Origin of the sequence: Christensenella hongkongensis (assembly GCF_000981035.1) — a bacterium.
GTDB lineage: Bacteria > Bacillota > Clostridia > Christensenellales > Christensenellaceae > Christensenella > Christensenella hongkongensis.
In genome coordinates this window covers 1-57537 of sequence record NZ_LAYJ01000105.1, presented here as the reverse complement: position 1 = coordinate 57537, position 57537 = coordinate 1, and the positions used below count along the sequence as shown (strand labels likewise).

Below are 57537 nucleotides of genomic sequence, written 5' to 3'. Positions count from 1 at the left end.
TTCTACCAGAAGACGTGCACGAAGCTCCGGATCCTGCGTTGCGATGCCCATAGGGCAGGTCCCTTTATGACATACGCGATACCGCTGACAGCCAAGCGCGATCAACGCCGCAGATGCAATCGCCACTGCGTCAGCTCCCATTGCGATCGCTTTCGCAAAATCGCCGCTCGTGCGAAGTCCTCCTGTGATCACAAGATCGATATCGAGGTTATGATCCCGCAGGAATTTCTTCGCGCGATACAACGCATATACGGTCGGCACGCTCGTCGAGTCCTTCAGAAATTTCGGCGACGAGCCTGTAGCTCCGCCCCGCCCGTCAATGGTAATAAAATCCGGCTGTGCCTGGGCAATGTACTGCATGTCCTTTTCAATATGCCCCGCCGCTATTTTTACGCCAATCGGCCTTCCTCCACTGCGTTCGCGCAACTCGCCAACCAGTTTTTCCAAATCCTGCGGGCAGTTGACACAATCAAACCTGCACGGGCTGATTACATCCTTCCCTTCCGGCTTGTTGCGTATCCGCGCAATTTCGCCGACTACCTTCTCACCCGGCAAATGACCTCCCATACCGGGTTTTGTACCCTGGCCAATCTTGATTTCAATCGCATCCGCGCTTTGCAGGTTCTCATCCGTCACACTGTAAAGATTCGGCACATACTCAAAAATATAACGGTACGCCGCCTCCTTTTCCTCAGGAAGAATGCCTCCCTCTCCGCTGCAAATGGCGGTCTGCGCTATAGCGCTCCCCTTTGCAAGCGCAATCTTGGTTTCTTTGGAAAGCGCGCCAAAGCTCATATGCGAAATGTAAACCGGACTATTCAAAACCATTGGTTTTTTTGCCCGCTTGCCAATCACCGTTTCAAGGCTCACCGGCTCATTTTCATCAAGCGGCGCCGTTGCAAGCTGCGCGCCCAAAAGTACGATCTCTTCAAAACCCGGAACCTGTTTTTGCGTATTCATCGGTTCGGTGATCGATTTGCCAGTTTCCGCCATGGCGTGGATCTCGTCGAGGATTCCTCCGTCGTGCTGTACGAACTCCTCCGGCCAGGCAAGAGAATTCCCTTCCTGTTCCACTGGAGCGGCTTTCGCCTGCACAGCGGCCTGCATACCGCCATCCGCTCCCTTATACATCGATTTTGGCCCCATACACACAGGGCAAACCCAATCCCCGGATAGATCGGCAAACAGCACTCCTTCTGTTTCCTCGTCATACGTATTGCCGCAAAGGGCACAAACATATTTCGCCATTCAATCCAACCCTTTCACTATGCCTTCATTAATAATTTTCAGCTTTGATCTGGAAATATGCCTGTGGATGCGCGCATACCGGGCAAAGCTGCGGAGCCTTCTGGCCGATTACAATGTGTCCGCAGTTTGCGCACTGCCAAATCATATCGCCATCGCGGGAGAAAATAAGTCCGTCGTTGAGGTTTTCAAGCAGCTTACGATACCGTTCCTCATGCTCTTTTTCAATCTTGCCGACCATTTCAAATAAATATGCAATGCGGTCAAAGCCCTCTTCCTTTGCTTCCTTTGCAAAGGTTGCGTACATATCCGTCCACTCGTAGTTTTCACCGTTTGCAGCGTCTTCCAGATTTGCTTCCGTTCCGGGAATATCGCCTTCATGCAACAGCTTAAACCAGATTTTTGCATGCTCTTTTTCGTTCCCTGCCGTTTCTTCAAAGATCGACGCAATCTGATTATATCCTTCCTTCCTTGCCTTGGAAGCATAATAAGTATATTTGTTCCTTGCCTGGGATTCTCCTGCAAATGCTGCCTGCAGGTTCGCTTCCGTTTTCGTTCCTTTTAAATTTTCCATTCTTTCATACCTCGTTTCTTTATTTTGCAGCCGGGGCAAACCCCGACAAATACAATCTCATGTCCTTCGATATCAAATCCGTGCGTATCGCGTATTTCATCTTCCAGTTTCGAAAGATATGGCATATCGACATCGAATACCTTCCCGCATTCGCTGCACCGGATATGATAATGCTTTTCCAGCGTTTTATCAAAGCGATCCGCCCCATCCGGTATTTTTACGCGGGAAATGGCGCCTTTTTCAGACATTGCACCCAGGTTGCGGTACACAGTCGCTTTACTTATACTTGGATGCACCTTCACAACGGCGCCATACACCTCGTCCGCTGTCGGATGCTGCAGCTTTTTAAGCTGTTCCAATATGATGCTTTTTTGCATCGTATTCCTTGTTTCCATTTCCATTTCCTTATTAGTAATTATTCTTTATTAGTATAATATATCAATAGTGACGCTTTGTCAATCCTTTTTCTTCTTTTTTAAATAAAACAGGATATTTATTGGCCTGCCGTTCTCTTTCATCGCATAATCCGCGCCAACCGGCCTTTACATTCAGGCTATTTCTTTATTATAATGAAAGGAAAACGAGAGGAATCACCTCATGAAAAAAATTCTGGCAATCGGCGGCAGCTATTTTATCGGGCGCATTTTTTCCCTTCTGGCGTTGCAGACAAATGAATACGAGCTTCACGTACTGAACCGCGGACGCTTCCCCTTCAGGCAGAAAGGCATAATACAACATATATGTGACCGCCACGATGCAGCCATGTTTTCAGATTGCGTCGGCGGACTTTCATTTGACGCGGTAATTGATTTTTGTGCTTACCAACCGGGGGATATCGCCTCTATACTCGACATAATAGATCAAAATACGAGACAGTATATTTATATCAGCAGTTGCAGCGTTGCAAAGCCGGGGAATGAATCCCGCACAGAGTCTTCGCCCCTTGTGGATACAAAACCCAGGAATCCTGTGGAGCAATATTCCTATGATAAAATGTTGCTTGAAAAAGAGCTTGCGGATTATGCGAATCGCTCCGCCCTTTCCGATACTATTCTGCGCCCCGCTTACGTTTATGGCCCTTATAATTACGCGCCGCGTGAATCCTTCTATTTTGACCTGTGGCGGCAAAAAAAGCCCATTCCGGTTCCCATCGATTCTTATTCCCGTTTCCAGTTCGTATACGTGAAAGACATCGCGCGTATCATCATGAAATGTATCGGCAATGAAAAGGCACGCCATAATATATACCAGCTTTCCGCACCGGAGGAAATATCCTACGCCTCTCTGTTAAAAACGCTGGAAGACGCGATTGGACAAAATTTGCCAACAAGGCCCGTCACAATCCAGAATGTTTATGCACAGGAGATTCCCCTTCCCTTTCCGCTCGACCAGAACGACTTATTTTCCGGCGAAAAAGCATCGAAGGATTTTGATTTTGAATACACCGCTTTTACCAGGGGGATGCGCGAGACCTTTGACGTATACAAACAGGTGCACCGCCTGTAATCCAACACCGCGCCGTTCAGGCAAGCTGATCTGAAGCCGGATTCCCTTCCGGCTTTTTATATTTCAATAATATTTTTGTTTTTTCATCAAAAAATCGTGTAATACCGCTGAAAACGGGTATTAATCATTTATATGGTCTGATTTCATCAAAATTTAAAACGGCCATTGAAAGAGAGGGTATAGAAATGAGTAAAATTGTTTTGGTCGGTGCAAACCATGCGGGTACAGCCGCGGCAAACACAATCCTGGATCAATATCCGGATAATGAGCTGGTGATTATCGACAGGAACTCCAACATCAGCTACCTTGGCTGCGGCACGGCACTGTGGGTTGGCCGCCAGATCGAAGGAACAGACGGCCTGTTTTATTGTTCGCAGGATGTCTTCGAGAAAAAACATGCAAAGGTATATATGGAAACCGAGGTTACGAATATTGACTTTGCAGGAAAGAAAGTTTATGCGTCCGGTAAGGACGGCAAGGAAATCGTGGAAGATTACGACAAACTCATCCTCGCAACCGGTTCCCTCCCAATCATTCCCAAAATCAGCGGGCTTGAGCTTGAAAACGTTGACGTCGTAAAACTTTTTCAGGATGGGCAGCGCATCAATGCCGCGCTTGACGACGACAGCATCAAAAATGTCGCTGTGGTAGGCGCAGGGTATATCGGTGTTGAGATTGCGGAAGCTGTTCGCCGCCGCGGAAAAAACGCGATGCTCTTTGAAGCGCAGGACACTTCCCTTTCCAGCTATTACGATCCATGGTTTACGCACGATATGGATCAGGTGCTTTCCGAAAATGGTATTGACCTGCATTTTGGTGAAATCGTAAAAGAAATCAAGGGCGACAAAAAAGTCAGCTCTATCGTGACGGATAAGGGCGAATACCAGGCAGAGCTTGTCATTATGGCAATCGGCTTTATTCCAAACAACAAGCTCGCAAAGGATCAGCTTGAATTATTCAAAAATGGCGCAATCGTTGTAGACCTTCATCAGGAGACGAGTCTTCCGGGCGTTTACGCGGTGGGCGACTGCGCGACAGTATACAGCAACGCCCTGCGTGCCCCTGCATATATTGCGCTTGCCACCAACGCGGTACGCAGCGGCATTGTTGCGGCGCATAACGCGTGCGGTACCCCGCTTGAATCTGCGGGCGTGCAGGGCTCGAACGGCATCAGCATTTACGGTTACAATATGGTTTCAACAGGGCTAAACCTCAAGGCTGCCGAAAAAGCCGGTATCGACGTGCTTTACACGGATTATGAAGATTTGCAGAAACCTGCGTTCATTCACGATAACAAACGTGTAAAAATCCGTATTGTATACGAAAAGGGCTCGCGCCGGGTTGTTGGAGCGCAGATTGCTTCTTATGAGGACATCTCAATGGGTATCCATATGTTCTCCCTCGCAATCGAGGAAGGCGTTACAATCGATAAACTGAAGTTGCTCGACATCTTCTTCCTCCCGCATTTCAACCAACCGTATAATTATATTACGATGGCTGCACTTGGCGCAGAATAAAAACAGCACAAAAAAGAGGCTGTCTTGGCATATAACTGAGACAGCCTCTTTTTGATATAGCCGCCGCTTTTTTATTTTTATTTCAAGCGTGCCGCCTGCCTTTGCTTCTTTGACAATACATTTCTTTTATCCGAACGCTTTCCGAAGCAAACAGCAATAGGAACATAGAAGGCAAACGTATCAAAGATCGTATTTCTGTATCATTTTTCTTGCAAAATCAATACTCTCACGTACAAAGGTATCTCCGTCCGGCGCCAGTTTACGCCATACCCACGTACTCATATTATCCGTACAGTCGGAAAACCCTTCAAACCCAAGGTAACCGTTGAACCCGATCTCCTTGAAGGCCTGGAAAATACCGTCCCAATCCACATGTCCCGTCCCCGGGATTCCCCTGTCATTTTCGCACATATGAAAATTGGCAAGCCTGCTTCCCGCTGTTACAACCGCATCATGGAAGTTCTTTTCCTCCACATTCATGTGATAGGAATCGAGATGGATAAATACGTTTGGTTCCCCGATCATATCCACCAGCCGCACCGCCTGCTCAGCCGTATTGAGCAAATAGGATTCATACCGCGTAACCGGTTCAAATGCAATCGACATACCGAAATCCGCGGCATACCGCGCAACTTCACGCAGGCTGTCCGCGCTGAACTTCCACTCTTCCCCTGAGGGCATTTTTTTAGCGTCCTTCATATACTGGGAATAGATCACTCCGGAAAACATTTTTGCGCCTGCTTCGGCGGACGCCTTGACGCAATCCTTCAGGTAATTCACCCCATTTTTCCGTATTTCCGGATCAAAGGAGGTAACATCCACGTTGTCCGAAAGCAGTACGTTTGATGTTGTCACTCCAAAACCGTCGAGACGTTCCTTTACCGCCCTGGGATCGAAAAGATCAAGGCGCATCAGTGGAATTTCAATAAAATCGAAGCCCCATTCCTTTACTTTATCGATGATATCCAGCGTGTCATTCGACCATTCGCCGCACCATTCATATGCGTGTATTCCTAATTTCATTTTATCTTTTCCTTTCCTGCCGCATAAATTCTTCCACCTGGCTGCGCGTTGGAATCGAGGTCTGCGCGCCCTTCAAGGTTGTGCTCATCGCAGACGCAACCGAAGCAAATTCAACAGCCTCAGCGATTTCCCTGCCATTCGAAAGCGCGGCTGTAAACGCGCCAAGAAAAACGTCGCCTGCTGCCGTAGTATCGACAGCCTCCACATCAGGCGGCAAAAACTTTCGCGTATTTTCCCCATTCCATGCCAGGCACCCGTCTTTTCCAAGTGTGATAAGCGGATTTTGGAAGCGCATTTCGCGCAGAGCTTTCATACATTCTATTGCCGTTGCGTTATCGGTTACCTTTATCCCTGCAATCTGCCCTGCTTCAATTTCATTTGGCTTAATAAAATCTACCATAGGCGGAATATCCCTCGGGATCGGTTCCTTTGGAACAGGAGCAGGATCCATTACAACCGTCATTCCTTTGATTTTTGCCATACGTATCGCCGCAAACAGGGTGTCTGCGGGAATCTCGGCAGTAATCAGTAAAAAACCATATTGTTCAAATAACGTTTCGTGTTCCTGTACATCTTCCGGCCTGATCAGGGCGTTTGCACCCGGCGTAAAAGAAATTGAATTGATTCCTTCCGCATCAATCCGAATCATTGCAACGCCTGCTGTCGCCCCCGGTTCAATAAGGATATTTGAGGTTTCAACCCCATCCGCCTGCATGGCTGCAAGCAGCTCCTTGCTGAACATGTCGTCGCCCAGCTTGCCGAAAAATCCAACTTCCCCGCCCAGTCGTGCCGCCGCTACCGCCTGATTCCCGCTTTTTCCGCCCGGGTAAGTTGCAAAATTATCTGTCGCCACCGTTTCGGCAGGTTCAGGCAGGCGCTCCATGAACATTGTCAGGTCCATGTTGATGCTGCCCATGCACAATATACGATTCTTATGCTTTTTCATTACGCATACTCCATACCTGTTCCATGAATCCCTTGGTACGCTCCAGACTCACTGGATTTTTCCAATGATTAGCTTCCTTGAAATAGCTCCCAACGATTGCGCCGTCCGAATACTTCAATAACTCCCGCACATTTTCTTTTGTCGTACCGCTTCCAAGGAATACCGGCACATCCACATGCTCCGAAAATTCACGCACCTTTTCGGGCGTGGGAGCAATCCCCGTTTCAAAGCCGGTAACAATAAGCGCTTCAGCCCCTTCTGTGACCGCATCGTTCGCCTGCTCAGCAAGCGTCCTGTCGGAAATGATAAAGTGGCTCCCATGCTTTACGTTCACATCGCACAGGAACAATACATCGTCGCGTGCGTCAAGCGCAGTGCGGCGTCTTGAAAGCCTGCCGCCCACTCCCTCGAGGATGCCCGCATGGGAAACATAGGCGTTCACCCATTCAAACACACGAATCCAGCGGGCCTCTGCGGCAACCGCGATTGCAAGCGCCTGCTGTGCACCGTTAAGATGGCAATTTACCCCAATCGGAATTTTAACGTTCTGTTTTACATTCACCGCGGCAGCCGTCATTGCCGCAATCGTCTCGTCACTGATGTCTTCTCCCTTTACATAGGGATAATCCCATATGTTTTCAATTTGCAGTCCATCCACACCGCCTTCTTCCAAAAGCCGCGCCTCCTGAACGGCGGTGTCGATGATCTGCTGCATACACATATTCTTTTTATCATACATCGGCGAGCCGGGAAGCGGCCGCAAATGTACCATGCCGATAATCGGTTTTTCATAAGTAAAAATTGATTTCAAGTCCTGCCCCATCGCTTCTCGTCTCCTTATTTCATGACCGTTTCGATCTTATGCTTGATTCGCCGGGCATCTTCTGGCGCAAGACAGCCAACCGTAACATCCGCGCGGAAGGTTTCTTTTCCGGGCAAAATGCGTACGTTACCTTTTTCTTTTTCCGCGAGATAGCCCTCTGGCTCTGCTGTCGCAGGAAGTACCATGCCCATTGATTTCCAGTCTTTATGGTTCACCATCCAGCGCACCCCGCGGTTTAATACCGCCGCATCATACGTCGTATAATCCGCCGAACCATCTTTGTGCATATACAGGAAATGCGCCTTTCCGTTTTCATCGCCTTGCACGCCGCGCAGGAACAGCACGATTTCCGGATCATATACATCTCCTTCACCTATCACGCGTGTAACCGACACATCCTTTTGAACCCGGTCAAGAAGCTCCATAAATGCGGGATCGGGCTCGTTGTATTGCGGAATACTTACCCGGACAACCATATTTTCCTTCGTCCACGCAAGCGTCTGGAAAATTTCAGCTCCCGGTTCCGGTGCGTTGTTGACATGGCACATATACATCAGGTCCATCGGATGCGACGCCATATTCTCGATCTCAATTCCGACATCGATGAGCGTACTTCCTTCATATACCCTTGCAACAGGCCGCGCCATATAGTGGCTGCCGAACGCGCGATTGTATTCGTATTCCCCCGTTACGCCCATATAACGGCCCTTTTCGTCTTCCCCGCTCACGACGAACGCCCTGTCATATCTCACATATGGCAATTCGCCATGGTGCCCATGGTCGTCTTCCGGCGAGGGGCATCCCATTGCAAGCGCGCCGCAGTGCATCACATAGCAGCCGTAGGTATCGCGAAAAATCTCACGTCTGCGCGGCATATCAAAGCTCGTTTGCATTTTCAGGGAGCGGCCGCAGAAAACTGCGTCCCACACCATTTGCCCGTCGAAAGGGAGTACCGTGATATACCCTTTGCTGTTCTCGATTTTAACCGCGCAGATTCCGCTTTCGTACCGGAAAATGTACGCTTTCAGTTCGCCAGCGTCTGCAAACAGCATTTCCCTGTCTGTAAACGCCGGTTCGTTCAATCTTATTTTCATTGTCATCCCTCTCCCGTTTTTACACCTTTGCCGCTTCCTTAGGCTTATCCTTTTTGTAGGAAGTCGATATTCTCTTCTTCTCTCTGAGCTCGGTAAAGTAATTAAGCGTCAGTACCGCAAGAAGCACACCGCCCCAAATCAGCTGGCGGTAGAAATTGCTGATGGTTGGGAACAGGTTGAGTCCTGAAGAAAGCACCTGCAATATCAGGATCGCAAGCGTTACTCCGCCGACCTTTCCAAAGCCGCCGTTTGGATTCACGCCGCCCAGCACGACGATCAGGATGCACTGGAGGGTGTAGGCACTGCCGTAATCCGGTTTTGCCGAATTGTAGTTTACAAGCATGATCAGTCCGGCGACAGCGGAAAGCGTTCCGGAAAGCATATAGGCTTTATTCGTCACCGCCGTGTTGTTGAGCCCGCTGAATTTAGACGCAACGGGATTGGAGCCCATCATGTAAAGGCTCGTTCCGAACCTCGTTTTATTGAGCATAATACTCAGGACAATGACAGCGCCGATAAAAAAGAACAGCGCCAGCGGAATAAATCCCGCTACCAGCGTCTTCCCGGTCTCCGCATACATTGCGGGCAGGCGGCTGATAGAGCTCCCCTGCGTAATAATCAGTCCGATACCGGTGAAAAGCTGCTGACTGCCAAGCGTAGCGAGAATCGGCGGTATATGGAGCCGTGAAACCAGGTTGCCGTTCAGGAACCCCGCCGCGCTGCCCACTATGATTCCGAGGATTACCGCAAACACGATGACGATCATTGTCTGTCCGTCGCTTGCCCCTTCCGGCACAAATGCAACAAGCGTTGAAGCCGCCGTAATTGCGGTCAGGTTTGCCATACCCACAACGGAAAGGTCGATTCCTCCAAGGAGCATTGTCAGCATAACACCGAGTGACATGAGGCCAAATTCCGGAAACTGGTACACCATGGACTGGAAATTGGCTATCGACAAAAATTTCGACGGATTGATAATGCTGAACGCAACGACAACCAATATAAAGATAATCAAAAGCCTCGCAAAATTCTTATCGTGCCCATACCAATTCCTGATTCGCATGGAAAATGTAGCATCATTTTTCATCTCATCATTCCTCCCTTACGATCCCGCCTTTGAAAGGCTGGGTTTTCTTTGTTTCTGGCTGCGAAGTATCTGTACGGAGGACACTGCCGTACCGATGATGATCAGAAGGCCCGTCATGAAATCCTGCCAGTAAGCCGGTACGCCGAGCATAATAAGGCTGTTCTGTACCATGGTCAACAGGAAAATACCAAGGATCGTCCCCGTAAGGGTTCCCGTACCTCCCGTAATGCTCGTGCCGCCCAGGACGATTGCCGCAATAACGGTCATTTCCATGCCAAACATGTTTGTCGGATGAACCATGTTCATCATGCACGCACGGATAACGCCTGTAATACCGGCAACAACGCCTGCGAAACAATATACGAAAAATTTCGTTTTTACTACTTTGAAGCCCGCACGGTTTGCCGAACTTTCATCCCCGCCGATTGCATAAATCCCGCGTCCCAGCATCGTATAACGCAGGATGATAAACGCGATTACCAATACAACCACAAGCGCCAGGAAGGCTGTCGGCATCATTGATGTCACACCCTCCGCATTCTGTGAAACAAACAGGCTGCTCTGCCCGAATTCCTTCATGGAAGGCGGCAGCGTATTGATCTGCTGCGCGTTGAGCGCCCCCTGCAGGATTCCGCGGAATACGCTTTGCGTACCCAGCGTTGCAATCAGCGCGGGCAGCCGCATCTTTGCGATAAACAGTCCGTTGAACGCGCCGCACGCAAGCCCGATCGCTCCGGCGAACAGGAATGGAACGACAATCGGCCCAGTATAGTTTGCTCCATTGAGCACAACGGTTACAATATACGACGCAAGCGCCGCAAGTGCCGGAAATGACACGTCTATCCCGCCGGACACGATGATCATAAATGTTCCGATGCTGAACAATGCGGGAACAATCAGTGCGTTGGCAAGGTCTACGAGATTATTCCCTGTGAAGAACTGGTTGCTGCGCGCCTGTATAATCAGTGCCAAAACGATGATGACAAGGAAAATATAAAATTCCGTCTGATGAGTCAGTTTTTTTATTTTGTTCATAGTTTCGCTCCTTTCCCTCAACCGTTCACGGCAACGTCCGTGACCTGTTTTGCGAGGTCGGCTTCCGTGACCTGGAGCGGGTCGACTTCTCCTGTTATCCTGCCGCCGCGCATAATCAATACCCGGCTGCAGTTGGTAATTACCTCAGGAAGGTCGTCCGATATGATAATGATTCCAAGTCCGCTCTTTGCAAGCTCATGCAGGATGGCGTGCATATCATGTTTCGAGCCGATATCAACGCCCACCGTCGGCCCATTGAGGATCAAGACTTCCGGGTTCGTCGCCAGCCATTTTGCAAGTACGATACGCTGCTGGTTTCCTCCTGAAAGCGTTGATGCGGGCAGATCCGGATCCGCCACCTTGATCTTCAGTTCGTCAACCCACTTTCTCACTTCATCCTGCCGCTTCTCCTGATCGATCATGCCAAGCTTTGAGGAAAGCGCTTTGAGTTCGGAGATCACAATATTCCGGCTGATGGACTGGTCCAGGAACAATCCTTCCGTAAGGCGGTCTTCCGGCACATAACCGATCTTGTTTTTCATTGCCTCCTCAACCGAAGTAAGCTTGATTTCCTTTCCGTTCATAAAAATCTTGCCTCCCGTCGGCTTTTTCAGGCCAAACAGGGAGAGGGCAAGCTCCGTACGCCCGGAACCAAGCAACCCTGTCACTCCAAGAATCTCGCCCTTGCGCAGATCAAACGTAACGTCTTCATAGTCGCCTTCGCACGATAGATTCCTGACTTCAAGCACCGGCTTTTCATCTTTAATCTCCGCCGTGAAATGCTCGTTTTCAAAATGACGTCCTGTCATATAATAAGTGAATTTATCGCTGTCGAGCTCTGAAGTATCGCCATCTTTGACGTTCTGTCCATTTCGCAGAATGGTAAAACGCTCCGAAATTTCAAACACCTCGTCGAGCTTGTGGCTCACGAAAAGAATTGCGATTCCCTGGCTCTGCAAGTCCTTGATGATTTTGAAAAGCGCCTCAACTTCCTTTTTGGTGAGCGCCGTAGTAGGCTCATCCATGATAATCAGCTTTGCGTTGTTGATGAGCGCGCGGGAAATTGCAACAAGCTGTTTATCCGCAACCGGCAGCGTGCCTACCTTTGCTTCAAGATCTACGTCAAAATTGATTTTACTGACCGCTTCTTCGGCGATCCTGCGAAAACGCTTCCAATTCACGAACTTCCTCTTCTGCATGAGTTCGCTGTTGTACGCCAGATTCTCCATGACCGATAAATTTGGAAAAATTGAAAAATCCTGATAAATCACCTGAATTCCATTCATGATCGCATTGATTGGAGAAAGCTGGTGCGTCTGGTCGATTCCATTGAATTCTACTTTGCCACTGTCCAGGCTGTAAACACCGGAGATAATTTTGATCAGCGTCGATTTTCCGCAACCGTTTTCTCCGGCGAGGCAATGTATCTCACCTTTTTTTATCTCAAGGTTAACTCCCATCAGCGCCTTTACGCCTGCAAACGATTTTATGATATCCGTGGCTTTTAAAATATATTCATCCTGCATAGATACCCAATCCTTTCACCGCTTTTTGACTGTTTAAAGACTTTTACAGCGGACGGCTTTTATGCCGCCCGCTGCAAGAAGCCCAGTTCTTAGAAATTATAGTCGTCTACATTTTCTTTTGTGAGCGTGATATACGCGCTGCCTGTCAATACGTGCCCGTCGAGCGTGAGGTCGTCATATCCCTTTAAGCCGAGGTCTGTTCCTGCGCCAACTTCTTCGCCATTCAGGATCAAGGTCGCCAGCTTGCACATTGCATAACCTGCGTCTGCCGGATCCCACAGCGTCAGGGCGGAAACCGCGCCGCTGTCAAGCAGTTCTTTGTTCGTCTGCGGCATACCGGTACCAACCGCGAATACTTTGCCAATGAGGCCCGCTTCTTCGATTGCACGGCCTGCGCCGGGAGCGTCAAAGGAAGAGGTTCCTACGAAACCTTTGATGTCAGGATACTTTTTGAGAACTTCTTTCGCTTTCTGGTAAGCCGTCTCTGCGTTGTCGTCCGTTACGATACGTTCGTCGATCAGCTCCATGTTTGGATAATCTTTTTGCTGCGCTGCAATCGCGCCGTCCGCTTCCATGTTATGCGAGTCGTTTGTGAGGGAGCCAACCATACAGATGTATTTGCCTTCGCCGCCCATTGCTTCTGCAAGGGTATTCATGATGTAAGCGCCGTACTCGTCATAGTTGAATGCTTCCAGGTCGTAGTCGCAGTTTTCCATAGACGATGCTTCGTGCGTAACAACAACGATTCCCTGGTCGCGCGCTTTCTTCAAAACGTCTTCCATTGCGCCCGGATCGTGGGGAACGACACAAAGTGCGTCAACTCCCTGTGCAATCAGGTCTTCTACAACCTGAATCTGTTGTGCTGCGTCTGTCTCCGCAGGCCCTTTCTGGAATACGGTCATACCGGGATTTTCTTCCTGATATTTCGCAACGCCTTCCTCCATGCGTACAAACCATGGGTTCGTGCTGTCCTTGGGAACAACGGCAATCGTATAGTTCCCATCGCCCTTTGCAGCGCTGCCGCCGGCGTCAGCGGATGCCGACGCTTCCGTGCTCGCCGCTGCCGACGCTTCCGAGGAAGCCGCCGCACTTGCGGACGCGCCAGGCTCCGTCCCGCCGCTGCATGCGGTGAACAGTGCAACAGACATCACTATTACCAATAAAACTGCCAAAATCTTTTTCATTTTTTTCCTCCTTAGTTTGGTCCTTTTATTATATTTTGCCATTTAAAGGCAAATTTTATATTCTCATTTATTTAAAGCGCTTTAAATTTCGATTTTATTTTATATAAGCGCTTTTAACGCCTTTGCCTTAACACTTTAACTGCCGATTGTTTTTGAATCGCATTCCTGTATGGAACGCTTCAAGGTTCATTGAAAGCTATGTTACTGATGGAACGATCTTTCGACCGTTTAATTGCTTTTTTCCTTTACAGGCCCGCATGACTGTCTTTCAATCATGGTCGGCCTTGTCATAATATGCGGTTCTTTTGGAGTTTCTCCGTGGATGACTTGTAACAGCATATCCACCGCCTGCCCGCAGGTCCCTTCGATATCGGAATCCATGGAGGTAATCTCCACCATAGATACTTTGGAAAAAATTGTGTTATCATATCCAACCACCGACACATCCTGCGGAACGCGGATTCCTGCCTTTTGCAGGGTATTGATTACTGCCAGCGCCATTTCATCGTTCATCGCGCATATCGCTGTAAAATCACGTCGCTTGCTGATCAGGTTTTCTGTTGCCAGAACCGCTTGTTCATAATGGATATCGTCACATTCAATCAGGTTTTTCGCCAGAATCGGAATCCCCTTTTCTCCAAGCGCCCTGCTGTATCCTTCCCGCCGCAGCGAGGTTGTCGGCACCGTCTTATTACCGCCGATAAAGACAATATCCCGATGCCCAAGGTCTGCCAGGTATTTTATGAGCATATAGGTGCCTTCCCGGATGTCTCCCATTACATACCTGATTCCGTCAATCGTATACAATGACGTGATATACACAAGCGGGATGTTGTATTCCCGCAGGGCCTTTTGGTAAGAGGTGAGGAATTTTGTGGGCTGGTTGCTTGGAACAACGAGAATCCCTTCAATCCTTTTGGAGATAAACGTCCTGATAACCTCTTCTTCGACCTGCGGATCACTGTTGGACATTGCCGCAAGAAGGCTGTACCCTGCCCGATTTACGACCTCGTCGATTGCCCGCAAAATATTGGCATAAAACACAATATTGATATCCGGTACAATAACGCCGATCGTATTACTCTTATTTGTTGCGAGACCTTTGGCAATCATATTGGGAAAATACTTGAGCTCTTTTGCCGCCGCATGAACACGTTTTTTCGTTTTTTCATTGACGAGAGAATTGTTGTTAAGCGCAAGCGAAACCGTCGCTTCCGAAATCCCGAGCTTTTTTGCAATATCCTTGAGTGTTGTCGCCATTTTGCCGCCCCGCTTATCTACGGTTTTAAGAAATATAGAAAAATTAATTTTACTATAACTCTATCATGGCTCGATTGTCAAGAATTTATTAAAGCGCTTTAATTCACATTTTCCCGCATAACCACCGTACCATATTTCCAAACAGCAGCTGGTAGCTCTGCCAATCCACAAATTCTTTCGGTCCCCAGTGCGGCGCGCAATCTGACGCGAAAGCGAGCGTACGTCCTTTGCCAAACTCCATTACGGCAATAAACGTGTCTTCGTTAATTGTGGCAAGTTCCTTTGCTTCCTTCTTCGCTTTGATTTTGTTGTATCCAAGGAAAAATGGCCAGTCTTTCCCCACTCCATCAAAAATCGAATGTGAAGCATCCTTAACCTGAGGTACGATTCCCTCCGGGCATTCCACGCGGTCGTCATAGCTCAGGATCTCAACAGGCAGCGCCTTTGCAAGGGGCGTCATTGCATAGCGGGCCTTATTATCGATTCCCGCGAAGCTGAGGTATCCGCCAATCATTGCAACACCTCCGCCCTGCTCCGCATAATCTACGAGCGCCTTGAGCTTATTGGGGCTGCGTACGCCACGGTAAAACGTGTCCGGCGCGAGGAGCAGCGTATTGCTGCCGATATCGCTCAAAATGACCGCGTCATACGCATTCAGCTTATCTACCGTATCGGGAAAGCCGACCTGCGCCTCATGGCTGGGCATAAAATCAACATCAATCCCTTCTTTTCTCAGCACATTTGCCAGCATATCGCCACAGTGTTCTTCGTGCCGGCATACGTCAAAAATGTCAAATCCCTTCATATGCGTCTCATGGACTGTCCATGATTCGCCAACCAAAAGCACCTTCATTCAGCACCTCCCTTGCGGCAGAACTGTTCTCCAAACATCAGGTTCCTCAGCATCGCGCTTACTTCGCAAGCATTTCCCGTCTTAAATATCTCTTCCATTTTCTTATCATCGATACGGTTTACAAGTTCAACAAAAATATCCATCCATCTTACCGTCTCGTTCACCGCGTCCCTTCCATCTTCACGATAAGGGTATTGATCCGTTGAAATATAGCCGCTGTATCCGGTTTTTTTCAGCCAGTAGAAAAATTCAATAAATGGAATCGTATGGATCGAGCCTGCAATCATATCGTCATCCCAAAAACCATAATTGTCATTCATATGGACGTGCAGGAGTTTATTTCCATATTCCTTTGCAAGCGCAACAGACTCCGCAACATTTTCACCCGCCACATGCGCATGTCCATAATCGATTGTAACGCCGCTGTTTTCCCGTCCCAGTTTTCCAAGCATCAGCAGAATCACCGCCATCGTGGAGGGATAGGAGAAATTGCGCGGTTCTTTGATTTTATATTCTATGGAGATGTTGACGTCCTTGCGGTAATCGCAGCATTCCGCCACGCCCTGCGCAAACCATTCATGCTCACGGATATAGTCGCCCTGAAAATAATAATCGTAACCATCCTGCCCCGGCCACAGGCTAATGAGGTTCCCTCCCAGCTCTGCCGTAATATCCATCAGTTCCCTGGTATCTTCCACAGCCTGCTTACGTATGGAGCTGTCCTTGGACGTAAAGGCTCCCTTGCCCCACTTCATTTCCCCAAAATGATCGGGAATAACCGATACGAGCTTCAGATTGTATTCGTCAAGATTTTTGCGGATCTGCTCCACATTTTTTGCCGTAATATTCCAGTCGCTCACCAGCTCTACGCCGCTTACGCCATCTACCGATGCAACACGCGCAAACATTTCATCAATCGAATAAGGACTGGAATACCCGCCGCTCATATAACGGTCGGCACACATTCCAACATTTGCAAGGATAATACTATATTTTGGTTGAAACATCATTTTGTCCTCCATTCTAACAGCTCCTTTTCATTTTGCTCCAAACCGGCAAACGCCGGTCGATTACGGATTTACGGATCACAATCTGGGCATCGATCACACTATGCGGAACCCCGATTGCAGTTCCATTAATTAAGCTCAGGATATTCCGAAAGCAGTAAACCCCCATTTCCTCCATGTTCTGCGCTACCGTAGTAAGCGGCGGATCAAGATTTTCCGCGAGGGAGATGTCGTCAAAACCGGTAATGCCAATATCATTGGGAACACGTATTCCATATTCCCTCAATGCTGAAATCGCCCCGGCGGCTATGAGGTCGCTTGTCGTTACAAATACCTCCGGCAATTTTCTTGTGCCGTGACGTTCAAGGTATTCGCGCAGGAAACAGTTGGCTGCCGTTGCCTTATCGAGTTTCAAGTCAGGATGGAACAACATAAACTCCTTGTATTGCTTCAGGCCGTTTTCCTCCATTCCCGCCTTAAACCCAAGGCAGCGGTCTTTGAGGTTATCCATTTCCAGCGTCTCGGACAGAAGGCCTATCTTCATATATCCCCAGTCTTTCAGCAGCGAAATCAGGCTGCGCATGATGCTTACGTTGTCCGTTGTAACGGATGGCAGGGATACCCCGGTTATTTTTCTGTCGCACAGCATGACCGGGACTGATTTATTTGCCTTGCGGATGATATTTCCATCCATCGAACCGCCGATAAATATAATACCGTCCACACCCTTATCCAGAAGCGCGTCCACGCCCATACATTCCTTTTTATAGTTAAACGCCATTTCGCAAATCATCGTCGTATAATTTTCCTGTAAGGCCGTGTTCATAATAGACTGTACGCACCTTGCATAAAATTCGTTTTTGATGTCTGCGACCATAACCCCCAGGACTTTTGAACCCTTATCCCGTACTTTGAGCCCATAACCGTTTGGCACATAATTGAACCGCTGAACAATATCGATTACACGCTGCCGGGTTGCTTCTGAAATTTTCGCCGTTCCATTCAAAACGTGGGATACAGTCGAAATTGAAACTTCCGCTTCCCTTGCAACATCATGGATTGTAATTTTTTTTCCTGCCCTGTCTTTAATCATCTGCAGATGCTCCGATAGAACCTGATAGAAATTTATTAAACCGCTTTAAATCTTCTTTGTTTAAAAATTCGACTTTTTTCTGTCCGCTATTTAAAAAATGTTCTGTAGTTTTTCTCATGGGTAAAATTTACTTTGACTGTTGTATGAAGTATAAAATCTTTTCGGGAAAAAGACAACTCTTTTTTAGGCTGATTTAATGAAAATTTCTACGATTATTTTCATTGCATTTTATCAAAACATAATACTAATGTCACTTTTTTGTAAAAAAATAATAGCAATTCCGTTTTTATCTCGAACGAATAATTGTTAAATCATTAAAATTTTTTAAAAAGCCGGACAATTTATAAAAATTTTTCATTGATTATTTTGTAAGAATTTTGGATTCAAAAAAAATTCAAGCACAAATACGAATCAAAAAGGCGGGTAACTTCTTTTAAAACAAACATTCCCTTCGTCATGCCTTTCGATAGCGACGATGAATATTTTTCACGTTTCCATCGCAAACATGTTCCGAAAAGCCTGATTTGATAAACGCAGTTTCGTCCCCGCCGCTTAAATGAAAAAACAGCGCAACTGCAAGCCTGCGCCGTTTTTTCATTTACCATGATACTTACTTTATTTTTACGGGAAGTCATTTACGTCAATCAGATCGCTTTTTGCTCCACACTCTTACTTTCATACAACTTCTTGATCGTCATATCTTTGAGGACTCCAACCATCTGTTCCTGTATTTCGTCAAAGAAACGCTTAATCTCGATCTCGCCTTCCTGTATTTTTTCTCCCATCTGCTGAAACAGCGAAAAATCACCTTCAAGCGCTTTTACCACCTCATATACGTTAATCTCATCCGAATGAAGCGCCATCATATACCCTCCGTTACAACCCTGGATTGAACGAATAAAGCCGGCTTCCTTCATGATCCCGATCGTTTTCATCAAAAACATATAAGGTATATTTAACCTGTTTGAAATATCCACCGCTTTGGATAACGAGTTGTTGTTCTTATAAAAATATCCGAGTACGCGTAACGCATATACTGTTCTAACCTGAAATTTCATCCTTGTCCTCCATCACACGGCAGCATCCATGCCGCCGCCCTGTCTGACACACCCACCATAGCGCATCTATTCTTTGCTTTTCTCTACCTGTGTCTTTAAATTGGCCAGCTCTACCAGGTTTACATTTACATTGGCAGCCGTTTGATTCTCCAGCACCACTTTTTTCAGTGTTTCATAGCGGTAGACGCGCAAGCTTTTCGGTGCCTCGATTCCAATCTTTACACGATCCGCTTCCGAGCTTAACACAGTTATCTTGATGTCGTCGCCAATCAATATTGCCTCATTCGCTTTTCTTGTCAGCACCAGCATTGTCGTCCGCCTCCTTCTTTTTATAGTATTCCATCAACAGGTCAAAGGCGGGATAGCTGATCGGCATTGGCTTATAATCCATCAAAACCTGTATCCCCAGCATTTCCTTGATATTGATGAGCAATGGAGCCATGAGGTTTACCGTCATCTTTGGCAGTTCTTCCGGCAGCACCATAATATTGAGTACTACAAGCTCCTCTTCATCATGTGTTTTTATCAGATCCAGCTCTTCGTCATTCACCTCGATTTCATAATCAGGCTTAATAATAAACGGATTGATGATTGGAATTGATACCGTTTCATCCGTCATGCTCTGCAGCCACTGGATCGGCTCAGTCTGGTCGCACCTTATGATGGCAAACCTTGTCAAATCCTTTAAGCCCGGTATCCCTGTCGGAAATGTGATAACGCTATGCTCGCTGATTTCTACTTCTCCAAATCTTGCCGACTTGATCTCCACTTCGTTACTCCCCTGTCAAATTTTTTTATCTACTTTTTTCCCATGATTGGAGGCAATCCGGTCTTCATTGACCGTAATCTTTACTTCTGCCCTGCCTTCCAGTCTGATTTCAACGGAATAAGGCGTAACGGTAAATTCCGGCATGAAATCGTCATCCCATTCGATTCTTACGTCGCCCTGCGTCCACTCAACCTTTACATATCCCGGATCCCATTCGACCTCCGGCGGATCGATTGGCTGCGCCATCGTAATATCCTGCGTGTTATCGAGCATCTGTTGCAACGCCCATTCCCCCACAGGATTTCTGTCACTGCCCCTATATCCTTTCAGATTCATGAAATAGTCGCCATGTGCCCGAATATTGCTGATCGCCTCTCCGACAAGCTGTTTTGCATACTGTTGCGTATATTGCCGGAAATTATCCGGTGAACGAAATCCCCTGTCCGACCAGACCTTTTTCCAGTTTACTTTCATTGTAGGAGCCTGGCGGACAACACGCATTTCAGGGCGTACTGTCTCCGTTCGAAATCGTCTCATCTTGTTAACGATCTGCAATTCGGCTTTTGTCGATGTAATATCCAGCGTAGGCCTTGTGCTCTGGATATTCAACGTTTTCATATGCGCTCCTTCTTTCCCTCTTTATATCATTATCTCAAAAAGTCCATCAGTGTTGGTTGTATAATTTGTGCGCCGCTTGCAAGCGCCTGCTCAAAAATTGACTGGCAATACTTATAATTCATAATCGTTTCAGCCTGGTCGATATCTTCCACATCAGAGCGGATTGACTCATAATTGATCGCATCCATGGAATACCGGTTTACCATCGTATCGAGCTTCACGGTACGTACGCCCGATTCCACAAGCGTGGATACAAACCGGTCCTGTATTCCCGTCAGTTTTGTCAGGTATTTCGTCAGTTCATCATTTGATTTACCTGCTTCAAGGTCTGCTGTCATCTGGGTTAGTATACTGAACATATTATTTTCACCAGTCCCCACGATATCGATTCCTGTAAAGGTTACGTCAAAATTCATATTGAATCCAATCTCAAATTCAACATCCTGCGTGGACTCCTCACCCAGCTGTGACGTTACAAATTCTGCCGAGCCGATCATCCGCGCAAGTGCCTGCTCCTGCGTATCCGCCGGATCTGCAGCATCCGGCGCCGGCGCCGTATCCCACTCCACACGGCCAAGGCCCTGTGCCGAGAGATCGATAAATCCATTCGCCACATCCGCCGCGCTCACCTGATGCGTAGCAACCTGGCTGCCATAGGAATTTTTAAAAACAAGCGTATCGCCATTTACCTCAATGCTATACTTTTGCGTTGAGTCGTTCAATGCGCCAGTCCATCGTAGTCCGTTATCATTGATCGCCTGCTCGGCCTTAGGGCCCATTACGGCTGCCGCAGGCGTAGTCACGCTGCCCGCCGACGCAATCGCGTTTGCAATCTCTTCCGAATTGGGCGCTGTTGCCTCATTTTTCCACGTAACCGTTCCAAAATCCCCAAGATCGATGGTTCCGGCGGCTGCATCTGCATCCGTTACAGTCTTGGTTACGGTATTTCCCGCCGCATCCGTAAAAATTACTTTCGTACCCGTAGCGTCCGTCGCACCTACGCTGATTGTATATTTCTGCGGGTTTGCAAGCTCTCCCGACCACTGGTAATTTGTTGCGTTCGTAGAATTTTCAATACGTTTCCCCGTGACTGCATCCGCACCGGTTTTAGTAAGGTCGAGACCATTGTAAAGTACGTTTGTTAAATTTCCATTTTCGTCTCGAACTGCCTCAAACCCTGCTTTTGTGCTGTTGAATCCGGAAAAAATATATTTATCCCCTACAGTGGAGTTACATGTTTGCAGCAAATGCTCGGTCAATTCCCTGATCTGCGTGGCAAAATTCTTTTTGTCCGATTCCGTCTTCGTGCCCATCGCGTCGACCATGAGCTCTTTCATCTTAACGACGGTCTGCTGCATTTCATATACGGAAGATTCCGCCTGCTGCGCCCAGCTGCGCGCCGTTGTTACATTGCTGCGGTATTGGTTCAGCCTCCTGATCTGCTGGCGTGCATTCATGCTGTTCATCACCCCGATCGGATCGTCCGACAGGTTCACAATCCTGCGGTTGCTGGAAAGCTGCGAACTGTATTTGTTGACACGGGTGAGGTTCCCGTTGAGATTTCTCAATAAATTATCGATCATCATGGAATTGGTTATTCTCATATCAGTTTTCCTCCTACGCCCTGCCTACAAGGCCCATTTTGTTGATCAGGTTGTCGAGCTCCTCATCTATCGCGGAAATCAGCCGGGAAGCCGCATTATACGCGTGCCCGTAACGCACGACGTTCGTCATTTCTTCATCGAGCGAAACATTACTGATCGACTGCCGTTGCAGGGAAAGATGCGACTTCATAATCGATTGCGCGTCCGCCGTATCGTGCATATGCTCGAGCGCTATGCTGATTTCCGAAAGGAATTGCCGGTAAGCGCTGTCAACATTATCGGCGTTCCCTGAACTGTTTTGCTTTGATATCAGTTCACACATTTGCAGCGCAATTTTCCCGTTGCCCTTTTGTTCATTGTCGCCGCCTGTAGATACAGGCATATCCGACGCCGCGATATTGAATACGTCGTTCATAATATCGTCGCTGATCCTGAAATTTTTTGCAGTAACGGCAACCTTTGTTCCATCTGCATTGTATTCCTGTGCAAAAAATTTGATTCCCGTCCGGCTGTCCGTTTCCGCGCCGTTGGGCGTTGTATATCCTTTTTCATGCACCGAGTTGAAATCATCCGTTATTTTCTGGCATAGTGCGTTTAGCTGCTGCATAACGTACGGAATACCAACATTGTCTTTTGTATTTCCATCGCGGATATCAAGATATCCTTTCAACGCGCCGTTTTGCGGATCTACCTCGCTTGTCGTCGGATTTCCATTCTGGTCCGCCCAGTAAACGCCATAAAGCATCGTCTCCCCGCCGTCCACCGGATTCGGCTTGTTCTCTGCGACAGCAAACTGTTTATAGCTTGCATGGCGTACAAGGTTCCGGCCGTTTACCTGAACGATAAGCTGTCCGTTGATATCTTCGGAAGTTTCAATGTTAATAAGCCCTGAAAGCGTATCCAGAAGGGTATTCCTCTGATCCCTCAGGTCGTTTGCCTTCGCGCCTGAAAGCTCGTATCCATAAATCTGCTCATTGAGCGATGCGATTGATTTCGCGATATCGTTGATCTCATTTGTTGTAATTCGCACGCTTTCATTGAGCGTATTCTGCTGATCGATCAAACGGTCGTAATAGGTATTCATGCTTTGCGTCATCTTGATTGCGCTCTGCTGGACATTCTTTCTGACGCCCTGGTCTGCAGGCGCTTTTTCAAGCTCATGCAGGCTGTTGTAGAATTCAGAAAAAATAGCGGAAATACCGGATGAGGTCTCTATGCTGTCAAGCTCGTTATTAAAGAGCGCCTCCACATATTCAAAATATTGTTCCTTGGTCTGCCATTTTGTTGTCGTGGAATTCTCGTTTCTGTACTGATAATCGAGAAACGGATTACGCAACTGCTCCACGCAGATGGTCTCAACGCCTCTCCCCGAGGTTCCCCTTTTGTCCACCGCAATATAGGCGTTCTGTGAGCCTGCCGGTATTGCAGAGGTTGCAAGGCGCTGGCGCGTATATCCCGGCGTATCCACGTTCGAAATATTATGTCCGGTTACGTCAAGCTGGTTCTGACTGATAAAGAGTCCTGTTTTCGCTATTTCCAAGCCATAAAAAGTTGATCTCATTTATTGCTCCTCACACCTGATTATCGATAATTCCCTTGTGTTCCGTTTCCGTCTCTTCTACAATTCCTGAATTTCCATAGATATTGCTCACCTGTGGTTCCTTCAAAAAAGTATTGATCATAAAATCTACATATTGTAATTGCAGCTCGATGAGCGCCCGGCTTTCCGCATTCAGTTTTTTTTGCATATCGATCAATGCTTTCAGCCGATCCACCACGGCAGACAGGCGTTTTTTCTCTTCTCCCTGCGCAGCGTCGATTACATTCTGTACGGTAATATTTTCAGTGCCCGCCACCACGCCGGCGTCGATTTCGCATACAACCCGTGCGCGTTCTTCCTCCGCCTTGCCAATCTCGCTCAAAAGCAGCCATTCTTCTTTCACAATATCGCCGACTGCCTGTACGTCGCTTTTTACAATGCACTCATTTTTCCTCGTGGAAAGCTCCAGCATCTTTTCATAAAGCGCACTCAGTTGGTCGAGTGCTCCAACCAACCTTTCAACCATTGGCTGCATCCTCTTTCACAACGTTATAATTCGCCAAAATCCTGTTTGCCAGCTCGCTTGTTTTGATCTGGTAGCTTCCATCCTCAATCGACTGGCGAATCATGCCGATCCGCTGTGTATCCGAAGTTTCCAGTCTGGTATTTAAGGTTTCCCGCGCCACCTGAAACGCCTCAGAAAACGAAGCTGCGTCGTCTGAAATCTGTATTTCGTCCCGCTGCTCCGGCATTTCAGCCTGAATACTATTCTTATTGGTAATTGCGCGGTAACGTTCTACTGCGTAAACCGACGTTGTCGCATCAATTTTCATTTGTGTTTCTCCTTACTTTTTTGTTACGTCCACATGGAGCTTATCTCTTACCTTGCGTCCCACATTGTTTTTTTCACTCTTTTGCACCGCAGTTTTTGGTGGAAGCGCTTTATCCAGTATACTTGTAAGCGAGCTCCTGCAATGATTGCATAGGCGTCCGCTTGTAATTGGCGCCCCGCATTTTTCACACACGAGCGAGCCGTCCGGCGTGATCATCTCCAGACGCCCTTCCCGCAGAAAATAAAGAATCATTTTTTCATCGATCTCAGTATCTTCTGAAATTTGGGCGACGGAAGCGCCCGGGTTTTCGTACAGGAAATTTTTAACGATTGAAAATTTTTCATCCATCTCCCTCAGGCATTTGGGGCAAAAGGCATTGCCCATATATTGGAAAATAGTTCCGCAATATTTACACGTCCTGAAATTATTTACCATATTTATTCACTCCTGGCTTGTAAGCTCTATCTCCTGATTGAGTTTGCCGTACCATCCATCTGATCTGCCATGGAAAGCGCCCGTGAAGATAATTGTAGCGCACGCGTAGCGCGAATCATGCTGGAGAACTCTTCCGCCAGATTGACGTTAGAACCTTCAAGCGCCTTCTGGATCACGGTTGTTTCCTCTCCGGCTGCCTGCGGTTGTCCTGAAGCTGCAGAAGCGGTAAACAGGTTTCCCGATGCAGCAGTCAGTCCTTTTTGATTTGGAAACGTTACAAGCCCAAGCGCAGCGTAGGGTTCTGCCCCGTTTCCCGCCGAAATATTCCCCTCGGGCGATATTTCAAGCTTGGTTCCCTCGAGACGTATCCTCTGACCGTCCCTGCCAAGGACATAATAGCCGTTTCCGTTCACAAGGTATTCTCCATCCGCCTGCGAGCTTTTCGCAAAATTTCCATCGCGTGTATAATATACCTGCCCGTCCTGCGACTGTACCATGAAAAATCCTTCTCCGTTAATATAGCAGTCCGTTTCCATGCCCGTTTCCTTATACGCGCCCGGCGTATAAATCCTGCTGATCCCGGAGACAAGCGTTCCAACGCCTTTTCGCATATTGTTGGTATCCTGCGGCTGTTCTACCCTTGACATATTGTAATAAAGCGCATCCTTAAAATCGGTTCTGCTGGTCTTATATCCGTTCGTATCGATATTCGCAATATTGTTGGCAATGGTATCCAGCCTTTTTTGCTGCGAAGCGATGCCAAGCGCCGCCGTGTATGTTCCCTGCATCATAATCTATTCACCCCTAAAATCTTCCGATATCGTTTACTGTCTTGGAAAGCGAGTCGTCCGCCATCTGCAAAATACGCTGATTGCTTTCATAGACCCTGTTTGTCATCAGCATCTCCGCCATTTCGCGCCCGATATCAAGGTTTGAGCCTTCCAGCATCCCCTGCGCTACCGTTGGGTTCTGCATCACCGCAGGCTGTGCGCCGTTATAGGGATAATACAGGTTGTCTCCCGCTTTTCGCAGTACTGTGTTGTCGGCAAATTGCACGATTTGTAGCCGCCCGACAGCCTGACCGTTCACATAAACGCCGCCATCCTGCGTCACCTTGAATTCCCCTGTGCCAACGTTGATTGGCGCGCCGTTCTGTCCTAACACATTATAGCCTTCCTGCGTTAACAAATTGCCATTCAGGTCAACCTGAAAATTTCCGCTGCGCGTATACCGCACTCCCTGTGGCGTACGCACACAGAAAAAACCATCTCCCGAAATCGCAAGATCGGTCTGCTGCTCAGTCGTTTGCATCGGCCCCTGCGAAAAATCAACCGACAGCTCATCTACATAAATTCCGGTATTTTGGCCGCCTACTCGAGTCTGCGATAATATAGAAGGATCGTTGAGCCGGTCCAGCAGCATATCCTCAAAGGAACGGGTTACCACCTGATCCTTTTTATAACCGGTCGTATCCGAATTTGTAATATTATTTATGACCACATCCATCTTGGAACGTTGCGTCAGCATTCCTGTTCCGGCAATATAAAAGCTTCTAATCATCTTATGATCTCCTAATCTTCCTATTACTCTATGTATATATCGTTGCTTTTTTATTTTTTTTTAGTAATTTTCGCATTTTAATCAATTTAGCGTGCTATATTGCGTTAAGAAGTGGTTTTTGCCTCTCCCGCCATCTTCAGAATCAAATTTGTTTCGCCTGCGGATATATGAAGCGTCCGGGCGATCTGCGCGACGTTCATACCGCTGCGCCTCATCTGTTCCGCCTCTTGATAAAGCTCTTTTCCGTTCTGGGCTTTCACATTCTCCTGCGACAGCGTTTTTTCTTCCGGATCAGCTGTTTTAAATTCAGCTACAGGTTGCCGCCTCAACATAGAATCCTTTTCTTTTGCAAGTTCAAATGCCTGTATATCCATTTCCATACGACGAAGCTGCAATGATATTTTTTCCTCGCTGTTTTTTACATAGTCCTTGAGCTCGGCAAGTAACTGCTCCGCTTCAAACATCGCAAGCATGATTTCCTGTTTTTTTTCTTCCAGTGCGCCGTCGTCCTCCGTCCTGTTTTTCTTTCTGCCCTTCAGCACCAGAAAAACAATGATCAGTGCAAGGCAGAATACGAACAATGCAAATATATAATATTCCGCTCCCATAAAAACTTTCGCTCCTAAATATTGATGTCGATCTCCGATCCCAGCATTTTTTCTTTTTCCGTCAGTGTGTTTCCAATGTCGTCTGCGGACGTTTCCTCTTCCCGTGCCTCGCGTTGCTCCGGTTCCTGGCCCCCGCTGCCGCTTTCTTTTTCTCTTCTGATACGTCCCTGCTCCGCTTCGTCCGTCTTATTTACGGTCTCCGCATCCCGCGCAATCTTTGCCTGCTCCATCTGCGTCATGAAATCCTTTCCCTGCTCCGCGCGGTTCACATGATCTGAAACCTGTTTGGCATAATCGACAGATTTTTGTATCATAATCTGCGCATCAATCCCCTTAATCATCGTTTGTTCCCCCTTTTTACGGTTGGATCTGTCTGCGGATCGAACCGGCAGGGCGCAGATGTGATATCAGGGCCGATCCTGCTATAGGTCACGTACTGGTTTTCAATCGAAACAGGCATCGTTACAGAACCAATATGTATTTTCACTCCCGGATAAATCCTGCCAAGCACATGGACACATCCACCGCCCGCGCCCGCCATGAGTCCACTTAGTTCTTCCGCTTCCGTCTTCATTGCTTCCTGCTGCTTTTTCATTTGCGAAATCCTGATAACAACGTCAAGCCGGGCTTTCCCAGCCTCCTGCGAGGTGTTTTTCTGTGCCTGTTGCAGCGCGAGCTCCAGCCTGTCTATCTTGGCGGAAACGGCCTTAAGCTCGGCTTCAAGCTCCTTTAGCCTCTGGCGTTTCTTCGGCAGAGCGCCCACCTCCAATACGGTCTCAATTCCCGCCTCCGTACCGATCGTTTTTGCAGCGATATGTTTCCCTGCGCTGGTATACCCTCCAATCAATGCTCCCTTGCCAAGCACTACATTTGCCGCGCCCTCGCATACCACGCGGCAATGCAGTACGGAGCCCGAGATCACGTTCCCTCCAGCGCTTACTTCTGAGCGTTCCATGTATGAAGTCACAACATCGTTTTCCGCTTCAAGCCTTCCTTTGCTCGCGCCGCTCACGCCGCCTTTTATCACGATATCCCCGCCGCTTACAAGCGTTGCCGCTTCTACGATTCCCTGAACGGTAATACTACCGCTGCTTTTTACAACAAATCCGGATTTCACATTCCCGCCTATCACAACATCGCCGTCAAAGTCTATGTTTCCCACCGACATATCCACATCGCCGCTAATCTTAACATGCGGGAGCACAGAAACCTTGCCCCCAATATAGCTGGCTTTGCCGCTGATTTTTGCGGTCAGCTGGCTTTTATCCTCCGATATGAGCACGTTTTTCCCCGCCGGCAGAGAAACGTCTTTTCCGCATTTTGCGGGTAGTCTCATTCCAAGCACATCATAACCATCGGAACCCGGCGTAGCGAAGCTCCTTGACACGAGAACCTGTTTTTCCTCTGTTTTTTCGAATTTCATGACATTGCGAAAGTCTATTCTGTCTTCCCGTTCTTCATCGACTTTCAGAAAATCATCCATCGAGAAATGAAAAGTCAATTTTCCATTCTCACCATCCACCGCCGGTTTTCCCTTTGCAACCAAAATTTTCTGCCCGTACATTTTTCCTTCAAGCATAAAGGCAATCTGTTCCTCATCCACTCCCGCCTTCACTTTATAAATGCGGCCCATCTGATCAAGCACTTCCTCAAGCGACATTGTTTTTCCGCCTTCTTCTCCCGCATGAAGCGTCAGAAAAGCCTGCATCCTGTCGCCGGAAAGCTCTATGCTGATCTCTTCGTCAAGCTTTTTCTCCTTCTGTGGTTCCGCTATTTTTTCACGGCATGCAGCACCCTTTTTAATGAGTGCCGCAACAAGCGCCATATCAGCGCCTTCCACTTCTTTTCTTTTCAGGTAATCCGCAACCTTATCCGGCGCGACCACGGTATCTCCATTTTCAGCAGGCTCAATGATAAAATATACGCCTTCTTCTTCATAAGCAAGTGAAAACAAACCCTCTTTTCTATCCTGCTTTGTATCCATCTCCGGCTGCGCCTGTTCTTCGCGTTCCTCAGGCGTCGCAGATACTTCACAAACAACGGGCTCCTGTTCCGGTTTTCTTTTCTGGAATAACGACATAAAAATCCCCCCTAATATTTCGCCAGCTTTTTACGGATGGTATTGATTGCTTTGGTATGGATCTGTGATATTCTCGATTTCGTCACCTGTAAAATTTCTGCAATTTCCTTTGGAAGCAGCTCCTGTCTGTAATACAGGTCGAGCACAAGCTTCTCCTGTTCCGGGAGTTGCCCGATAATCTCTTCCAGTACCTCGCTCAGTTCTTGCTTTTCCAGCCTTTTTTCCGGTAAATTGTCCTGATTTTCATCATGGATCGTATCGATCACGCGAAAAGGTTCGTCCGTGCCGGTTCCTGCAATAATAACGCTTTCAAAAGAGATAATATTGTAGATATATTCTTCTTTAAGCGTGCTGCGAACCTGCTTTACACTGAACCCAAGGTAATCTGCAAGCTCCTGGTCATGCGGTTCGCGCTCCAGCTTCATTGTAAGCTCTGTCACAGCATCCCGTACCTTTTTGATCTTTGCCCGCATCGTCGTCGATATCCAGTCCTGCCGGCGCATATAATCAAGTATTTCTCCCCGGATGCGTTTACTTGCGTAAGTCTCAAACTTTGCGTTCTTTTGCGGGTCAAATTTGTCGATCGCATCCATCAGGCCGATTACGCCGTTACTGAGCAGGTCGTCATAATCGTTCTGGTGCTTATACACCGGCATCATACGAAGCACAATCGCCTTTACCAGATACAAGTAGTGTACCAGAAGCGCATTTTTGTTTTCAACGCAGGGATCCTGGAAATAGCGGTCCCATAAAACCTTCACTTTTTCGCCCGCCGTATCCGTCAAAAGCTTTCCCTCCAATTACGCGTCTCTTACTTACTTGCGCCCTTTTACCTGCTGGCGGTATATATACTGCCTCAGGCTTTTGCCTATGCGCGCATCGTCCAGGTCAATAAAATGCACGCCCACGCGGATAAGCCTGTTTCGTTCATCTCCTCCGTCTATGACGCGCGCAACCTTTGCGCGAAGGTCATATTCCGTATCGCCAAGCCGAAACCGGCATCCCAATATCGTTCCCACTTTATAGCGATAACGGTTTTTTACGCTGCATGTGAAGCCAAGGCCGATATCGGAAATGTCCGTACCCTGGCACTGCCACGCCTCCTCTTCTTCACTTCCATCAACAATCCTCTTCAACAAAACGTCGAACAGCTTTTGCAGGCGGTAGGCTTCCCTGCGGTCATCCTCCATGATCGGCGAAATAATCCCAAGATGCGTCGTCCAGATATCTTCAATCCACTCGCTCCCCAACAACTGAACACGAAACGAACAAATATCCTTACGTCTCACGCAGCGTACGTCAAAACGCTTTTTATGATTGTTTATCTGCCTCAGTTCGCTCGCTATCTCTTGTACCCAAATATCGTTTCCTTCTACAAACTCAATATGCGTTTTAATGATATTTTCTTCCGGAACTTCAATATACAATAGGTCTCCGAATTTTGGCTGCATCGTTTTTTCTGTCATCTTCTCACCTGCTCCGCCTGATTAATCTGCTGAAAAAACCTTTAAGGCCCCGTGGCGGCTCCTTTATTTCCTGGAACGCAATCTCCTCCGCGATTTTCCGCAACTGCATGGATACCGTGCTTTTCGGGTATTGTATGATGTATGGAACCATTGCGGAAATTGACTGCGACATCCTTGTGTCCTCGGGAAGAAAGCCGATCATGCGCACATCGTAATCAAGATGCTTTTTCACAACCGCTGAGAAGTTGGAAAACGTAAGCTGTGCATTCTGTTCCGGCGCCCGGTTGATGAGCGCGCTGATTTTACATTGTTCATTCTCCTCGAGGGCTGTTTTCAAAATTACATAGCTGTCGATTATCGAGGTCGGTTCCGGCGTAATCACCAGTATCGTTTCATCGCTCGCGCTGATCATCCGCAGGATATTTGGATTCAGCCCTGCCCCCGTATCAAACAGAATATAATCCATTTCCTGTTCCAGCCCCATGAGCTGTGCCATAATTTTTTCCATTTGCTCTTCTTTGAGGGCCAATAGCTCTGCAACCCCGGAGCCTCCGGAAATATACCAAACTCCCGGAAAACACTCTTCGATTACGTCTTCCAGCGTTTTTTCGCCGCTGATTACGTGTTCCAGACTATACTGTGAATTTTTCCCGAGCATGATATTGCCATTTGAAAACCCAAAATCAGCATCGATGATTACCGATTTTTTCCCATATTCCGCAAGCGCCAGCGCAAAATTCACAGAAAAACTTGTTTTTCCAACTCCGCCCTTTCCGCTCGTAACGCAAAATAATTTTGCTTTTTTGTCCGCCGGTTCTCCAACTTTCTTCGAGGCCGCGTCCACTCTTTCCTGAAGATGTTCTGCCTGTTTACTCATCTCAGTTCTCCAAAATCGACGTAATGATCTCTTTGGCGGATACAACTTTGATGTCATCCGGTACATTCTGGCCGCATGTTAGATAGGAAAGCGGCATACCACTGATCTTTGCAACGCTTACAAGCGGACCTTTTGTGGGCAGTTCGTCCGTTTTGGTCGCAATAATACTGTATTGCTTGAGAAAAGAATAATTGGCAATCGTCGAGCTGAGCACGCGCTGGGCTGTAGACATGCTCAACGTGATATAAATATCATCGATCCTGCCAAGCTGTACAAGCTTAGCGATATCAAGCCGATACTCCTTATCGTCCGAAACCTTACCCGCCGTATCGATGAGTACAATATCCTTGTCTTTCATGGCTTCAAGCGCATCCTTGATTTCCTCCGGACTGTAAATCGTAATGCAATCCGTTTTCAGTATTTCGCAGTAAGCATTCAAATGCTCCTGTGCCGCGACGCGGAATACATCCGCGTTTATGATCCCCACGTTTAACTTTTTATCATAAACGAGCATATAAGCGAGCTTAACGAGCGTTGTTGTTTTGCCAACACCCGTCGGCCCCGCAAATAAAACCGTCTTCTGCTTGAATTTTGTGCATTCAACCGTATGTGGTTTTCCGAGCATCTCCTCGAGCAGGGATTTTGCAACATCTGTTGCAGACGCGCTGCGTTTGCTGCAGACGCTCTCAATTTCAGCACATAATTCTTCTGCCGTTTCCGTATCTACATCGCCTGCCGTAAGTTTGCGGTAAACTTCCATGACGTCTTTGGAAAAACGCCTGTCCGCAGGCTGCTGCTGCATATCCACCTTTTCGCTCAGTTTGCCGATCAGGCTCCGCAGCTCTCCAATGCTGTCCGAAAGCCCCTCCGCATCGGGAGCTTTCCCTGTATTATGCGGTTGTGCAGCGGCGGCAGAGGCAGCGTAAGCGTTTTGCACATCGCTTCGCATCGGCTGGAAGGCCGGTGCAGCCGGAGGCGCTTTGTACCTTTCCTGTTTTACCGCTTCGTCTTCGTAACCCGCAACCACTTCGAATACTTTTTTAGAAAAAATCCCCAGAGGCCCTTTTTTCTTTCGAACCTGCTTGCTGCTCAAAATCACCGCATCCGGTCCGATTTCGTCCTTCAGAACCTTCATTGCCTCCGACATGTTTTCCACGTAAAACTTTTTTAATTTCATTTCTGCACAAACCCTTTCCACTTCCGGTCAGCAATTCCGGCCACACGTGCCTCTACTGTATATTCGATCCGACCGCTCATTGCTGATCGGGGGTGATGCTGATCACACCATCCGAGAAAACCTCGACATTATTGTCAAGCTCGTTATAGGAAAGCACAATCAGATCAGGTATCATCTGGCTCGTCACGTTTTTAAACTGCCTGCGCACCAGAGGCGAGGTCAGCACGATAGGCGTAATACCCATTTGATTCATCTTTTCAATGACAGCCTTCAGGCTGCTGAAAATCTTTTGAATTTCTCCCTGCGTAAGCGCAACATAAGTCCCCTGTTCCGTCTGCTTGGTCTTATCGGCAATCAGCTTTTCAAGCGACGGATCGAGCGTAATCACGCGCGCCTTGTCGTCCGGCACAAAGCGTTTGGAGATCGTACGGTACAGGCTCTTGCGCACGTATTCTGTCAACAGGTCGATATCGCGCACCACAGCGCCGCAATCGGCAAGCGTTTCGAGTATCGTTCCCATATCCCGAATGGGTATGTTTTCCCGAAGCAGGTTTGCAAGTATCTTTTGAATTTCGCCAAGCGAAAACAGTTTTGGCACCGTTTCATCGACAAGGGCGGGCTGCGTTGTTTTGAGATTATCAACGAGCGTCTGCACCTGCTGGCGCGTCAAAAGCTCGAAGCAGTGGCGCTTAATTGTTTCTGTAAGATGCGTAGCAATCACAGAGGGCGCGTCTACAGTCGTATATCCCAAAAGCTCTGCCTTTTCCCGTTCGCTTTCCGGTATCCACACGGCAGGTAAACCAAAGGTCGGCTCCACCGTATCAATCCCCTGTAATTTTCCCTTTACATCATTGGTGCTGAGCGCCAGTACATGGTCGAGCATTACCTCTCCCTTGGCGACCTCCACACCCTTGATTTTAATCACGTATTCATTGGTGCTAAGCTGTATATTGTCCCTGATACGGATAACCGGCACGATAATTCCAAGATCGATCGCGCATTGCCTGCGTATCATCACCACACGCTCTAAAAGATCCCCGCCCTGGCTTGTGTCCACAAGCGGAACCAGTCCGTATCCCATTTCAATCCCTATCAGCTCCACCTGAAGCAATGCGGTTACATTTTCCGGCTTGCGTTTTTCACGCGCGGCGGCAAGCGCCTTATCTTCTTCCTGCGCCTGCTGCTCAGGCTTTTTGTTCGCACGCAGCAGTACGATCCCAATGACCAGTACAAGCCCTGCCACTATGAAAATCGGCGGCTTTGGCAGTCCTGGAATCAGGCTGATAAAAATCAGCATGATCCCGAGCATAATAAATACATAGGGCTGCCTTGTCAGCTGGTTGATGAGGTCACGGCCCAGATTGCTCTGCGACGCAGCGCGCGTCACGATAATTCCGGTCGCCGTCGATACCATCAGCGCCGGTATCTGGCTGACGAGTCCATCGCCAATCGTTGCAATCGTATATGTCTGTAAAATCTCGTCAAACGGCGCTCCATCCCCGTTCATAGAGCCTATGATGAGTCCGCCGACGATATTGATCACCGTTACGAGGATGCCAACCACGGCGTCGCCCTTTACAAATTTACTCGAACCGTCCATCGCACCGTAAAAATCCGCTTCATTTGAAATTTTTTCACGGCGTTCCCTTGCCTGCTGTTCATTAATCAATCCTGAATTCAGGTCTGCGTCGATTGCCATCTGCTTTCCGGGCATTGCATCCAGCGTAAACCGTGCGGACACCTCAGCCACGCGCTCTGCGCCTTTTGTAATGACCACAAACTGTATTACGATAATAATCAGGAATATAATAATCCCTACAACCAGGTTCCCGCCCGTTGCGAAGCTCCCAAACGCCTCGATTACTGAGCCTGCGTTTCCCCCATTCCCCAGGATCAGCCGCGTAGAAGCGATGTTGAGGCCCAAACGGAACAGTGTCAAAATCAACAACAGTGACGGGAACCCGGCAAAATCAAGCGCTTCATGGACGTAAAGCGTCATCAGAAGCACAAGCAGGGACGTCGATATATTAACGACCAAAAGCACGTCCAGCAACACCGGCGGCAGTGGAATTATGATCAGCAATACTACGATTAAAACAACAAATGCAATTCCGGCGTCCTTTATTTTCATCCTGACCTCGTTTACCCTTTATCTCCCAAACTTATCTGAATCTTCCGCCTGAAAGCGGAGGATTACTTACCTGTTTTTGTTTTTTGCCTTGTAAACCTGAGCGAGTATCTCCGCTACGACCTGGTACAGTTCCACCGGTATCATGTCGCCCACCTCGCAGGTCGCGTACAGGCTTCGTGCGAGCGGTTTGTTTTCCACCAGCTCCACGGAATTTTCCTTTGCGATCTCTTTGATTTTTGCCGCCACATTGTCCTTGCCCTTTGCAAGGATAATCGGAGCGCTGTATTTTGCATCATCGTATTTCAGCGCTACCGCATATTGCGTCGGATTTGTAATCACCACGTCCGCATCCGGAACGTCCTGCATCATACGCATCATCGCCATCTGGCGCTGTTTCTGGCGTATTTTCCCTTTGATCTGCGGATCGCCTTCCTGCTGCTTCATTTCCATCTTGACCTCGTATTTGGACATCCGCAGGTCCTTTTCATACCGCCACCTCTGGAACATAAAATCCATCAGGGCAATCGCAGCAAGGAAAAGCATTATATTAAATGCCGCGCTGATGATCATATCAGCGATTTTCAGTATGTTGGCCTCGATGTTTGTACTCATCATGGTTGCAAACGCAGGCATATTGCCCTCTATCTGCAAATAAATGATGACGCCGATCACCACAACCTTCAGGATCGATTTAATCAGTTCAAACAACGTGCGTGTGGAAAACACACGTTTGATCCCCTCAAAGAAATTAAGCCTGCTCATCTTCGGCTCCAGCGCCTTGGTGCTGAATAAAAAGCCTGTCTGCACTACGTTTACTACAACCGCCGCGAGAAGCGCCACCGCAAGTATTGGCAGCATGATCTGCAAAAAACCGTAGATCATCGTCTGCATCACGGGGATAATGCTCTCTGTCGTAACCTCGTCCTGTATATATTGTCCGGAAAAAAAGCTTCCGGAAAAATTAATAAGCCCCTGGGCAATCACAGGCATCAGCAGCTTAAGCGCGCCAAACATAATAAGCAGGGTACCCGTCATCACGATTTCCGTGCTTTTTAAAACCTGTCCGCGTTCTCTTGCGTCTTGCCTCTTTTTTGGGGTTGCGCTTTCGGTTCTTTCCCCGCTGCTGTTGTTATCTGCCATTTTCCCTAACCCGTCAGTGCCGCGAACATTTGTTCGAGCCCTGCAAACATCTGGTCAAACACCTGCGGCATAAAGGCCACATAAACCGGAATCATTGCAAACAGCACCAGAAACCCCAAAACGATCTTTACCGGTATGCCGATCGAAAATGCGTTCATCTGAGGCACCATGCGCATCAGTATCCCAAAGCACGCCTCTCCGAGCAGCCCGGATGCAATAATCGGCATCGCGACGATCACCGCAAGCAGGAACGCCTGAATGAACAGCTCCAGAGCCACCCAGCCAATATTTGCGTTAAAGCTTACCTGTCCGATCGGTATCTTCTCGATGGACAGATACATAATCTTCAGCAGCCGCTCATACCCTCTTGTTGCGAAAAACACGAGCAGCATCAGTATGTTCAGGAAATTTCCCACCATCGGTATACTGATATTGTTCTGCACATCAAACACGTTGACCATGCCAAACCCCATCTGCATATCGATGAGCTGTCCCGCCGTAAACGTCAGGTTGAAAAACAGGTTGAGCACATATCCCAATATCACGCCGAACAGCAGCTCCTTGATGCACAAAAAAATGTAGATGAGCGTGTCATCGTGATAATCAAATGCCTGCATCTGCTCTGAAATCTGCGGTATCGACTGTAAAAACAAAAGCGATATGCAGATACAGTACCCTATTTTTACAACGTTTGGGATATTCCTCCTGCCAAAAATCGGCGAGGAAAAAATCAGTCCGGACACCCGCAGGAAAAGCAACAGATAAAAATCCCAATTTTGCGCAAACACCGTAAAAAAATCCATCGCAACCGCCTTTACGCCACCGTTACGATGTAACCATAAATACGATCCGTAAATTCAGTCAGATTGTTCAGCATCAACCCGCCAAAAATGAGCACTGCCAGCAGTATGCCGATAATCTTCGGCACAAAGGTAAGCGTCTGTTCATTAATCTGCGTTGCAGCCTGGAAAATCGATATAATGATGCCGATTACAAGCCCGATCAAAATAGGCGGCAGCGCCACTGTGAGCACTGTGCTGATTGCATCCTGCATTACTTTTATAATTGTCGCCTGATCGATGATAATCACTTCCTTGTCTTAGCCTGGCCTCACTGCCAATATCGGCCTGTCTTCGTATTTCTTCCCCTCTCAGGCCAACTATGTGAACGTTGTAAGCAGCGACTGCATCGTGAGCGACCAGCCGTCCACCAATATAAACAGCAGCACCTTAAAAGGCAGCGAAATAACGATTGGCGGAAGCATCATCATGCCCATCGCCATCAGCGTACTGGATACGACCATATCTATCACAATAAATGGAATATAGATAAAGAATCCAATCTGGAATCCGCGTTTCAGCTCGCTCGTGATAAATGCCGGAATGATCGTTGTAGTCGGCACCTCGTCAAGGTTCTGCACATCCGACGTATCGGAAAATTCCATAAACATTTCAAGGTCCGGCTTATAGGTCTGATGCAGCATGAAATCACGGATCGGTTCCTCCGCCGCGTCGACAGCCTCTTCAAATGTGATTTCCTGCGCCACATACGGATCGATCGCCTCGGTTTTTACCTGCGTAAATACCGGGGCCATCACAAAAAACGTCAGGAAAAGCGCAAGAGCAACCAATACCTGATTGGGCGGCATCTGCTGCAACCCAAGCGCATTTCTTGTAAACGAAAGTACAATGATGATTCGGGTAAACCCTGTCACCATCAACAAAATCGCGGGTGCTATACTGAGAATCGTAAGCAATCCCACAAGCTGCAACGCCGTGGAACGGCTCCCCACGAGTTGTGTAAGCGGATCAGATCCGCTGTCCGCCCCCGTGCCGTCGCCCGTCGTATCTGCACAGCCGCATAACAAAACCACTGCCACAATTATAATAACGGTGAGTAAAACTACCTTCTTTTTCAATCAACAATACCCCTCGCCGCCGGCGATCATTCCTTACCCAAATGTCCTTTGTCCTGATTATCGTCCTGAGCATCCGGCTGCGTCTTCTTTTCAGCCATCATTTCTTTAAGCTGTGCGTCAAACATCCTTTGCTGTTCTTTGTTTCTGCCTGCCTTTTGGAAATAGCCCGACGCAACAATCCGGAAACTTTTGCAAAACCGCCTCCAAAAGTTCTCCGGCCGCACGGGCGCCGAAGCTACCGGCGCTTCCCCGCTTCCAGCTGCATTTTCAAGCGTTTGCTCTTCCTGACCGGCTTGCGGTTCCGGCGGCGTTTTTTCCAGCTCTTCTTCCGTTTGGATCGGCACTTTGTCGATACACTTGATTTCCTGCGCCGTTGTACTCAGAAGATAATATTTCCCCTGGAATTCGACCACCATAACCGTTTTATCCCTGTCAATCGCAATCCGGTCTGCAACACTCACCAAATGCCCCAGCTCCTGGCGCTTTATACCCGGCCCCGACTTGCCCGGCTCCTTTTTCATTCCCTTGCGCATAGAGCGTTTCGCAACAAATTTTGTCAGGAAATAAGCGGCGAGCAAGATCAACACTAAATAGACGATCATAACCAGTATATTCTGGAAATCGATCCCCTTAGCCAGTTCGACTGTCTTTTCTTCTACCACGTTTTTTGATCCCCGCTATAGCTGCATCCGCATAACTTCGTTATATGCGTCAAGCACCTTATTGCGTACCTGCACGACCATATCAAGCGCGATTCCCGCTTTATTGCTGTTGATCATTACGCCTGCAATGTCGTCCACTTCGCCTGCAAGCAGCGCCTGTGTGTCGCTTTGTGCGGTTTGATTGAGCTGATCGGTTTGGGCTATGGCGTTTGTCAGCATATCGCTGAATGAAGCCCCCTGCCTGTTTTCTGTCTTTTGGCCTGCCGCAGCCTGATATAATTCTGCCGGCGAGGCAATAGAAGTGATATTCATGAATCGATACCCCCGTAAATCGTCTGTTATTTCCCAATATCAAGCGCGGACATTGCCATGCTCTTCGTTGAGTTCATAACGGTAATATTGGCCTCGTAAGACCTCGTCGCAGACATCATGTCCACCATTTCGCGCGCAAGCTCCACATTGGGCATACGCACATATCCAAATTCATCCGCATCCGGATGCGTCGGATTATAATCCAGCTTGAATTCGGATGGATCCTCCGCAATTTCCGTAACCCGGACTCCGCTCCCCGCAGTACCGGAAAGCGAATTGTTGAGCTGTGCTGAAAACGGCGTTTCCTCCTTCTGCTGAAATACCACATAACGCCTTCTGTAGGGCTGTCCGTTCGCAGTGCGCGTTGTGTTGATGTTTGCCACATTTTCCGCGACAACATCCATACGCAGCCTTTGCGCGGTAAGCGCCGAAGCCGTAATGTCCATTGACTGTAAAAAAGCCATGTTCCTACCTCCCCGTCAAAAACCTATTGTCCCTTAATTGCCGTACGCAGCTGGTTAAACTGCCCGTTCACCTTATTTAAAAGCGTGTTATAATAAATCACATTTTTTGCAAAATCAGCCATTTCCTGATCGATATCCACATTATTGCCGTCCATGCGGTAGGTTGTGTCCGCATTTTTAACAACAGCGGCCTGCACATTCGAAGAATCTCCCGCGCCAATCGTACGGTGGGTATCGCGCGTCCTTGTATGCCGGAACCCGCCTTCTTCTTCGGATTGCAGCGCTTCTTTGTACAGCGACTCAAATTCCACATGGGAAGCCTTAAAATCCGGCGTGTCATTATTTGCCACATTATCCAGTATCACAGAATTACGTTTCCACGAAGCTGCGACACCCTGTTGCAGCGAATTGACTCCATCAAAAATATTCATATTTACAGTCATCCTTCCCGCAAAACAATATCCCCGCTTAAAAAAGCATATAGCTATTGCAATATTATATCATACTATACCAAGTATATCCGATTTCAAATTTTCTGTCAAACGTTTTCGTCCGCCTTTTCGCATTCGGCCAAAAGATGGTCGACCACCGAAACCAAATGACCGATTTCCGGTTTGGAGAGCTGTTCGTCAGCCCCGACCTCTTTGCACTTAATACGCATTTCGTCATTGACAAGCGAAGAAAAAATGATGACCGGTATTTTTTTCAAAATGGCGTCTTCCTTCACAAGCCTTGTCAGGTGATGCCCATCCATTCTTGGCATCTCGATATCCGTTATGAGGCACGCGACACGCTCCAAAACAGGCGCTCCATTTTCACAGGATTTTTTCACTTTACACAGGTAATCCCATGCTTCCTGCCCGTTGTCGCAGCGTTCCGTATTGGTATAGCCCGCTTTGTGGAGCGCTTCTGTTATCATTGCCGCGAGCAGCGACGAATCCTCCGCGATTAAAATCGGCCTCTCGTCCCTCATACGCTCGCCGAGCTTATCGATCTCCGATAACTGAATGCCCGTCTCCGGCGCGATATCTGCCACAATCTTTTCGAAATCAAGTACAGAGATCAGCCTCCCGCCGTATTGTGCAAGTCCGGTCACAATTCCTTCCATACCGCCATAGATCGTTTTATCAGGCTTATCGACGTCCTTCCACGAAATTCTGTCAATTCCTTCTACTGTATGTACGCGGAACGCAATATTCATCATGTTGAAATTGGTTATAATGAATAAGTCCTTATCCTTATCGTGTTCCTCGTCCATATCGAGGTATGCCGGAAGGTCTATCACAGTAATCACTATGTCCCTCGGCTTAAATACTCCCTCAACCGCCGGATGTACATGCGGCATTTTTTTGACTGGTGAAGGCATCATGATCTCTTTGATCTTTGCCACGTTGATCCCAAAGGTATTGCCGGCGATCGTAAATTCCATGATTTCTATTTCATTTGTCCCGGATTCCAGCAGGATTCCCTGCTTTGCACCATTTTCATCCATAGCCCCTTACCGCTTCCCTTCACACTTACATATTTTTGCTCTTCAGGTATTGCCCAAGCTTTACGTCCTCACGCTTAATGTGGTTCAAAAGCCACATTCCTACCTTTGCGTTTACCTTGCCCACCAAAACGATAGACGAGCCATCCCTTTTGTATTCCGCCGCAATATCTGCCACCACTTTTTTAAATGTTTCATGATAGCCCTTATGTTTCATAAAATCAGGATAACCCGACTGCCTTTGCAGCGTTTCCTCGTCACCAAAATGCTTTGTAATATAGTCGCTTAAAAATTGCAGCGTCTTTTCTACCTCAACGCGTCCCTTGCCCTGCGAGCATGCAGCCTCCAGTTTGTTCATCGCATCAAACAATTCCTTGTGCTGCGAATCGATCTTAGCGTTACCCGTTTCCAGGTCTCTTGTGAATACATATGCCATAAATTTTTATCCCCCTTTCCCGCTTTTTACAGCGATTTCACTGAATGCAGATTGTGCAAATCTCTTGCATTTGTAATTGATACCAAAAGCCTGTAACCAGCCTTTTGGCAAACTGCTATCATGAATTTCCCGGAAAACCCTAAAGCGCGCAGCAGGGTTTCCCCCGCCGCGCGGCTTTATGATCCGGTGAAAGAAAGCCTTTTACCAAAAGGGTTTCAGGCTTCTTTCCCCTTACTTTTTCAGAACCTCTCAGCCCAAACTTATCTGAGCAGGGACAGAACGTTCTGCGGAAGAGAATTCGCCTGTGCAAGCATCGCTGTGGAAGCCTGTGCAAGGATATTATTCTTCGTGAACTCTGTCATTTCCGAAGCGATATCCACGTCGCGGATACGGCTTTCAGCTGCCGTCAGGTTTTCTGCCGAAACCTTCAGGTTGGAAATCTTGTGATCCAGCCTGTTCTGCATGGAACCAAGCGCAGCCCTCTGGTCGGAAACCTTGTCGATTGCCGATCTTGTGGCGGTGATCGCTTTTCCGGCAGCATCCTGTGTGTTGATTTCGATGCCGTCAAGGCCGAGGCCTTTCGTGTTCATCGAGTCGATCGAAACGGAAAGCTGCTCGCCTTCCAGAGCGCCGACCTGGATGCGGATCGCGTCAAATTTCGTTTCCGTCACCGGTGTGAAGCCCGACGTATCGACCTTGCCGTCCACGATGAATGCCGAGCCCTTGATCTGAGCGTTCAGCACGTTGCCAGCAGCGTCTTTCAGGCCCTGTGCAATGTTTGTCACCGTATCGCCCGACTGGAATTCATAGGTGTATTCCGTACCGTTCGATTTGATGCTGATCGTATCTCCGCTCTTGAGCTTTACTGTGTCAAGCTCAACTGTGGATTTCGTTGCTGCAGCAGCCGTGAATTTCACGCCATATTCGCCAGTGCCGGCTACGTCCTGCGTTACTGTGAAGCCATCTCCAGCAGCTGTCGCTGCAACGGTAACATCGTTCATACCACCGTCAAGCGCTGTCACGAGATCCGCAAGCGTTTTGCTGGAATCCCATTCGATACCGACATTGCCTGTCTGAGCCGCATCACCTGCAGCGATCAGTTCAAACTTCCTGCCGCCAATCGTAATCTGGTCTCCCACTTTCAGGTCTTCCGCTTTTACCTTAGCCGTCGTTACGCCTTGTGCAGCAGCGACCGTGTCAACACCTTTTGTCACTTCAGAAACAGCTTTTCCGCCGCCAAAGCCGCTTGTCGTACCCATGATTGCAGATTTATTCGGATCCGCCTGAGCAGTATCCGCTTCAAGAACAATCTTGTTACCATCTTTCGTCGCCGTATAGCCAGACAGAATCGGATCGCCGGAAGCATTGTAAGCTGTTACGATATCGTCAAGGTTATCTGATAAAGTATCGCCTGCGCTAGCAGTCCATGTAAGCTCTTTCCCGCCAATCGTAACCTTACCCTGTGCATCATCAACTGCAGCCGTACCTGTAAAATCGATCTCGTATTTTGCTTTTACAGCCGTAACAGCCGCCTGGCCCTTGGTTGTCACTTCCGTAGTCATAACGCCGTTATTCGCAGCGTCCACCGTCTCCGTCACGTTCACGCCCGCTGTCTGCGCGCTTCTCTGCGGTCCCTGATAGGAAAGGGAGCCGTCGAGGATCTTCATGTTGTTGAAGGTTGTCTGCTCTGCAACGTCGTTGATCTCGCGCTTTAACTGCTCGAATTCCTTTGCAAGCGCGTTACGGTCAAGCTCCTGGTTGGTGCCTGTAGCGGACTGGTTGGCAAGCTCGTTCATCCTCTGCAGCATGGAGTGCGTTTCCTGCAGCGCGCCCTCAGCCGTCTGTACGAGCGAAATCGCATCCTGCGAATTCTTTGTCGCCATGTTCAGGCCGCGGATCTGGCTGCGCATTTTCTCAGAAATCGCAAGTCCTGCAGCGTCGTCGCCCGCGCGGTTGATGCGGTAGCCGGACGAAAGCTTTTCAGCGCTCTTGGCTACGTTATCGTTGTTGATCGTGTACTGACGCTGTGTGTTAAGCGCCATAATGTTATTCTGAATCCTCATTTTTGAATCCTCCTGATTCTTTTTTGGCATCTTGCCGTTTTATTGTGAAACCGCAGCATATTGTTTCTATTGCGCCGCTGCCTAGGATTGCCGCGCCAGGTAACTTGTGTTGCGTTCTCTAGTTTCTTTTATCGTCACTTTTCCAAAAAACTTTAGCACAATTTTTATCTTTTTCGCATTACCCCAGAACGCTGTCCCACATCTCGTTCACCATATCGATACATTCGAAGTATTTTTGCGAAATTACATGCACCGGTATGCCGAGTTCCTGCGCATTATTGGACATTTCAACCCAGTTTCCCTGCTCGTAATGCAGCACGAGGCTATACAGCGTACCCGCACGTCCCTTTTTTTCGAGGAGCGCTTCTATGATAACGTCTGAAAGGTTGAGCTGCCCAAGCGCTTCTTCAAGCGGCATATCCAAAAGATTGCCCAGCGTGGAAAACATCCCCATAAGGTATGCCTCCGATTTGGAAAGCGGCATATCCTGCGCGAGTAACAATAGCTCTGCGCACAGGTTCGCACGCAGGAACGACACCTTGATAAATTCAGAAGGCATTTGCGCGTCCGAACGGAAGCTCATCAGGTAAATCCACTGCTTGAGCTGTCCCATACCAAGCACCACCAGCGCCTGATGCACAGAGGACACCTTCTTGCGCAAGGCAAAATATGCCGAATTCACAAGCTTGAAGAGAGCATACGTAAGCGTTACATCCCGCGATACAAGCTCCTCTACCTCATCAAAATTAATTTCGTCCCTCGTAACCGCCGCCATAAGCTGCAGGAAATTCCCCTGCAAATGCTGCATATTCCTGGTCTTTTCCGGCAACACCGTCGCTATGTAGGGCCCCTGCATAAACCTGATATGCAGATGCTTTGCAGCGTCCAATGCCTTTTGGTCGTTGATATTGTAAGCGACGATCTCTTTTTTAAGACCTGTTGCGATTTCTACAATATTATCAAGCGACGCAACGCCCCTTGCGAAATTGAGTTTAATGATGTCTACGTAATCAAGTGCAGTCAGATACCGGCTGTTGAACTCAAAGCCTTTTAGCGCTACTTTATAGTTTTGTTTTTTATATTTCTGTACGATTTTAACCGCCAGCGGATTCAGCAGGACATCCTCATCGATCTGTATTACGAGTTTATCCGGATCAAATATGCGCGGCACATTTCGGAACAGGAGGTTGGGCGTAAAATTAACAAACGCAATTTTCCCCTCCAGAAAATCGCCGCTCTGGAACTGCATCAATAACGTTTCCACGGCATTTGCCGCATTGGAATCCCCAACGATTCCCATTCCTGTTCCTTCGTCCACATACAGGATTTCATATGCCCACAATTCATTCTCTTCATTGTGGATCGGTTGTTTTACAATATATGACTGCATATAAACCTCTCCTTACACCAATGTCCTGAGCCCTGCATAACCAAGCACCCTGTCCGCATAATCCCTGATTGACTGCGGTACGGTCAGATATTCCGGGCTGTTGCTGCTCGTTACGCCGCGTTTTGCGATATTGCCGGGGCCGGTATTGTAGGCTGCAAGCGCCAATTTTACATCCCCGTCGTATTTATCGATCAGGCGGGCTACCTCGTCGACGCCGCAAAATATATTTTGACGTGCATCATACACGTCGGTTACGCCAAATTCCCGGGCGTTCTCCGGCATGATTTGCATCAGTCCCTTCGCTCCCGCGCCTGACACGCACTGTGGATTGAAATCCGACTCCGCCTTGATAATCCCCATAATAAGGTTTACGGGAACGCCGTACGTTTGCGACGCTTCTTCGATAATATCCATATAGGGCGCGGCTTTTTCAATCATACCGTCGCTTGTATCTACGGCAGCCGTATAGGATACGCCGTAACTGCTCATGAGCTCCGGCGTACCGCATTTCGCGCAATATCTTCCCGTTGGCACACCCGTATCCTGCGTCAGCGTGTTATAAAGCGCCGTCTGTGCCGAAGCAGTATCCGCAGTACCCTGCGTGGTTGTCTGCTGCGATACCCCAAGCTTATCCTGCAGGATCGATTGGAACTGTGCGTTTGGAGTCCCTAAAACGCTCTGAATACGCGCCTGGATTTCCCCAACCCTCGCCTGTACATTTTCAATTCCCAATCTGCTTTCCTCCGTTTACTTCTTCCTGTAAATCGACGGCCTGACATACTCAAAATCCGTCTCATTATTGATCAGCGTCTCCGAAAGGCCGATGAACAAATATCCTCCCGGATGCAGGCTGTCATAGAACTTTTTAGCAAGTCTTCCCCTTGTCTGCGAATCAAAGTAGATCATTACATTCCTGCAAAAAATCATGTGGAATTTCCTCTTAAAGTGGAATACAGGCTCCATCAGGTTAAATTTGCGGAAAATTACTTCGTTTTTGATTTCCTGTTTGACCTCATAGGTGTCGTCTCCTGCCTTCCTGAAATACTTTTTGCTCCAGTAAGGCGGCATGCGGTTCATCCGTTCATCCTTATACACTCCTGTTTTTGCGATGCGCAATACCTTGTCTGAAATATCGGTCGCAAGCACCTTCGTATCGAGTCCTCTTTTATTTCCTTTAAAATACTCGTCAATGAGCATCGCAATCGTGTATGGCTCCTCGCCTGACGAACAGCCCGCGCTCCATATGCAAAGATTTCCGTCACGTATTTTTGCAACGCTTTCAGCCAGTGCAACTTCTTTCATGAAATCAAAATGCTGTTCCTCCCGCATAAAATACGTGAAATTGGTCGTAAGCTTTGTAACGAGCATGGACACATCCTCGCCGGTATCGTCCTTCTCCAGATGATCGATAAATTCTCCAAAAGAATGAAAGCCCTTTTGTTTGAGCGCATTTGCCATTCTTCCCTCAATAAGAAGCTTTTTCTCACTGAGGTTGATTCCAAAATTCTGGTACATATAATCGCGCAGGCGATGAAACTCTTGTTCTTTTAGCTGCATACAATCCTCGTCATATCAATTTGTAGTCTCTTCTATAAAAACATATCCACCAACAAGCCGCGTATGTCGTCGATGTCATCCAAAAAGCTGATATTCTCCTTTTCCTGCTCAAGCAGTTTTTTTGTCATACCGTCCAGCTTTCCATTTACCGTTTTGATCATGGCAAATATCTTGCTGCGCCCATTCACGCCAAACTTGCTTTCCTTGCAGAATGCAAACCCATTGCTCACGGTTTCATTGATCAGTCTGGTAATCATCTCCCTGTATTTTTGCAGCTCGCCCATATCTGCGCGCTGCCCAAGCTTTGTTCCCTGTTTCTCAATGTCGGCAACCAGCTGGCTGACGTGCTTCATATATGCGGAATTGGTTTCCTTTGTCATCTGGCTCCGGAAAACCAGTTCCCCATCCAGCGGATTTGAAATTTCCGCATCGTTTCTGGCAATAGTCTCCATCGACAGGCTGTTGATTGTCTGAACCTTCATCTTTTCCCTTTGCTATTTGAGCGGCACTTGCTCATCAGGCATCTCCACTTCCTGCATTTGTTTGTTATACGCGTCTATCGTCCTGATAGACCTGGTTGTCTCACGCATCTGCTTCATTTGCTGTTGCATGATCTCTGAAAGCCGTTTTTTGTTGGCGTCCTCTGCCTTTTCAATTTTTTCGAGCAGCTGCCCGTAAAGCCACCTGTGCTTTTGCACTTCCTGGCCTGCATCTCCATCGTCCGTGCGTAAATTCAAGCCCTGTATCTTCCGAATGATTTCCGCACGTTCATCGAGCTTTTTCTCCACATCGCCGGGCTCGTCAACCTCCCCGGTCAAAAGCGTCGAAATTTCCTCCGTCAGCTTTAAAAAATCCTGCAAAAGTGCAGTTGCCGCTTTCCATGCGGCTTCATCATTATTCCGCTCCGCTTTCACTGAACACATCTCCATCCACGCTTCCTTTTGCTTCTCCCCATGCCTCGCAGAGGGATGTCAGCATTCCGATTACAGGATCAATTCGTTCCATATCCCTCGTAAGGCCCGCCTGGACGATCTCGTCTATCATAAACTGATAAAGCTCGAGCAGGTCCTTTGATACGTCAAACCTCAAATCAAGGCTCCTTACAAGCTCTAAAATGATGTTCTCCGCTTTTTCAAAGCATTCCAGTATTTTGCCGGGCTCATTGTTTTCCTGTAATATCTTTGCCAGTTTCAGCTGTTTAATACAGCCTTCATATAACATAATGACCAAATCAATCGGACTGGCCGTGGTTACAGATTCCTGTTTATACCTGTTTTGCAGGTTTGCAGTTGCGTACAAAGCTGTTTCCTCCTACTATTTTCGTAATTGCCACGCAGTTTTTATCCGCCAAATTGCGCTTACGATCTTCCAAGCTGTGAATTGAGCGACGATATCTGCTGCGTCAGCCAGGTGCTTTGCTGTTGATACTGTGACATCAACGTCTCCATCGTTGCAAATTTATTGTATAGCGCCTCCTGCTGTTCATACATCTTCTTCAGCTGGTCGCTCATTTTTGTTTCCGTATCGCTGATCTGCTGGTTGGTATTTTTCAGGTTCGTGCTGCGAATCGTACTCCTTGCATCAGACAGTTGGTCGAAAAAACGGGAAATAAGGCCTGACTGCGCGTGTTCAACCTTGCTGTCCGTAGCCGTTGAGGTAGCCGCCATAACGTTTGCGACCGCATCCGGATCCTTTTTCATCATTTCCCGGAATTTATCCTCGTCAAATTCAAGCTGCCCGCCATACTTTTCCTTGCTGTAAGCAATCGTGGAAATCCCGAGGTCATGGGCCGAAAGCCCTGTATCCCCTACCGCCTCAAAAAGGCTTGTCCTCATGCCGAACAGAAGGTTATTGACCACGCTGTCGTTCCTCAATATGCCCTGTTTTGCCTTTTCATCCCACTGCTTCAGGTCATCTTCAGACAAGTCGGCACGTGCGGACTGGGAAAGCGGCGAATAATCATAATCAATCTCTTCTGTAATCTGTTCGTAAAGGGACTGGACAAGCTTGTTGTAATCTTCTACAAATTTCTTGACCTTATCAACCACCTTATCGATATCCTGCTCCACCGAGAAAGAAGCCGGGCCAAGCTCCGCCACCTTCGGATCTGAAGAGTCAAACGCCGTTTTGAGCGTGAACTCCATTCCATCGAGCACGAAGGAATTGGAGGATTGTGTGATGGTTTCCCCGTCGATTTCAATCGTCGCGTCTGTTCCGCGCGAGCTTGCTTCAGCCGTCCCAAAAAAGGAATCAGCGCCGCCAAATGCGTTCGCGCCGTCTTTATTTGCGACGGTTACCGTTGCATCGCGCCCTGTTTCACTACTGGTGAAAACAAACGAATCTGTAATCTGGCTGTAAGTAAGCTTTGCTTTCGCCTCTTCGTTTCCGTTCACTTTATTGATCATTGTCTGCAGCGTATCGGTAGTGTTGAAAGAAAAATCCACTCCGTTTACAGTGAAACTGAATTTGCCTTCCGAATCAAGCTGCAGGTCAATGCCCATTTTTGCCGCGGCTGTCGCAATGGTGTCTGTTCCGCGGTCAATGGTTTGATATTTTGTCGTTGTATCTTCCTTGATGCCCGTAAGGCCATCATTCCCGAAGAAATTTCCCGTCTTATTGGATACGGAAACCTCCGTACCCGTTCCTGTCACATCGCTGCGCAGCATAAACTGATCCTTCTCCTGGTCGTAGGTCATCGTGACCTTGGCGTCCGCATTGTCATTTACAGTCTGCAACACGGATTTTAGCGTATCTGACCGTTCAAAGGTAAAGGTTTCTCCATTGATTTCAAAGCTTATTTTCCCACTGGCATCAAATCCCAGGTCCTTACCGGTCGCCGTAGCGATCTCCCCGAGCGTCATATCCTCATTGATCAGGCTTTTGGCTTTAATTGTGGTATCCGTAATTCCAAACGCCCCGTTTTTGCCAAACACTTCAGGGCCGGCGGAATTTGCGAATACAAGCGCTGTTTTTTCGCCCTTTACCGTGCTTTCAAAATGAATCTGTCCTCCCACAACCGACATTTTTGCCTTGGCGGACGGATTTCCACTCACCGAATCCAGCACATCCGTCATTTTCTCGTCCTGGTCAAACACAAAGGTCTGTCCATTGACAGAGAAGGAAAGCTTATCGCCCGAGCTTGAAAAATTGAATACTTTGGTTCCGTCTTCATAGGTAAGCTCGCTTAACTTTTGGTCCTGCCAGTCCGCTCCAAGCTTTTTTGTGCCTGAAACCGATGCAAGCGAATTCGAATTTGCCGTTCCCGTAAGCCCCGCAACCCTGTTCCTGTACTTCGCCCCATTCACCGTCGCATATTCCGCCAGCGTGGTTTTTGTAATTTTATGGTTTGAAATCGTGGCGTTTGCCGTGCCTTTGATGTCAAAATATGAACTGTATTTATCTGAAATACTGATTTTATAAGCCTTGTATACATTCGTAGAGAATATATTATCCGCGCTTGTCTGGCTCATATATTTATTGCTGAATTCCAAAAGCTTCGTATTAATGTCCGTATATGCGTCCCGTTTCCATTCCAGCTTCGTTTTGCTCTGATACATACGGTCAAGCTTTGCCTGCTCCGATTTCATCGCTTTTTCAATCAACGAGTCGGTATCCATTCCAGAGATGAGTCCGGTAATCCTCGACGTGGAATAAGAACTGATTGGATTTGTTGCCATAATTCATACTTCCTTTCAAAACATTTCGTTTGGTAAACAAACGGTCTTACACTGTTTATATCGTATTGTTTGCCAAAAACTTTAATGCTTTTCTTCAAATATGCACAAAATAGTCGATTTGTGACATCGTATTATTGCTGTATGCGTCGGAGCAATATCCGTTGCGAATCAACTGCCTGCCCGCCTGTGCGATCGCGACTCCACGCGTTTGGTCGTAAGTTCCGTCTGCGGATGGCCTCACCACCTGCAGGTGTCCGTGCCCCGAAGGATTTTTCCACGATGTTACCGCGGGCATCCCTGCGTTCGCATATTGCTGCGCTTCCTCAGCGGTTGCTTTTCTCCATCCATAAGCGGCTCCATTACCGTTCAGCCAGTCGTTCACGCCGTTCGCATCAAGCTCTTTCGCATTCGCGCCTGCCGAGGCCATAGGCACGCCCGTCGCCGTATTGATAAAATGGGGTATCTCCGCCCTCATCGCGCGCGTCACATCCCACGCAAAAATATTGCAGTATGTATCTCCTGTACCGTTTTTATTGACACGGTAGCGTTCATTCGTTTCCACTCCAAACTGATCGATCACGCTTTCGTACGCCTGTGCGCTGCGTTCTCCGACATGGTTGGTAAGCGATGGATTGGACGGCAGCCAGGACGAGCTTGGTATTCCTTGCTGCGCTGCATTCTGGTAAGAATCCACAAAATAATGCTGGCATTGCGACGTCGTCCCCGTGCTGCCGGTAAGGTTTGTGTTTCCGCTTTTCTGCTGCGATAACAAAATCATCATTAACATAAGCATCATACTGCTGTCAGAGCCGCCCATTCCGCCAAGAAGCCCGCTCATAGAGCTGCCTGATGAGGAAGAATCAGCAAAGCCCCCGATTGATCCGGCCTGCGAGCCCATGTAACTGCTCAGAAGCTCAAGAAACATATTGTTGTTTGAGCCGCTTTGCGACGTACCCGTGGCCGTGCCGTTATACAAATTTGAATTGATTCCATTGATCGTAGACATTTTCTCCTCCGTTATAAGGACTCAAATCCTGATATCGATTCCTTCCACCCGTGCTGCTGGCGCTTCTGCTCCAAGCGCTTGCGTCGCGTTGAGCGGCGTTACAGGCGTTTTGATCCGGCATACGCTGATCCCGCCAATTTTAAAGTCGCTTTCTTTCAGCTCGCCGGCTAGCTGCTCTGCGGCTTCCTGTAAAAATCGTTCCACGCGTTCGTTCTCCACCCTTAGCTCAACCGTAAGCTCCCCGCTTTCCGTCCTGAGCACAGACTCCACCCTTCCCATATATTGGGTTTCCAGGGCAATCAACACCGTCATACGCGTGCGCTCACCCTCCTGTTTTCCACGGTTGCGTTCAAACACATATAGCTCTGCAGTGTTCTTATTCCCACCGGTTTCAAAGGGTATCTGGCAATAATAAAAATGATTCAGCTCTGCGCCGATTTTAATCTGCGAGGACATTTCTCCCGCTTTTTGCGTGAGATACCCCCCTTCGCCCGTCAGCCTTGCCGCGTTCTCCCTTACATTCTCCGCGAGCGCCTGTTGCCCTTTAAGCGCCTGCTGCAACACTGCCGCATTTTCCGCATCCTGCCTGACCGGTGTGAAAAATTTCTCCAGCGCTTGGATGATCTGTTTTGCTTCCTGTACAGCCTGACCGTTGCCGCCCTGTCTCTGTACCGGCTGTTCCTGTAAAGGAACCCCCTGTCCGGTAGCTGCCGCTGTTTCTCTTCCTGCGGCGCTTCCCTGTGCCTGCCTGTCTGTTCTTCCCGCAGGCTGCTCCTGTCCTTCCGCAATCTGTTGCTTCTGGATGCCGGCCTGTTCCTGTGGCGCGGCTTCGCTTGCAGGCATTTGAGCCTCGCTCGCTGCCTGTGTGTGTTTTGCGGTCTCGTAGGCTCCAACCAGAATCGCGCTCAGGGCTGCTTTCTGCTCCTGCGTCACCTGCACAGCCGCTGTAAATTTTTGTATTGCGGCTACCGCCTGTCCTTCTTCAAGACCGGAAAGCTGCTGTGCCAAAGCGCGCAACGCTTCCGGTGCAATGCTTTTCGTTGCTGCCTGCCCTTCCTGAGCCGAAACACGGTTCAAAAAAGATTCTATAAAATCAGGCTTTTCCTCCACAGTTTGCCCGCTTGTTATCATTTGCTCGAGAATATTGCTCAGCTCCTGTGCAGTATCGCCAATGGGCTGCGGCTGTGAAAACCATCTCTGCAAAGTCTCAACGTTCTGCCTTGTAACCGGCACCTCGTTTTCCGCCATGAAAAACGCCACCGCCGCCTCGAGCAACGGAAACTGCTCCGCTATTTTCAGCAGCGTGCTGATTTTTGCCGCTGTCGGAAATACATTCCTGTCCAGCAAAAACTGGGCTGCCTTTGTATTGCTTTCCGAGGGCTGCACCCCCATGTTCATCAGGTATACCTGCATTTCGTTCGCTTCCAGATTCACCGTCTGCCCGTTGATTGCCGTAAGGCGGAGCTGCATCTGGCCTTCGCCCTTTGTTACGAGCGTCAGCTCTAAAACGTCACCGGGCACAATCCCTGAATCTTTGGGGAAATCCGCCTGAACCAAATCGCCGGTTGCGGTCTTAAGCGTCAGCTTTCCTTCAGAAACTTCCACAACCTGCGCCTGTGTGCTCTGCCCGGGAGCAAGGCGCTCAAATGCAGACAATCCGCCGCCAATTCCTGGCTTATTCCCGTTTCCCGCAGGAGAAACCTGCATCATACCCGATATCTGCATTTGTAATCCCTTTCTTACGCAAAAGCGCTAATCATTTGCCAAATCCCTTCGATAAACTATAAAGGGATTTATACGTTTTCCCAATCAACCGATACGGAGTACCAGATGAAAACCAATTCAAAACCGGGCTCACAGGCCGCAGCCTTAAAATACGATCCTGAGCGTGACAACGCTCCAATTATTTCCGCCCTCGGCACCGGCTATGTCGCTGAAAAAATCATTGAGTCCGCCGAGGAACACAACATTCCCATCGTTGAGGATAAATCCCTTTCGGACGTTCTGGTAAAGCTGTCCGTCGGCGATGCGATCCCTCCCAAGCTGTACGAGGCCGTCGCGCAGATACTGGTGTTCCTGAGCCAGAAGGACAGCGAGTTCCATTCCAGAATCAAACCATAGCGGCTTTATTTTTTGACGTTTCCCGCAACCAGGTAATTCATCAACGCAGGAGCAATCTCCTCGAGCGGCTCTTGCTTTGTTACGGCGCCTAATTTTTTCGCGACCATCGGCATACCGTATACGACGCATGTCGCTTCATCCTGACCAATCGTAAATGCGCCCTTATTTTTCATTTCGAGCAATCCCTGCGCGCCATCCGCGCCCATTCCCGTGAGCAAAATCCCCACCGTGCTCTGATCTGCAAATTTAGCGACCGACTGGAACATCACATCCACCGACGGACAGTGCCCGTTGACCTTATCCCCCGCCCGGCAATGCAATACCATATCGTTTCCGCTTTTTGTAACCGTGAGGTGTTTGTCTCCCGGGGCAATATACACCCATCCGGGTTTTACAACATCGTTATCCGCGGCTTCCTTGACCGAAACGGCACATTCTTTATCCAGCCTCTGTGCGTACATATTGGTAAAAACCGGCGGCATGTGCTGCGTTACAACCATTCCCGGAATATTTTTAGGAAGTCTCCGCAAAATAACGCTCGTCGCTTCCGTTCCTCCTGTCGAAGCCCCAAGCGCAATCAGTCCGTAGGGATTACCCACAGTCACTCCCGGAGCTACATTTACCGTTTTTGTATTTGCGGCAGGCTTAGCCGGCCTTTGGAATCGTTTCATGGAAGCTTTGGATGCAATTACAATTTTGGCTGCAATTTCCTGGGTAAACGATTCGAGACATCCTTTTTGGCCGGCGGATGGCTTCGCAACAAAATCAACCGCACCCGCACGCATCGCTTCAAAAACAATGCCCGATACGGAGCTTACCACCACAACCGGCATCGGCCTTTGCTGCATCATAATCTTTAAAAAATCAATGCCGCTCATTTTTGGCATCTCAACGTCCAGCGTCATAACATCCGGTTTCAGGGCAAGTATTTTATCCTTTGCGTCAAATGGGTTTTCCGCAGTGCCCACAACCTGTATTTTAGGATGATTGATCAGCGAATTTGCGATTGCCGTCCTGTAAAATACGGAATCATCCACAATGAGCAGCTTTATTTTATTTTCGTTGCCGATAGCTTTCAAAGAGTTCTACCCCATTTCCGCTCAAATCAAATCGTTTGCATTTGGCATATTAATTTCCGTAATGCGGATTCCATAATTATCGTCAATGACAACTACCTCGCCCTTGCCGATACACTTTCCATTCACAAGGATGTCCACCATGTCCCCGGCTATTCTGTCCAGGACGATCACCGATCCGATATTAAAATCAAGAATATCCCTGATCTTTTTATGTGTTTTACCAAGCTCCACAGTTACGTTCATCGGAACGTCCATAATCATCTCGATATTGTCCAGCGACGGTATCTGCGGGTTCCCGGATATATTATTAAAGCTTGGAAATTGCGGTTCCGATACCCGTATGTTCTGCCGTTCCCGGATTACATTATTTTCCGGAGCGTTGTACGCCGGCTGCATATCTCCTTGCGGCTGCACATATTCGGCGGCAGGCTGCGGGTTGCTTTGCGGCTGCGCCTGCTGTGCAGGCGTCGCCGGTACTTGCGCAGCAGGCACAGAAGTCAATGGCTCTTCCGTCATTCCCGTGTCCTCCTGCATTTGACGCCAAACGCTGTCCGCCGTACTCTTTGCAAATTCCACCGGTATAATCTGCATAATCTCGCTCGTAAGCAAATCTTCGATTTCCATTTTAAAGCTGATCTTTACAAGCGGGCTTTCCGGATCCGCAAAGGAGTCCGACACTACGCCGCTGTCCATCACCAGCCGTCTGGTGGTCGGTGTGGAAATATTTACCAGCTTGTGCAGGATATCTGCGAGCGCCGTCGCCGAAGATCCGACCATCTGATTCATGATCTCCCCCATAGCGCTCATATGTATCTCTGTAAGCTCAATGTGATCGGGATCCACTTCCTCCTCATCGCCAAGCATCAGATTTGTTATCAGCGCTACGTCATATTCTTTTAAAATCAGTAAATTATTTCCCTCAAGCCCCTCGGTATACTGCACCTCGGAAACCACAAGCGGCACAGGATACTCCCTGCTCAGGGAATCGAGCGTGTGGATCGATATCATCGGCGTTGTGATTCCTACTTTTCGTCCAAGAAGCGTAGACATTGTAGTGGCTGAGGTGCCCATACAGATATTGCCGATTTCGCCAAGCAGATCCTGTTCATTTTTTGTCAGATAATCATCCGTTAACAGGTCCGGCCCCTCACTCACCTGCCCTGCCTCTACGAGCATCTGCTCAATCTGGTCCTGGTCTAAAACTTCATTACTCAATGTTCTCATTCTCCTTGATAATCTTTGCTACCTGTACTGCATATTTATGATTTTCCGTACCAATCACACCCATAAATTTGGGAATCGATTCAACGCTTACATTAATCCCGTCCCTGATTCCATGATCCAGGCAGATAACGTCCCCCACCTGCATACCGATAATTTCAGAAAGAGGCGCCTTTGTTTCGTTAAAGGTGGCCTGCAGCGTCACATAAGTATTGTTAAGCTGCTCCTCCAGTGTTTTTTGCTTGCTTTCCTTTGCTTCCGTCACAGTATCGGCGAGCGTCCAGTTTACGGTATTCAGTTCCTTTGCCACCGGCTGGATCGAAAAATGCGGGATACAAAAGGATATGATTCCTTCAATCTCGTCCAGCTTCGTATTCATCGTAACAATAGCCGCCGGTTCATTCATAGCCGCGATCTGCGTAAACTGCGAGCTGTTTTCAATGCTTGTCAGGATGGGGTGCACATCGACGATCTTCTCCCACGCTTCCTTGAGCACGCCAATCATCTGGTGCAGAATATTTTCCACAATAGACATTTCGATTTCCGTAAACGATTTTTCGTTTTGCGAATAATCCGCCGCACCGCCAAACAACCTGCTGATCAGCGCATAGACGAGCGTTGAAGAAAGCTCTACAAGGATCGAACCCTGAAACGGCTTCATATCGATCACCCCAAGCACAACGGGCGAGGGAAGCGAATTATTGAATTCGCCAAAGCTTTGTTCCTCCACCGACACGACCTCCACCGTACAAACCGTGTGCAGGAGCCCTGTCAGTTTATTGGCAAACAGATACGCGAAGCTGTCATATACGACATTAAGGGTTCGCATCTGCTCCTTATAAAATTTATTTGCAGTTCGAAAATCATAGATTCGCACGCTGTTTGAATGATCGTTCGTTTCGTCGCCAAGCGAAAGGTCCTCCCCTGCGTTCAGCGCATTCAGCAGCTCGTCTATTTCATTTTGCGATAATACATTCGCCAATTAGCTTCCTCCTAAAGACTATTGCAGTTTCTGAAATTGTGGCGCATGCAACATTTGCATAAAACTGCTACGCAACAACATTTCCATGCGCACAGCGTGCGCTATGAATTGTTTGTATGCTGTAAAATATATAAGTAATGGCCTTTTTCTGGCTACTGTATAACGAAATCACTGATAAAAACCTGCACCAGGTCAGTAAGCTGTAACTCCGCCTGAATTGCAGCCGTCATTTCCTGCTCCAGTTGGTCGATTGCCCCCGGAGTGCGGAGGTCTTCTTCATTATGCGAGCGCAGCACCTTTACAATTTCGTTTCTGATTACCGCTACATTCGTTTCCAGGAAAGTAGTCTGATCCTTACCTGAAAGCGCAAGCGAAGTACTGGTTTTGCACAGAGCAGTGCTGTCTACAATATTTGTTACGAAATATTCACCGGGAACATAGTAATAAATTTCCTCATAATTGGTTCCTGTCGCGCCCTGATCCGTCTCGTCTTTATTCGCAAAAAAGTTAAAATATACAAAGAATGCCGCTGCAACTACAATTACCACAATTATGATCGGTACAATTTTCTTCTTCATCTTTTCCTGTATCCTTTGCTGTTATCGTTTTCCAATACCTCTATGCCCGTTTATTTGTCAGGCGGGGCGTTCATGCTCTGCACAATGAACTTGACGCGCCGGTTCTTCTGCCGGTTTTCTTCCGTATCATTTGGGGCGACGGGATCCTGATCCGCCCTCCCCGTCGTATAAAACTTGTCATCCGTCAGATCGCTGTGCTCCGTCATATACCGCTTTACTTCATTCGCGCGTTCGGAAGAGAGCGACCAGTTGTCCTTGAACTGCGTTGTGTTTTTGATGGGCGTACTGTCCGTATGGCCCTGTACCGTAATCGCCCTGACGCTGTTTTGCGAATTTGCGATCATAGTTGCGACATTATTCAGAATATTCTCGGCATTCTCATCCCTGATATCGGCCTTTAATTCGTCGAACAAAATTCCGTCCAGAACCGTAATATAGATATATTCCCCTTCCTTTTCCAACGCAATCGTGTTTTGCAGGCCGTTATCATTTACATACTGCTGGAGCTGCTCATACAGGTCATTAAATACCGCCGCAAGCTCCTGGTCGTATTCGTTCTCTTCAGGATTGTCATTACTGGCCTTATCTTCTTCCGTCTTATCCCGCGGCGTAACCTTTGGAATATAGTCGCTGGGCGCAAACCCCGATGTGGGGTTTAAGGGATCAATCGGCTCCACGATCGACGCAGCCGGTTCCCCGGTAAACGATTCCACAATACGAATCCATTTCGATTCACTCATCTGGGAAGATGCAAACAGCATAACGAAAAACGTCAAAAGCAGCGTCACAAAGTCACCATAGGTGTCCATCCAGTTTGCGCCGTCTGACTCGCGCTTTTTCTTCTGCCTTTTATCGCTCATTTGCCGTCATCTCCCGCTTCTTCCTCTTCTGTGGCGGTTTCCGGCTTCTTTTT

At 48.2% G+C, this 57537-nt stretch carries 62 protein-coding genes (1 of these 62 only partly in view); 3 read left to right on the top strand and 59 right to left on the bottom strand.

What is annotated here, in order from left to right:
- The 3 genes in view from CHK_RS09735 to CHK_RS09725 are tightly spaced (at most 28 nt apart) and all read right to left on the bottom strand, a layout consistent with a single transcriptional unit that may run on beyond the window.
- A protein-coding gene (locus CHK_RS09735; protein ID WP_046443864.1) for a glutamate synthase-related protein crosses the window boundary here: on the bottom strand, window positions 1–1248 show its 5' portion. 162 nt of this gene lie to the left of the window's left edge; 1248 of the gene's 1410 nt are visible here — the first part of the coding sequence; its start codon is at window positions 1246–1248; its stop codon lies beyond the left edge, outside the window.
- Between the two features lie 28 nt (window positions 1249–1276).
- Window positions 1277–1819, bottom strand: coding sequence for a rubrerythrin (gene rbr, locus CHK_RS09730; protein ID WP_046443863.1), 543 nt, complete (start codon window positions 1817–1819; stop codon window positions 1277–1279).
- A complete protein-coding gene (locus CHK_RS09725; protein WP_046443862.1) occupies window positions 1807–2214 on the bottom strand; it encodes a Fur family transcriptional regulator in 408 nt (135 codons plus the stop codon). The genes rbr and CHK_RS09725 overlap by 13 nt, the downstream gene beginning before the upstream one ends.
- Before the next feature lie 202 nt (window positions 2215–2416).
- Between CHK_RS09725 and CHK_RS09720 the strand changes: the two genes are divergently transcribed.
- Together CHK_RS09720 and nox are read left to right on the top strand one after the other, a co-directional pair.
- Window positions 2417–3325 (top strand): NAD-dependent epimerase/dehydratase family protein, encoded by a 909-nt coding sequence (locus CHK_RS09720; protein ID WP_046443861.1) that lies wholly within the window; start codon window positions 2417–2419, stop codon window positions 3323–3325.
- A 185-nt stretch (window positions 3326–3510) separates the two neighbouring features.
- Entirely contained in the window at window positions 3511–4842 is a 1332-nt protein-coding gene (nox, locus tag CHK_RS09715; RefSeq protein WP_046443860.1) for a H2O-forming NADH oxidase, read from the top strand.
- Window positions 4843–5022: 180 nt separating this feature from the next.
- Here nox and CHK_RS09710 read toward each other — a convergent pair whose 3' ends face one another.
- The 51 genes from CHK_RS09710 to fliK form a co-directional block, all read right to left on the bottom strand.
- Window positions 5023–5865, bottom strand: coding sequence for a sugar phosphate isomerase/epimerase family protein (locus CHK_RS09710; protein WP_046443859.1), 843 nt, complete (start codon window positions 5863–5865; stop codon window positions 5023–5025).
- Window position 5866: 1 nt separating this feature from the next.
- Window positions 5867–6811, bottom strand: coding sequence for a ribokinase (locus CHK_RS09705; protein ID WP_046443858.1), 945 nt, complete (start codon window positions 6809–6811; stop codon window positions 5867–5869).
- The gene (locus tag CHK_RS09700) at window positions 6798–7634 is read right to left on the bottom strand and encodes a BtpA/SgcQ family protein (protein ID WP_046443857.1); all 837 of its coding nucleotides are present in this window, start codon (window positions 7632–7634) and stop codon (window positions 6798–6800) included. The genes CHK_RS09705 and CHK_RS09700 overlap by 14 nt, the downstream gene beginning before the upstream one ends.
- Window positions 7635–7648: 14 nt before the next feature.
- The gene (locus CHK_RS09695; protein WP_052740500.1) at window positions 7649–8728 is read right to left on the bottom strand and encodes a DUF4432 family protein; all 1080 of its coding nucleotides are present in this window, start codon (window positions 8726–8728) and stop codon (window positions 7649–7651) included.
- Window positions 8729–8747: 19 nt separating this feature from the next.
- The gene (locus CHK_RS09690; RefSeq protein WP_052740499.1) at window positions 8748–9815 is read right to left on the bottom strand and encodes an ABC transporter permease; all 1068 of its coding nucleotides are present in this window, start codon (window positions 9813–9815) and stop codon (window positions 8748–8750) included.
- Between the two features lie 15 nt (window positions 9816–9830).
- The gene (locus tag CHK_RS09685) at window positions 9831–10850 is read right to left on the bottom strand and encodes an ABC transporter permease (protein ID WP_046443855.1); all 1020 of its coding nucleotides are present in this window, start codon (window positions 10848–10850) and stop codon (window positions 9831–9833) included.
- A gap of 17 nt (window positions 10851–10867) precedes the next feature.
- The gene (locus CHK_RS09680; RefSeq protein ID WP_046443854.1) at window positions 10868–12376 is read right to left on the bottom strand and encodes a sugar ABC transporter ATP-binding protein; all 1509 of its coding nucleotides are present in this window, start codon (window positions 12374–12376) and stop codon (window positions 10868–10870) included.
- Between the two features lie 89 nt (window positions 12377–12465).
- Entirely contained in the window at window positions 12466–13560 is a 1095-nt protein-coding gene (locus CHK_RS09675; protein ID WP_082103496.1) for an autoinducer 2 ABC transporter substrate-binding protein, read from the bottom strand.
- Window positions 13561–13788: 228 nt separating this feature from the next.
- A complete protein-coding gene (locus tag CHK_RS09670; protein ID WP_046443853.1) occupies window positions 13789–14820 on the bottom strand; it encodes a LacI family DNA-binding transcriptional regulator in 1032 nt (343 codons plus the stop codon).
- A gap of 103 nt (window positions 14821–14923) precedes the next feature.
- Window positions 14924–15673, bottom strand: coding sequence for a glutamine amidotransferase (locus CHK_RS09665; RefSeq protein ID WP_046443852.1), 750 nt, complete (start codon window positions 15671–15673; stop codon window positions 14924–14926).
- Window positions 15670–16695, bottom strand: a complete 1026-nt coding sequence (locus tag CHK_RS09660) for a sugar phosphate isomerase/epimerase family protein (RefSeq protein ID WP_052740498.1) — start codon at window positions 16693–16695, stop codon at window positions 15670–15672. The genes CHK_RS09665 and CHK_RS09660 overlap by 4 nt, the downstream gene beginning before the upstream one ends.
- Before the next feature lies 1 nt (window position 16696).
- A complete protein-coding gene (locus tag CHK_RS09655; RefSeq protein WP_046443851.1) occupies window positions 16697–17773 on the bottom strand; it encodes a LacI family DNA-binding transcriptional regulator in 1077 nt (358 codons plus the stop codon).
- 644 nt (window positions 17774–18417) lie between these two features.
- Window positions 18418–18831: an RrF2 family transcriptional regulator gene (locus CHK_RS15755; RefSeq protein WP_052740497.1), complete on the bottom strand. Its 414-nt coding sequence runs from the start codon at window positions 18829–18831 to the stop codon at window positions 18418–18420.
- A gap of 66 nt (window positions 18832–18897) precedes the next feature.
- Window positions 18898–19140 carry a carbon storage regulator CsrA gene (gene csrA / locus CHK_RS09640; RefSeq protein ID WP_046443849.1) on the bottom strand — a complete coding sequence of 81 codons (243 nt, stop codon included), beginning with the start codon at window positions 19138–19140 and terminating at the stop codon, window positions 18898–18900.
- Window positions 19112–19600 carry a flagellar assembly protein FliW gene (gene fliW, locus CHK_RS09635; protein ID WP_052740496.1) on the bottom strand — a complete coding sequence of 163 codons (489 nt, stop codon included), beginning with the start codon at window positions 19598–19600 and terminating at the stop codon, window positions 19112–19114. The genes csrA and fliW overlap by 29 nt, the downstream gene beginning before the upstream one ends.
- 15 nt (window positions 19601–19615) lie before the next feature.
- A complete protein-coding gene (locus tag CHK_RS09630) occupies window positions 19616–20218 on the bottom strand; it encodes a DUF6470 family protein (protein WP_046443848.1) in 603 nt (200 codons plus the stop codon).
- Between the two features lie 29 nt (window positions 20219–20247).
- Window positions 20248–21822, bottom strand: a complete 1575-nt coding sequence (gene flgL, locus CHK_RS09625) for a flagellar hook-associated protein FlgL (RefSeq protein ID WP_046443847.1) — start codon at window positions 21820–21822, stop codon at window positions 20248–20250.
- 13 nt (window positions 21823–21835) lie between these two features.
- Entirely contained in the window at window positions 21836–23383 is a 1548-nt protein-coding gene (gene flgK, locus CHK_RS09620) for a flagellar hook-associated protein FlgK (protein ID WP_046443846.1), read from the bottom strand.
- A 10-nt stretch (window positions 23384–23393) separates the two neighbouring features.
- A complete protein-coding gene (locus tag CHK_RS09615; RefSeq protein ID WP_046443845.1) occupies window positions 23394–23888 on the bottom strand; it encodes a flagellar protein FlgN in 495 nt (164 codons plus the stop codon).
- A complete protein-coding gene (locus CHK_RS09610; protein WP_046443844.1) occupies window positions 23881–24195 on the bottom strand; it encodes a flagellar biosynthesis anti-sigma factor FlgM in 315 nt (104 codons plus the stop codon). Before CHK_RS09610 ends, CHK_RS09615 begins: the two co-directional genes overlap by 8 nt.
- A gap of 12 nt (window positions 24196–24207) precedes the next feature.
- Entirely contained in the window at window positions 24208–24579 is a 372-nt protein-coding gene (locus CHK_RS09605) for a MerR family transcriptional regulator (RefSeq protein ID WP_160295630.1), read from the bottom strand.
- 77 nt (window positions 24580–24656) lie between these two features.
- Window positions 24657–25421, bottom strand: coding sequence for a flagellar hook-basal body protein (locus tag CHK_RS09600; protein ID WP_046443842.1), 765 nt, complete (start codon window positions 25419–25421; stop codon window positions 24657–24659).
- Between the two features lie 13 nt (window positions 25422–25434).
- Complete coding sequence (gene flgF, locus CHK_RS09595) at window positions 25435–26190, bottom strand: flagellar basal-body rod protein FlgF (RefSeq protein WP_046443841.1); 756 nt, start codon at window positions 26188–26190, stop codon at window positions 25435–25437.
- 104 nt (window positions 26191–26294) lie between these two features.
- Window positions 26295–26798 carry a hypothetical protein gene (locus CHK_RS09590; protein ID WP_046443840.1) on the bottom strand — a complete coding sequence of 168 codons (504 nt, stop codon included), beginning with the start codon at window positions 26796–26798 and terminating at the stop codon, window positions 26295–26297.
- A 14-nt stretch (window positions 26799–26812) separates the two neighbouring features.
- A complete protein-coding gene (locus tag CHK_RS09585; RefSeq protein WP_046443839.1) occupies window positions 26813–27139 on the bottom strand; it encodes a hypothetical protein in 327 nt (108 codons plus the stop codon).
- The gene (locus tag CHK_RS09580) at window positions 27136–28878 is read right to left on the bottom strand and encodes a FapA family protein (protein ID WP_046443838.1); all 1743 of its coding nucleotides are present in this window, start codon (window positions 28876–28878) and stop codon (window positions 27136–27138) included. The genes CHK_RS09585 and CHK_RS09580 overlap by 4 nt, the downstream gene beginning before the upstream one ends.
- 11 nt (window positions 28879–28889) lie before the next feature.
- Window positions 28890–29663: a sigma-70 family RNA polymerase sigma factor gene (locus tag CHK_RS09575; RefSeq protein WP_052740502.1), complete on the bottom strand. Its 774-nt coding sequence runs from the start codon at window positions 29661–29663 to the stop codon at window positions 28890–28892.
- Window positions 29664–29693: 30 nt separating this feature from the next.
- Window positions 29694–30344 (bottom strand): PilZ domain-containing protein, encoded by a 651-nt coding sequence (locus CHK_RS09570; protein WP_046443837.1) that lies wholly within the window; start codon window positions 30342–30344, stop codon window positions 29694–29696.
- 4 nt (window positions 30345–30348) lie between these two features.
- Entirely contained in the window at window positions 30349–31221 is an 873-nt protein-coding gene (locus CHK_RS09565; RefSeq protein WP_046443836.1) for an AAA family ATPase, read from the bottom strand.
- A gap of 1 nt (window position 31222) precedes the next feature.
- Window positions 31223–32398, bottom strand: coding sequence for a flagellar biosynthesis protein FlhF (gene flhF, locus CHK_RS09560; RefSeq protein WP_046443835.1), 1176 nt, complete (start codon window positions 32396–32398; stop codon window positions 31223–31225).
- A 76-nt stretch (window positions 32399–32474) separates the two neighbouring features.
- The gene (gene flhA / locus CHK_RS09555; RefSeq protein ID WP_046443834.1) at window positions 32475–34529 is read right to left on the bottom strand and encodes a flagellar biosynthesis protein FlhA; all 2055 of its coding nucleotides are present in this window, start codon (window positions 34527–34529) and stop codon (window positions 32475–32477) included.
- 66 nt (window positions 34530–34595) lie between these two features.
- Window positions 34596–35669, bottom strand: a complete 1074-nt coding sequence (flhB, locus tag CHK_RS09550; protein WP_046443833.1) for a flagellar biosynthesis protein FlhB — start codon at window positions 35667–35669, stop codon at window positions 34596–34598.
- A 5-nt stretch (window positions 35670–35674) separates the two neighbouring features.
- Window positions 35675–36472, bottom strand: a complete 798-nt coding sequence (gene fliR, locus CHK_RS09545) for a flagellar biosynthetic protein FliR (RefSeq protein ID WP_052740495.1) — start codon at window positions 36470–36472, stop codon at window positions 35675–35677.
- A gap of 11 nt (window positions 36473–36483) precedes the next feature.
- Window positions 36484–36750 (bottom strand): flagellar biosynthesis protein FliQ, encoded by a 267-nt coding sequence (fliQ, locus tag CHK_RS09540; protein WP_082103498.1) that lies wholly within the window; start codon window positions 36748–36750, stop codon window positions 36484–36486.
- A gap of 78 nt (window positions 36751–36828) precedes the next feature.
- The gene (gene fliP, locus CHK_RS09535) at window positions 36829–37587 is read right to left on the bottom strand and encodes a flagellar type III secretion system pore protein FliP (protein ID WP_046443831.1); all 759 of its coding nucleotides are present in this window, start codon (window positions 37585–37587) and stop codon (window positions 36829–36831) included.
- Between the two features lie 26 nt (window positions 37588–37613).
- Complete coding sequence (locus tag CHK_RS09530; protein WP_046443830.1) at window positions 37614–38249, bottom strand: flagellar biosynthetic protein FliO; 636 nt, start codon at window positions 38247–38249, stop codon at window positions 37614–37616.
- Window positions 38250–38264: 15 nt separating this feature from the next.
- A complete protein-coding gene (gene fliE, locus CHK_RS09525; protein WP_046443829.1) occupies window positions 38265–38561 on the bottom strand; it encodes a flagellar hook-basal body complex protein FliE in 297 nt (98 codons plus the stop codon).
- Window positions 38562–38587: 26 nt separating this feature from the next.
- Window positions 38588–39025, bottom strand: coding sequence for a flagellar basal body rod protein FlgC (gene flgC / locus CHK_RS09520; RefSeq protein ID WP_046443828.1), 438 nt, complete (start codon window positions 39023–39025; stop codon window positions 38588–38590).
- A 23-nt stretch (window positions 39026–39048) separates the two neighbouring features.
- A complete protein-coding gene (flgB, locus tag CHK_RS09515) occupies window positions 39049–39456 on the bottom strand; it encodes a flagellar basal body rod protein FlgB (protein WP_052740494.1) in 408 nt (135 codons plus the stop codon).
- Between the two features lie 107 nt (window positions 39457–39563).
- Complete coding sequence (locus CHK_RS09510) at window positions 39564–40517, bottom strand: chemotaxis protein CheV (protein WP_046443826.1); 954 nt, start codon at window positions 40515–40517, stop codon at window positions 39564–39566.
- A gap of 25 nt (window positions 40518–40542) precedes the next feature.
- Window positions 40543–40950 (bottom strand): bacteriohemerythrin, encoded by a 408-nt coding sequence (locus tag CHK_RS09505; RefSeq protein ID WP_046443825.1) that lies wholly within the window; start codon window positions 40948–40950, stop codon window positions 40543–40545.
- Between the two features lie 260 nt (window positions 40951–41210).
- A complete protein-coding gene (locus tag CHK_RS09500) occupies window positions 41211–43013 on the bottom strand; it encodes a flagellin N-terminal helical domain-containing protein (RefSeq protein ID WP_046443824.1) in 1803 nt (600 codons plus the stop codon).
- Between the two features lie 178 nt (window positions 43014–43191).
- Window positions 43192–44403 (bottom strand): EAL and HDOD domain-containing protein, encoded by a 1212-nt coding sequence (locus CHK_RS09495; RefSeq protein ID WP_046443823.1) that lies wholly within the window; start codon window positions 44401–44403, stop codon window positions 43192–43194.
- 12 nt (window positions 44404–44415) lie between these two features.
- A complete protein-coding gene (locus tag CHK_RS15750; RefSeq protein ID WP_052740493.1) occupies window positions 44416–45135 on the bottom strand; it encodes a lytic transglycosylase domain-containing protein in 720 nt (239 codons plus the stop codon).
- A gap of 15 nt (window positions 45136–45150) precedes the next feature.
- Window positions 45151–45960: a CheR family methyltransferase gene (locus CHK_RS09485; protein ID WP_046443822.1), complete on the bottom strand. Its 810-nt coding sequence runs from the start codon at window positions 45958–45960 to the stop codon at window positions 45151–45153.
- A 32-nt stretch (window positions 45961–45992) separates the two neighbouring features.
- Complete coding sequence (locus CHK_RS09480; RefSeq protein ID WP_046443821.1) at window positions 45993–46442, bottom strand: YaaR family protein; 450 nt, start codon at window positions 46440–46442, stop codon at window positions 45993–45995.
- 12 nt (window positions 46443–46454) lie between these two features.
- Window positions 46455–46889 carry a hypothetical protein gene (locus CHK_RS09475; RefSeq protein WP_131924812.1) on the bottom strand — a complete coding sequence of 145 codons (435 nt, stop codon included), beginning with the start codon at window positions 46887–46889 and terminating at the stop codon, window positions 46455–46457.
- Entirely contained in the window at window positions 46855–47259 is a 405-nt protein-coding gene (gene fliS / locus CHK_RS09470; RefSeq protein ID WP_052740492.1) for a flagellar export chaperone FliS, read from the bottom strand. The genes CHK_RS09475 and fliS overlap by 35 nt, the downstream gene beginning before the upstream one ends.
- Window positions 47260–47318: 59 nt before the next feature.
- Window positions 47319–49637: a flagellar filament capping protein FliD gene (gene fliD, locus CHK_RS09465; protein WP_046443819.1), complete on the bottom strand. Its 2319-nt coding sequence runs from the start codon at window positions 49635–49637 to the stop codon at window positions 47319–47321.
- A 94-nt stretch (window positions 49638–49731) separates the two neighbouring features.
- On the bottom strand, window positions 49732–50643 hold the full coding sequence (locus tag CHK_RS15745; RefSeq protein ID WP_052740491.1) for a hypothetical protein: 912 nt from the start codon (window positions 50641–50643) through the stop codon (window positions 49732–49734).
- A 21-nt stretch (window positions 50644–50664) separates the two neighbouring features.
- Entirely contained in the window at window positions 50665–52368 is a 1704-nt protein-coding gene (gene fliK / locus CHK_RS09455) for a flagellar hook-length control protein FliK (RefSeq protein ID WP_046443818.1), read from the bottom strand.
- 105 nt (window positions 52369–52473) lie between these two features.
- On the opposite strand from fliK, the gene CHK_RS09450 reads away from it, so the two are divergent.
- On the top strand, window positions 52474–52764 hold the full coding sequence (locus CHK_RS09450; RefSeq protein ID WP_046443817.1) for an EscU/YscU/HrcU family type III secretion system export apparatus switch protein: 291 nt from the start codon (window positions 52474–52476) through the stop codon (window positions 52762–52764).
- 5 nt (window positions 52765–52769) lie between these two features.
- Here the strand turns inward: CHK_RS09450 and CHK_RS09445 are convergent, their stop codons facing one another.
- The 5 genes from CHK_RS09445 to CHK_RS09425 all read right to left on the bottom strand — a co-directional run bounded on the left by CHK_RS09445 (window position 52770) and on the right by CHK_RS09425 (window position 57484).
- Window positions 52770–53843, bottom strand: a complete 1074-nt coding sequence (locus CHK_RS09445) for a protein-glutamate methylesterase/protein-glutamine glutaminase (protein ID WP_046443816.1) — start codon at window positions 53841–53843, stop codon at window positions 52770–52772.
- A gap of 21 nt (window positions 53844–53864) precedes the next feature.
- Entirely contained in the window at window positions 53865–55058 is a 1194-nt protein-coding gene (gene fliY, locus CHK_RS09440; RefSeq protein WP_052740490.1) for a flagellar motor switch phosphatase FliY, read from the bottom strand.
- The gene (gene fliM / locus CHK_RS09435) at window positions 55051–56046 is read right to left on the bottom strand and encodes a flagellar motor switch protein FliM (RefSeq protein ID WP_046443814.1); all 996 of its coding nucleotides are present in this window, start codon (window positions 56044–56046) and stop codon (window positions 55051–55053) included. The genes fliY and fliM overlap by 8 nt, the downstream gene beginning before the upstream one ends.
- Before the next feature lie 152 nt (window positions 56047–56198).
- Window positions 56199–56624 carry a flagellar basal body-associated FliL family protein gene (locus tag CHK_RS09430; RefSeq protein ID WP_046443813.1) on the bottom strand — a complete coding sequence of 142 codons (426 nt, stop codon included), beginning with the start codon at window positions 56622–56624 and terminating at the stop codon, window positions 56199–56201.
- Between the two features lie 50 nt (window positions 56625–56674).
- The gene (locus tag CHK_RS09425; RefSeq protein ID WP_046443812.1) at window positions 56675–57484 is read right to left on the bottom strand and encodes an OmpA/MotB family protein; all 810 of its coding nucleotides are present in this window, start codon (window positions 57482–57484) and stop codon (window positions 56675–56677) included.
- Between the last annotated feature and the right edge of the window lie 53 nt (window positions 57485–57537).

Excerpts from the sequence above, each read along its gene's own strand:
- csrA (WP_046443849.1), bottom strand. The coding sequence starts at position 19,140 with ATGCTGGTGCTGACAAGAAAAGCGAATGAGGCAATATTGATTGGCGAC.
- CHK_RS09495 (WP_046443823.1), bottom strand. The coding sequence starts at position 44,403 with ATGCAGTCATATATTGTAAAACAACCGATCCACAATGAAGAGAATGAA.
- fliE (WP_046443829.1), bottom strand. The coding sequence starts at position 38,561 with ATGAATATCACTTCTATTGCCTCGCCGGCAGAATTATATCAGGCTGCG.
- flgB (WP_052740494.1), bottom strand. The coding sequence starts at position 39,456 with ATGAATATTTTTGATGGAGTCAATTCGCTGCAACAGGGTGTCGCAGCT.
- CHK_RS09695 (WP_052740500.1), bottom strand. The coding sequence starts at position 8,728 with ATGAAAATAAGATTGAACGAACCGGCGTTTACAGACAGGGAAATGCTG.
- CHK_RS09585 (WP_046443839.1), bottom strand. The coding sequence starts at position 27,139 with ATGATTAAGGGGATTGATGCGCAGATTATGATACAAAAATCTGTCGAT.
- CHK_RS09680 (WP_046443854.1), bottom strand. The coding sequence starts at position 12,376 with ATGCAGGATGAATATATTTTAAAAGCCACGGATATCATAAAATCGTTT.
- rbr (WP_046443863.1), bottom strand. The coding sequence starts at position 1,819 with ATGGAAAATTTAAAAGGAACGAAAACGGAAGCGAACCTGCAGGCAGCA.
- fliR (WP_052740495.1), bottom strand. The coding sequence starts at position 36,472 with ATGGATTTTTTTACGGTGTTTGCGCAAAATTGGGATTTTTATCTGTTG.
- CHK_RS09665 (WP_046443852.1), bottom strand. The coding sequence starts at position 15,673 with ATGAAGGTGCTTTTGGTTGGCGAATCATGGACAGTCCATGAGACGCAT.
- nox (WP_046443860.1), top strand. The coding sequence starts at position 3,511 with ATGAGTAAAATTGTTTTGGTCGGTGCAAACCATGCGGGTACAGCCGCG.
- flhA (WP_046443834.1), bottom strand. The coding sequence starts at position 34,529 with ATGAAAATAAAGGACGCCGGAATTGCATTTGTTGTTTTAATCGTAGTA.
- CHK_RS09700 (WP_046443857.1), bottom strand. The coding sequence starts at position 7,634 with ATGGGGCAGGACTTGAAATCAATTTTTACTTATGAAAAACCGATTATC.
- CHK_RS09710 (WP_046443859.1), bottom strand. The coding sequence starts at position 5,865 with ATGAAATTAGGAATACACGCATATGAATGGTGCGGCGAATGGTCGAAT.
- fliD (WP_046443819.1), bottom strand. The coding sequence starts at position 49,637 with ATGGCAACAAATCCAATCAGTTCTTATTCCACGTCGAGGATTACCGGA.
- CHK_RS09725 (WP_046443862.1), bottom strand. The coding sequence starts at position 2,214 with ATGGAAACAAGGAATACGATGCAAAAAAGCATCATATTGGAACAGCTT.
- CHK_RS09675 (WP_082103496.1), bottom strand. The coding sequence starts at position 13,560 with ATGAAAAAGATTTTGGCAGTTTTATTGGTAATAGTGATGTCTGTTGCA.
- CHK_RS09475 (WP_131924812.1), bottom strand. The coding sequence starts at position 46,889 with ATGGAGATGTGTTCAGTGAAAGCGGAGCGGAATAATGATGAAGCCGCA.
- CHK_RS09670 (WP_046443853.1), bottom strand. The coding sequence starts at position 14,820 with ATGGCGACAACACTCAAGGATATTGCAAAAAAGCTCGGGATTTCGGAA.
- flgC (WP_046443828.1), bottom strand. The coding sequence starts at position 39,025 with ATGGCTTTTTTACAGTCAATGGACATTACGGCTTCGGCGCTTACCGCG.
- CHK_RS09450 (WP_046443817.1), top strand. The coding sequence starts at position 52,474 with ATGAAAACCAATTCAAAACCGGGCTCACAGGCCGCAGCCTTAAAATAC.
- CHK_RS09655 (WP_046443851.1), bottom strand. The coding sequence starts at position 17,773 with ATGATTAAAGACAGGGCAGGAAAAAAAATTACAATCCATGATGTTGCA.
- CHK_RS09690 (WP_052740499.1), bottom strand. The coding sequence starts at position 9,815 with ATGAAAAATGATGCTACATTTTCCATGCGAATCAGGAATTGGTATGGG.
- CHK_RS09500 (WP_046443824.1), bottom strand. The coding sequence starts at position 43,013 with ATGAGGATTCAGAATAACATTATGGCGCTTAACACACAGCGTCAGTAC.
- CHK_RS09485 (WP_046443822.1), bottom strand. The coding sequence starts at position 45,960 with ATGCAGCTAAAAGAACAAGAGTTTCATCGCCTGCGCGATTATATGTAC.
- CHK_RS09480 (WP_046443821.1), bottom strand. The coding sequence starts at position 46,442 with ATGAAGGTTCAGACAATCAACAGCCTGTCGATGGAGACTATTGCCAGA.
- CHK_RS15745 (WP_052740491.1), bottom strand. The coding sequence starts at position 50,643 with ATGTCTACGATCAATGGAATCAATTCAAATTTGTATAACGGCACGGCC.
- CHK_RS09570 (WP_046443837.1), bottom strand. The coding sequence starts at position 30,344 with ATGACAGAAAAAACGATGCAGCCAAAATTCGGAGACCTATTGTATATT.
- flgK (WP_046443846.1), bottom strand. The coding sequence starts at position 23,383 with ATGAGATCAACTTTTTATGGCTTGGAAATAGCGAAAACAGGACTCTTT.
- flhF (WP_046443835.1), bottom strand. The coding sequence starts at position 32,398 with ATGAAATTAAAAAAGTTTTACGTGGAAAACATGTCGGAGGCAATGAAG.
- CHK_RS09600 (WP_046443842.1), bottom strand. The coding sequence starts at position 25,421 with ATGATGCAGGGAACATACACGGCGGCGCTTGGCATCGCTTCGCAGCAA.
- CHK_RS09720 (WP_046443861.1), top strand. The coding sequence starts at position 2,417 with ATGAAAAAAATTCTGGCAATCGGCGGCAGCTATTTTATCGGGCGCATT.
- CHK_RS09430 (WP_046443813.1), bottom strand. The coding sequence starts at position 56,624 with ATGAAGAAGAAAATTGTACCGATCATAATTGTGGTAATTGTAGTTGCA.
- CHK_RS09505 (WP_046443825.1), bottom strand. The coding sequence starts at position 40,950 with ATGGCATATGTATTCACAAGAGACCTGGAAACGGGTAACGCTAAGATC.
- CHK_RS09705 (WP_046443858.1), bottom strand. The coding sequence starts at position 6,811 with ATGAAAAAGCATAAGAATCGTATATTGTGCATGGGCAGCATCAACATG.
- CHK_RS09685 (WP_046443855.1), bottom strand. The coding sequence starts at position 10,850 with ATGAACAAAATAAAAAAACTGACTCATCAGACGGAATTTTATATTTTC.
- CHK_RS09565 (WP_046443836.1), bottom strand. The coding sequence starts at position 31,221 with ATGAGTAAACAGGCAGAACATCTTCAGGAAAGAGTGGACGCGGCCTCG.
- CHK_RS09580 (WP_046443838.1), bottom strand. The coding sequence starts at position 28,878 with ATGTCGTTATTCCAGAAAAGAAAACCGGAACAGGAGCCCGTTGTTTGT.
- CHK_RS15755 (WP_052740497.1), bottom strand. The coding sequence starts at position 18,831 with ATGAAATTTCAGGTTAGAACAGTATATGCGTTACGCGTACTCGGATAT.
- CHK_RS09660 (WP_052740498.1), bottom strand. The coding sequence starts at position 16,695 with ATGGAGGACAAAATGATGTTTCAACCAAAATATAGTATTATCCTTGCA.
- CHK_RS09615 (WP_046443845.1), bottom strand. The coding sequence starts at position 23,888 with ATGGTTGAAAGGTTGGTTGGAGCACTCGACCAACTGAGTGCGCTTTAT.
- CHK_RS09605 (WP_160295630.1), bottom strand. The coding sequence starts at position 24,579 with ATGGGCAATGCCTTTTGCCCCAAATGCCTGAGGGAGATGGATGAAAAA.
- CHK_RS09590 (WP_046443840.1), bottom strand. The coding sequence starts at position 26,798 with ATGGGAGCGGAATATTATATATTTGCATTGTTCGTATTCTGCCTTGCA.
- flhB (WP_046443833.1), bottom strand. The coding sequence starts at position 35,669 with ATGGCAGATAACAACAGCAGCGGGGAAAGAACCGAAAGCGCAACCCCA.
- CHK_RS09510 (WP_046443826.1), bottom strand. The coding sequence starts at position 40,517 with ATGGATGAAAATGGTGCAAAGCAGGGAATCCTGCTGGAATCCGGGACA.
- CHK_RS09610 (WP_046443844.1), bottom strand. The coding sequence starts at position 24,195 with ATGAAAATTGATGCGACAACGTCGGTTTACGCAGTAGAACGTTACCGC.
- CHK_RS09630 (WP_046443848.1), bottom strand. The coding sequence starts at position 20,218 with ATGAAAACGTTGAATATCCAGAGCACAAGGCCTACGCTGGATATTACA.
- flgL (WP_046443847.1), bottom strand. The coding sequence starts at position 21,822 with ATGAGAATAACCAATTCCATGATGATCGATAATTTATTGAGAAATCTC.
- CHK_RS09425 (WP_046443812.1), bottom strand. The coding sequence starts at position 57,484 with ATGAGCGATAAAAGGCAGAAGAAAAAGCGCGAGTCAGACGGCGCAAAC.
- fliK (WP_046443818.1), bottom strand. The coding sequence starts at position 52,368 with ATGCAGATATCGGGTATGATGCAGGTTTCTCCTGCGGGAAACGGGAAT.
- flgF (WP_046443841.1), bottom strand. The coding sequence starts at position 26,190 with ATGATTAGAAGCTTTTATATTGCCGGAACAGGAATGCTGACGCAACGT.